Consider the following 57,671-nt stretch of genomic DNA (forward strand, 5'->3'; position numbering starts at 1 on the left):
AAACTGGATACGATTCCTAAAAACGAGCTAGGGCGGGGTGAAGGTAATCTATTGGGGCAAACAGTTTGGTTGGGTCAGCCAGAGCAAAAAGATGCTTCAATTAAGCAAATTGGTCAGTTATAAGTAAGCCGTTATGGTCGACAACAATAAAAACCCGCGATATTCGCGGGTTTTGTTTTAATGTGTCCTACTTAAGCTTTGATAAAGATTAGCGTCGGATAGGTTGATGCAATACCACGGTGTTGTTTAGTGACTGAATGCCGTTAAACGACTCGATTTCATTACACAGGGTATGTATCGACTGAAGATCTGGCGCCTCAATGAGAGCAATAATATCGTAAGTGCCACCGACAATACTCGTCAGCCTCACTTCAGGAAGCTCTTTAAGAGCTTCCGTGACATTATTCTTCTTACCTTTCTCACAGGAGATTAGCAAGTAACTGGCTGCAGATCTGCCTTCTTGCTCAACTCTGATCTGTGCGGTATAGCCTTTAATTACACCGGTTTTCTCCAGTCGACTGATACGTTCAGCCACTGCGGTACGTGACAAGCCAATATTTCGCGATAGGTTCGCGATTGACTCTCGGCCATTAGACAAAAGGTTAGAGAGAATTTTCCGATCGAGTTTGTCTAATCCCTGAAGGTTAGTAGTTGACATCATATATCCTGCCTTACGTTGTTTTTATATGTTTACTTTTTTTATAGGTTGATGGTTTCTGGTAGAGAGAAGTTATACAACTCTGCCAAGGTAAATGGGTTCCTTTGCGAAAGTGGCTTCACTCTTAGCTTCAGGTCGCGACCTGAAACAGTGATATCACTAACAAAACTACCATCATGTTGATTTGTTAGTGTGGATTGGCCTAGTAGTCTGTAAATCGCCCACTGGCCACTCTTGCTCAGTACGTATTGTTTGCCCTCATCAGTTACATCTTGAATGGTAATACTCACGTTGAAGTCACCACTCTTAGGCGGCCACTCCAGTTCCCTAATACGACTTGGTCCGTGGTAGTAGCTCATCTGAGAATCTGCGACTTTAACCGTTGCTCGAATAGCGCTGGAGTCTAAGTCGAGAATCTTAGTACTAAATGGTATGTAGACACGGTTAGTACTTTTATTGATCAAGGTATCACGAATCACATTGTAGTTTTTGAGTTGCACCAGAAGTTCAGGTGTCAGTGGCATAGTTTCGCCTTCAACCCGTTTTGCTGTCCACAGGTTAGTGTCGTAGAAAGACGCCAGGTTTTTTTGAATGAAGGTATCAATAATACCACCTGTCGAGAACAGCAGCTCAAAGTCTTCAAGTGCAATTTCCTCTTCAGCATTCAAATCAAACGGATATTTGTTCAATGCTAATTCACGATATTTGGTGTAAACCTCGCTATACCATTGAGTCTGAACGCCTTTTGCTGACTCGGCAATCATCACTGACCAGCTTTGCTGAACCATTCCGAGTAACCAACTGCGTACTGGCTCTGGCGATTTTTGGGCAATTTGCTTCAATCGAACAATCGGATCAGCTTCTGAACTTTTCATACGTGAGCGTGCAGCTAGCAAAGAAGCCATTTGTGGATCTGGAGAGTCCGCAATGTCTTTCATGTAAGTACGCAGGTTGCTCAGCGCAGTGACAATTTCATCCCATGGAGTAGGAGAGTTAGGCGTTTCATTGATCTGTAGTTGATTCAACTGGAAGAATGCTTGCTCGACACGTTGCATTAGCAGGTAGTCAGGTTGTACAAATTCTTCAGCAGAGTCAGTAAGTTTATCAATTGCTTCAGTTGCCGCTTTAGGCACTTTATTAGCTAATAGCTCTTTTTCGCCAACCGGAGAGAAGTGCGTATTTGAGTAAACTTGCTTCAATACAGTCGTCAGTGGTGAAGATGGACCTGAAACTAGATCGATAGCGTTCGTTAGCTCTCCAATTGAATGATATTCCTTGACCTTAAGTTCACTCAACGCATTACGCCAGTAATTGATGTAGTCGTCGGTGTACTTTTTACGAATTTGGTCTTTAAATGCTTCGTGTTCTTCTTTCGTTGGGGTGACATTTTTAGACAGGCCCAATACCCAGTTATTTGTGATCACGTCTTTTGACATCAGATCGATACGAGGGCGATAGAAAGTGCTAAAGCCAGTGGCGGTGTAAACTTTGCTAATATCAAGAAGATCTTGATCTATTTGGTCATTAAATACATTGTTGAAGTCGAAGCCTACAGCTCGTTCAAGATTCAAAGTGCCTAAGTCAATAGTGCTCGCTTGGTTAATTAATTGAGCGTAAACCAAATCGACATTGGATTCAGCTAATAGGTTACGGCGAGTTGCACGGACGATGTCCATATTAATATTGACGGGCTCAAAATCTGTTCTGAAATAGGCATTCAAGTACTTCATCGCTATACTGACCTGTTCAGAGTCACCAATCACCTTGTTTAGAGTTGACTGTGTCTGTGCGGTCATAAAGGGTAAATCGCGTTTACTCTTTTCTTTGAGCATCAGATAGCCCTTAAGTATTGGAAGTGCTTGAATTGGCTTATCTTGATACTTAGTCAGCTGGACACGATAAGTTTGTTCAATGACAGGTACCAGTTCTTGCTGAATTGAATTCAGAAGGGTTTGGTACGCCATTTTAGTCGCTGGCTCTAAACGGCTGACATTAAGAGAAACAAGCTCTTGATCTAATGCTTCGCTACCTTCAACCCACGCATTATATACGGGCTGAATTTGAGTGATGGCGTAGGCCAATTTCTCGTCAAGTAAGCGAGTACTGTTCGCTGACTGAGCATCCGTTTCAATGTTAAGAAGTTGGTAAATCACTCGAAGGTTACTATCAAGAGTTGTACCGAGTAGATAAGCGCCACCTGCCAGAAATACGATGGAGGCAACCATAGCTAAGCGACTCTGACGCAGGATTCTCTTAAGGTAAGTCTTATTCTCGCCAGCAAAATCAGCCTCAGGAAGGATCTGAGACTCAATCAGGAAGCGCGTAAAATAGGGCGTTTCAGATAGCTGAGTGTGTTCGGATGCAATAATAGGTAGGTTGAAGTATGTGCTACAACTTTTTGCGAGTAGGTTATATTTGCGTCCACCTTGAAGGCATGAGGAGAAGAACAACTCGCGCAGATCAAGGAAGTAAGCACCACGATTAACTTCACTTAGCCTTTGTACTACGTATTCAACTTCTTTCTGACATATTTCAAGTTGTTTAGGGAACGACAGAATCGCTTGTTTTTCCTTGGTATCGTTAGATTGAGAAGTAGAGTCCAGAGCATTCTTCTCAATGACTTTTACTAAATTGCTAAAGCTGTCACGGTAGTAGTCAACTAACACGCCTTTGGAGTCTTTCAGCGGAATAGAAAGGTACTCGACATTGTGTTTTAGTGGGCTGAGCTGAACATACTCTTTAAAGCCTTGCAACTTATCGAGCTTAGATACCACCATATAAACAGGCAGAGCAGTGCTTGTACGGTCACAGATCGAAGTGATGCGCTCTATCAGAGCGGTAAGCGCGTAATCAATTTGTTCTTCTTCAGAAATGATTAAAAACTCAAGGTCAGTAAAGAACAAACATCCCGCAAATGGTTTACGTGGGCGGCTGCGAATAACTTCGGAGACCATGGTATCCCACAGTAATGAGTCTGCCGCTGAAACCTCTTGAAATACCAAGCGTTGATCTGGTTTGAGGTAAATCGCTTCGTCAGATTCATACCACTCGAAAAAGTCGTTTTTTGTAGTTCGAGACGTATCAATAGATTTAATGGCATTTGAACTGAATAAGAATTGCTTTTTGCCCGCAGCTTTATTACCTATCATCAAGTAGATAGGCTTTTTCTTTGAGCTGATAAGCAGTGGTCTTAATACTAAGCTTAGAGCTTCTTCTTCAGTTTCGAGTTGCTGGTCACGGCTTTGTTTTCTCTTCTTAACGAAAAGAGTGATTTGATATACACAAAAGACTAAGACAATGACTGCAAGACAAATGTAGAAAATTGTTTTAGAAACAACTTCGGGGAATAAAAAGTGTACTGCAGTTAAACCACCTACCAATACTAGCGCAAGTAAAGTGGATAAGAATATCGGATGACGTATTATATTTTTTAGCATAGTTATTCAGCCACTACTTGGTTTGATGTTTGATTTTCTTGGGTTGCTTTTAATTGAGCGATCTTATGCAGATAAACATTTATAAGAATGAGTGAGCGATCCAGCTCTTCTGTGTTGTTTGTTTTTTCTGCATACTCAATGCGCCCTAATAGCGGGAATAATGAATTACTGTACTGGTAAGCGAGCTTAGTATTCGTGTCACCTGAGTCTAGTTTCAAATTGGCGATTGCAGTTCGCGCACGTGAAAAACGAGAGCTGATATCAGTGAAGTCTTTTTCTAATTGATTCTTCACTCTTTGTAGCTCTGTGGAAAGTACTTGAACGGATGAGGAGTCAGAATATAGCTCTGAGAGGTTATCTGTAAGTTGAATTAAGCTTGATATCTGACCGATCTTTTCTGGTGATTTATCTAAATCATAAACAATAGTATCGACAGTGCTAATTAAGGGCTCTTTAAGTTTATTAAGAGTATCTTTATTCTCTAGTCTCAAACTTTCTGTCACTTGGAGGAGGGTTGGGATATTGTTTGAAGCAATCTGTTGCTTGTAGCTATTTAGCATCTGTTCTTTGTGCAAATAGTAAGCGCTGAGTGAAAATATAAATAAGCCAACAACGAGTGCTATTGTCCAAACGGTAGCGCGACTTTTTTCTTCTTCAGGTATTGGGGGGGCTTTCTCGGTCATCGGTGGCTTGACATTGACAGTAATACCACCTGGTACGGAAGTGTTAGCGGCGCTTTGGGTCGGTTCCTTTCTCTCATGAGCTTTTCTTTGCGCTTCTTTCTTATCTTCGAGTTCTTTGATCTCATCGATATATTGGCTAAACAGTCGGCGGATAACACCTAGTGAGGGGGCCTTGTGACCGTAGTGGAGTCTTAGCTCTTCTTCGATTCGTAAACATACTCTGTGGCCCGCTTCAAGGATAGGTCGATCTTCAACACCAATATTGAATTGTTTAACACGTCTTTCGGCATGTTCTATTAACCACTCAAATGCGCCCATTCTCGCGCTGGTTTTAGACACCTCAGGAAACGATGATGACCAGTAGACAACGCATAAATCTAAAATTGAATTTAGCCCGTCAACAAAGCCACTTAAACCGTCATTATGCGCAGATGCAACGGCATAGTAACAACCGCAACGCAAATCTTTACTTTTATTCTTAAGAATATCTTTAGATAGTTGTTGGACTTTTTTCCATGAAACTCGTCCAGTTACCTTGTTGATATTATTAATCTGCCGTTTAATTTCCTCAAACTCTTCGAGATTGTTTGGGTTTACTCCGCAAGGAGTGAGCTCGTCCACTGGCCGCCGAGCAAAGTCTGAAAAGTACATTAAATCCTACCCAAATGACGTTAATTATAAAAAGTGTTTTGTGTCTTATTTAGTAATTCTTAATTATCACGAGGAGGATTTTACGTAGGAGAAAAGTAATTTGTAGATAAGATATTGCTTAAAGCTAATTAAAGTTCATTAAATGTGACCGCTATCGTTTACTACTAAAGTTTAATTGAGAAAATAGTAAATAGTGGTGGTGTTTCATATTTACAGTATGGTTATTTATTGTCCATATTATACAGGTAAATGATTGCAATTTCGGATTTACCCTTTCTACTCATCATTTCGAGTTAAATATTGAGACTGATGATTGAATTTTGACCAATAGTTGAAATGTCCATTTTGATAGGAAAAAAGAAGTTAACGATAGGAGAAAGAACATAATTGTGTGGGGATTTTTTTTCGCTATTGAATTTGTTAGTTAGCCTGCTATTTTGCTGAATCTTTAATTTATCTTTTGACTTTAGACCTTTTGAGGATAAAAGGATGAACAAGTTAAGTCGACTGGGCTTACTCGCATTGGCATGTACTGTGTCAACGGTGGCTAACGCGAAAGGGGAGCGCTATGGTGGCTCCATCAATATGCTGAGCATTGACAGCATCGAATACAAAGAAGGAACGAGCGGCACAGTTGACGCGTTGAGATATGGTTTTGTCCACACTCGACCAATCGATGAAGACAACAACCGCTGGAGATGGTGGTTAGGGTTCAATTATATCAATGAATCTATTGATGCGCCTGCAAACGGTATCTATCAAGAAGTAACCAACTACGAGTTACGAATTGTGCCCCAATATGCTCTAGGCAGTTGGTCTATTTTTACACCTTATATCGGTGCAGGTTTGTCAGCTGGTTATAGCCAGTATTCGAATCGTTGGGTTGTGGATAGTGATGGATTTAAATATGGTTCACAGCTTGAAGATATTGATCAGTTCGAAGCGGGGGCTGTAGCGACAATCGGTACTGTGATCAAGTTAGGCAGCAACCCGGATGCACACCTCCAGATTATCCCGCAAGCATCGTATATTCTACCGGTATACAACGATGGCCTTGGTGGTGTTGAGTTCACAGTGTCACTTCTTTTCTAGAGGATAAAAGCTTTGTTAGAGCGCTTGGTTATAGTCATATCAAAGCATCCTGAAGAATACACGGGAGCAAAGTTCGTAGAGTTACCAGAAAGTGGTGGCTCTATTGGCCGCAACCCAGGATGTTCAGTTCCTTTGGTTGACCACAATCGTTATATTTCCAGTACTCACTGCTTAGTGAGTATTTATGGTGATGCGTATTATATTAGTGACGTCAGCACCAATGGAGTCATTGTCAATGGAAATAAACTGCTTAAAAATCAACCTATCCCAATCCATGAAGGGGATAGTATTGTATTAGGGCAGTATGAATTATCAGTCAGCGTAGAACGTACTACTAATACCGCGGATATTGCATTCGATATTACCCCTGACCGAGATACAATGGATCCGCTCGTTAATCTGGATGAAGTGCCTGCAGAGCTTGAGCAACAGGGGCCGTTGGAAGAAATTTTCCTTGAGACAAAATCGGACGAGTCAGACGCCTCTGACCCAATGACACACTTGGATTTCTCACTTGATAGAAGCGAAGAGCATCTTATTCGTTCAGAGGAGGAAGAGCTTGAGCAGTTTGTTGTGGCGAATGAATCAGCACGTCAAATGGTCGATGACAGCCTAAGTGTTTATTCAGAGTTTGATGCACCGAGTCTGATTCCTGAAGACTGGATGGCTGGTGTTGATGCTCAGCCTAAACAAGTGGAAAACACTATACCACCTGTAACGCCGCGCCCACAATCCAAGAACACGACAGCTTCAGTACCTGCGCAGCAGCAATCCACCGCATCAGTGCCAAGCGCAATAAAAGTCCAGAGCGAGCAGTGGGAAGAAGTCGCACCTAAAATTGAGTCGCAACCTTCTGAAGGGCATGATAGACAAAAAGGTGCGGTGACTCCTGAGCATTCACACAGCGATTTGTTGTCTTCGTTCAAGAAAGGTCTGGGTGTGACTGATGATGAATTACTTGATGCTGATCCTCGCCTGTTCGAACAGATGGGGATTTGCCTACGTTTGTGTATGACAAAACTGCAGCATGAGCTTGTTGAAATTGAAGAATTGAAGCAATCTCATACGCCCGCGGATACCGATTTGATCAGCTTAATGTTGGATCTAAACAAGCAAAGTATGTTGTCACCCAACGAACTTGTAGAGCAAATGTTGGATGAAATCAGCGAGCATAAGTCTTTATATGAGCAAGCTCTTAATAGCTATGTTCAACAAAGTATCAGCCAGTACGATCCAATAATCTTTGAGCAGAAGAGCGAGAACAAAGGTTTTCTGGCCAAACAAAAATTGTGGGATACGTACAAATTGCACTATTTGGAGAGTTTAAAAGGTGTACACGGAGTGGGCACGAAAAAACTCGTTCAAGAAAATTATAATCGACTCTTAAAAGAAAAATATGCGTAAACTTATCGTCCTTTTCTTATTCTTCTCCTTAACTGGTTGCTCAATGTGGGATCAGTTCAAGGAGTCGAGCGGCATTACGCCGGAAACCTCATCTATTGAGTTGATCATTGAAGCTTCACCTCAGTTAAATCAGCGTGATGGAGGGCAACCTTCTCCAGTCATTCTTCGTATTCATGAATTAACCTCTCCAGTATTGTTTCGTAATTTGGACTTCTTTGCCTTATTCGAGAATGACAAGGCATCACTTGGTGATGAATACATTAAACGTTATGAGTACCAGCTAAAGCCGGGTGAAAAAATCCATGAAGTGCTTGTCCTTGATCCTGCGACAAGAGCATTGGGGTTTTCAGCGGCTTTTCGTGACATTAATGGCTCGTCGTGGCGAAAAGTCGAGTTAATTGAAGAAAAATCGGAATACTTCTTAAAACTGAAGCTAGAGGGAAGCGAGTTGTCGTTCAACTCTACGCGTGGAATTGAGCAAACTTACTTTTAAGGAACAACGAAATGTCATTATATAATCCTGTAGTGTGGCAAGATGGCATGTTCATGAAACCACAACACTTTCAGCAATTTGATCGTGCTCAGACGAAACTAAGCACCATGCTGTTTGCCAGTAGTACACCACTACACTGGGGTGTGAATCGTATCGAAATCAATACAGAATTACTGACTCAAGGAAAGATCGCTGTTACCCGAGCGGTAGGTGTTCTTCAAGATCGGACGCCGTTTGATTTGCCCCTTTTGGCTGAGGTGCCTGACGTCAAGGAAGTTGACCCGTCAATTACCGATAAAGTGATTTATTTGTGTTGTCCGCTGCCCTCTGAACGAGAAGAATTGTTTGGTTCTGACAAAGACGGTGCTCGTTATATTGTGCGTCATCAGGATGCTGTCGACGCTGTATATGAAAGTGAAGACACAGCTAACATCGCGGTCGGACAACTTAAGTTTCGGTTAATGTACGAAGATGAGGATCGTAGTGCTTATACTGCAATACCGATCCTTAAAGTCTCTGAAGTAAAACCAGATGGCAGTGTTGTGCTGGATGATCGTTACATTCCAACTTGTATTGATATCAATGCATCAGAAGTACTCAGCAAGTTCACCAGTGAATTTGCTTCGATGTTAAAGCACCGCGCGGAATCGATTGTGGAACGCCTCGGTACCGTTGACCAGCAAGGTGTATCGACGGTCTCTGATTTTATGCTGTTACAAGCGCTCAACCGTTATGAACCTCTATTCTGGCATTTTTCAAGTGTTGAAGGTGTTCATCCTGAGTCACTGTACCGTATCTTGCTTCAGGCGGAAGGTGAGCTTTCAACATTGTGCTCTGCTTCTCGTAGACCGCCTGAATTCATAGAGTATAACCACGGTGATTTAACGAGTTGTCTATCGCGTACGTTGGAGAATGCGAAGCGCACATTAAGTGTAATGTCCGAGCAACGTGCAATACCATTAACGCTGCAAGAGCAGAACTTCGGTATTCGTACAGCGGTGATCCCTGATAAGAAAGTGGTTGAAACCGCAACCTTTATCTTGGCTGTGAAAGCAGACGTCACCCTTGATGTGCTTCATACTCAATTTGTTAGTCAGACCAAGATTGGGTCTATCGATAATATTCGTGATCTCATTAACTTACAGCTTCCTGGTATCGGTATTAAGCCAATGCCAGTTGTGCCGAGAGCGCTCCCATATCATGCAGGTTATACCTATTTTGAGCTCGACAGAGCAAGTGAAGAATGGGCCGCATTAGAAAGTGCATCGGCGATTGCAGTACATGTTTCTGGAGACTTCGCTAATCTATCGCTACAGCTATGGGCAGTTAGAGCATGAGTTACATAGATAACGATGTAACCGTTGTATTGTTCCAGCCAGAGCCGGGTAAGCCAATGGAGGTGATGCCCGCGCCTGACTTGTCGAGAAATATCGCGGTTAAAGACCCGAATATCGAGAAAATGGGTGTCAACCCGCTGGTAGATCAGTTTTCTTGGTTAATTGCTAGCTTGTCATGCATGTCTTCTATTCCTTGGCTCGAAGATCCTATGCCGTTTCGGGAGCAAATTGCTCGTGAAATACGCAAGGGAGAACGTAAGCTAAATGAGATGGAAGTCGATCGTGCATCAATATTGGTTATCCGCTATTGCTTATGTGCTGCAATTGATGAAGCAGTATGCCGTCAAGAGTGGGGATCAAACAGTAGCTGGAGTCAAAATAGTCTGCTGGCTGAGTTTCACAATGAAACTTCAGGTGGTGATAAGTTTTTTACTATTCTCGAACGTTTGAAAGCAGATCCGCGTCGTTATCGATACGTCATCGAATTGCTTTACCTTCTTATTCAGCTTGGCTTTCAAGGAAAGTATGGCCGAGAAGAAAGAGGACAGGAAAAACTTGCTGATATCGCCAATACAATTTATCGCCTCATTAAAGATGAAAGGCTAGCGGAAAACGAAAAAGTATCCTTGGTGAATCTTAAAGCCAAATACCTAAAGCAACCTTTGAAGCGAGTTATACCTCCAAGAGTGACATTAGGTGTATCAGCGATATTGTTCTCCATTATGTATGCGGCGACGTATTTTATTATCGATACTAACTTCCAGAACCTGTTAAATAATTTTCAATAGATAAAGTCTGCTTAGCGCAGACTTTTTTATCGCTCACAAGTTAGATCAAAGACTAACTCTTCAACTTTATTTGGTGTAAGCATATCTGTTTGTGGAACTTGAAAGCGACATGCCATCATTTGATTGAACATATTCCAATGCTTGAGTAAGCACTGTGAATAGTCCTCGGTTTCATCCCTCCAGGTTTCTCGCATGAATGGTTCGAGGCTAGCTGCCCCGTGTGCAAACATAATCATTTGCCATTTGATTTCCCAGATTTTTATCGGAGTGTTGGGGAATGCTTGATTATAGTCATCAGCAATGCGGTTGACTAACGCTTCCAGCTCGCCTGAATGGTCAATGAAGTAGTCAAAAAGTGTATCTTCTTGGCGTACGGCATCGGCGATAAGTTGTATTGGTTGCTTGAAGGTCAATAGATGGGCGAGAAGCTGAACAGAAAACAAGTACAGCTTTATGTTCGGACTTATACCCTTGGGCATATTATTGACGATGGTATGAATATAAGCCTCTATATAGCTATGTAATCGGTCACTGATTGCGTGCCAGATTTTTTCTTTGCTACCAAAGTGATGACGAATCAAACTGTGTGAAACTCCAGCTTTTTCACTGATATTACGTAGTGAGACACGTTCATAACCAAGCTCGCAAAATAGTTCAGTCGCAACCTTCATGATATCGCACTTCGTCTGCTCGGCATCTTGGGCGCTACGGCGGCCTTGTTTTTTTTCTAGCATTTTCTTTTTCAATTACTTACGACGCGGTATTTCTATCAGAAATCTAACCGCTTTTCATCTCTTAAAGCACGAAAATATTCATACCATAAACCTATAATGCATGCGGTAAATAAGCGCAGGGTGCAGACGTGTAGCCAACTAGCCGTGACAAACACATTACTAAACTCTGGTCATCACTGGGTTAGAAGCGAACTCAAATAGCGGTTGGGGGCATGGTATGTTTTAGGTTCTACAACGGTGGTGAGTTATAGAATAAGTATAAAATATTTAGAAATGATTATATTTTAAAACATATTTAGAGATTTTTAATATATTCCAAAATTAATAGGATGCATTTTATTTAATTATTAGAATTGTAAATTCCATAAAGTGCATAATGAAAACTAAACGTCATAGGAAATTGATTATTTTGTCATGATAATATCAACCTATCTGCAACAAAAATACTTGCTTTTTAAAAGGTGATAAAGACTGATGAAATAGGTGTAAGCAATGAAAATTCAAGTTAAAACAATGTTTTATACACTTCTGATAAAAATAAGTTTTAATTTAATTCATTTCAAATCAATGGCTTATGGTAAGTTAACACTTATATAACATTTCATTCCTTATGAGATCTCGTTCAACATTATGCAACTAAACTCAAAAAGTATTTGAACTGTAACATTAAGAGTTTAGTTTTATTTATCAGAACAAGGACAGAAAGTGCCTTACTGAAATATTACTAATAACGTTGGTTGGTGCTTGGCTTGAGCACCAGTTAGTGGCGAATAAATTTAATTGCTGTTAAGAATGGAGTCTCTTAATGAAAAAAGTCGCTTTGATCACGGGATCAAAAGGCGGAATTGGTTCTGCAATTTCTTCTCAACTAGTGAACGATGGCTATCGTGTAATCGCTACCTATTTTACTGGTAACTATCAGTGCGCTCTGGATTGGTTTAACGACAAAGAATTCAACGAAGATCAAGTCCGCTTGTTTGAGTTGGATGTCACAAACACTGAACAATGTGCTGAACGTTTGGCTTTGCTATTAGAGGAAGAAGGCACCATCGATGTTGTTGTGAATAATGCAGGTATTACTCGTGATGGTGTGTTCAAGAAAATGACCGCATCAGCTTGGAAAGATGTCATCGAAACAAATCTCAATAGCTTGTTTAATGTTACGCAACCCTTGTTTGCTGCGATGTGTGAAAAAGGCAATGGGCGAGTCATTAATATCTCTTCAGTCAATGGTCTCAAAGGCCAGTTTGGTCAGACAAACTACTCTGCAGCGAAAGCCGGTATGATCGGTTTTTCTAAAGCGCTTGCAGCGGAAGGGGCAAGAAGTGGTGTCACTGTTAACGTGGTTGCTCCAGGCTACACGGGCACGCCAATGGTGGAGCAAATGAAGCCAGAAGTGCTGGAGTCGATTAAAGCTCAGATCCCGATGAAGCGTCTTGCTACACCAGAAGAGATCGCTAAGTCTGTATCATTTCTTGTCAGCGATGCTGGTGCATATATTACGGGTGAGACATTGTCCGTAAACGGCGGCTTATACATGCATTAAGGGTGAGTGTGATGGAAAAAGTTTATATTGTTGCCGCAAAACGCACACCAATCGGTGCATTTGGTGGAACATTAAAAGACATTGCAGCAGGAAACCTAGGTTCAATTGCTATTAAGGCTGCATTGGAACAAGGGAAGGTAAGCCCTGAACAAGTTGATGAAGTGATTGTCGGCAACGTGGTTGGTGCAGGGCAAGGCATGGGAATTGGTCGTCAGGCCGCCATCTATGCTGGAATCCCTGAGACTGTGCCTGCCTATACACTGAATATGGTATGTGGCAGTGGCATGAAAACCGTCATGGACGCGGTCAGCCACATTCGCTCCGGTGATGCATCTGTCGTCGTCGCCGCTGGTGTAGAGGTGATGTCTCAAATTCCTTTCATTGTGCCTAGCAACATTCGCGACGGCCACAAGATGGGCAACATGAATCTAACGGATCTGCTCATCAACGATGGCTTAACTGATGTATTTAACCAATACCACATGGGTAAAACGGCTGAAAATGTTGCGCGAGAAGTGGGCATTAGCCGTGAACAGCAAGATGAATATGCTCTGGCTAGCCAAATGAAAGCAGTGGCTGCGATTGAAGCTGGCAAATTCGTTGATGAAATTGTTGCTGTGGATGTGAAAAAACGCAAAGAAACCATTGTGTTCGATACCGACGAGTACCCTAAAGCAAGTGCTACGCTAAGTGGTTTAGCAAAATTGCGCCCAGCATTCGATAAAGAAGGGACGGTAACGGCTGGGAATGCTTCTGGTATCAATGACGGTGCGAGTGCCATTATCGTTGCGAGCGAGAGTGCGGTTCAACAACATGGCTTAGAACCCATTGCTGAAATAGTTAGCTACGCGCAGTCCGGTTTAGACCCGCAGATCATGGGATTGGGGCCTGTTGAAGCTGTGACGCAAGCTTTGAGTAAAGCGGATATTACCACAGACGATATACATGTTTATGAGTTGAACGAAGCGTTTGCCGCTCAAGCGCTTGGTGTTATCCATAAACTCGCACAAGAGCACGATGTATCTGTTTCTTCGATTTTAGATAAAGCCAACGTAAATGGTGGTGCGATTGCTCTTGGCCACCCTCTGGGTGCATCAGGTAACCGTATTTTGGTTTCTCTTGTACACGAGCTTAACCGAAGCAATGGGACTTATGGTGTCGCTTCGCTATGTGTTGGTGGCGGTATGGGAACGGCCGTCGTTATTAAATCAATCGCTTAAATTCAATTCGAGCCTGAATTTTAGCTAAATTAAAATGGAATTAACCCAGGAGTAAGACTATGTACACTGATTTTTTCAAATCTTTCACAGACCAAACTGAAAAAAGCCTAGAGCCCTACGTAAAATTCAACAAACTTGTGACTAAGAACGTAGAAGTGTTAACAGAGCTTCAGCTAAATGCTATCCGTACTTACAGCGAAATGGGCCTAACCCAAATGAAAGCGGCAAGTGAGATTAAAGATGTCACTTCTCTGACTGCATTTAACAGCCAGCAGCTTTCTGTACTTACAAAGCTCTCTCAGCAAATGATGGATGACAGCAACAAGCTACAATCTATCGCTAAAGAGTTCAAAGATGATGTTGATCAGCTTACTACGGAAAACCTTAAGACAGTGACTCCCGCATAGCACTGACTTGTTTGCCGCCGAGAGGCGGCATTTTTTCCGATCATAGGAGTAGCAATATGTATCAACACTTCTTTTCGGACTACCTTGTGAAGCTTCAGGAAACCAATCAACAATGGTGGGAAGATCTAGAACTAAGCAGGGCAGCCGTTAATTCCCCTCTAAACAAAGCCATGCAAGAAGTCAATTTCGAAGACACAACGAAACTCTTCGAAAGTGCAGCTAACCAACCAGCTACTATGTTGAAAATCCAAGCTGATTGGTGGCAACAGCAACTGCAAATCTGGCAAAATGTCGTTTTGGCACAAAACAACACATCTGTTGTTGAAGCGGAAAAAGGAGATAAACGCTTCTCCAATGAAGAATGGCAAAACGATGTGTTTTATAACTTCATCAAACAGTCATACTTACTTTTCAGTAAAACTTACCTACAAACTATCGATAGCATTGAAGGCTTAGATGAAAAAGCGAAAGAGCGCATTAGCTTCTTTTCTCGGCAAGCAATCAATGCGATGTCTCCTAGTAACTTTATCGCGACTAACCCGGAGCTATTGAAACTGACTCTGGAGCAAAATGGTGAAAACCTTCTTGCAGGCTTAGAACAACTGAAAGAAGACGCAGAGTCGAGTGCTGATATCTTAAAGATTCGCATGACGAACAATAACGCGTTTCGTTTAGGTGATGATGTTGCTAATACGGCAGGTGAAGTCGTTTATCGTAATGAACTGTTTGAGTTAATTCAGTATCGTCCGATGACGGAAAAAGTGTATGCAACACCACTTTTAATCGTGCCGCCATTTATCAACAAATATTACATCCTTGATTTACGCCAGAAAAATTCAATGGTTCGTTGGCTGCTTGAACAGGGACACTCGGTATTTATGATGTCGTGGCGTAACCCTGGTAAGGCACAAAGCCATGTTGAGTTTGGCGACTACGTGACGGATGGTGTGGTCAAGGCAGTATCTGCGATTGAAGATATTACCGGACAAGAGCAGATTAACGCGGCGGGTTACTGCATTGGTGGCACTGTATTGGCAAGTACTATTGCTTACTATGCTGCGAAGCGAATGAAAAAACGTATTAAGAGTGCTACCTTCTTCACCACATTGCTCGACTTCTCGCAACCTGGAGAGGTAGGTGCATACATCAACGATACGATTGTCAGTGCCATTGAAGCGCAGAATAACGCTAAGGGCTATATGGATGGCCGCTCTTTGAGCGTGACTTTCAGCCTGCTTCGTGAAAATAGCCTCTACTGGAATTACTATGTAGACAACTATCTTAAAGGCCAAAGCCCAGTAGATTTTGATCTGTTGTACTGGAACAGTGATAGCACCAATGTCAGTTCAACCTGTCACAACTTTATGCTTCGTGAACTGTATTTGAACAATAAATTGGTACAGGACAAGGGTGTCAAGATTGGTGGTGTATGGATCGATCTCAATAAGATTAAGATTCCAAGCTACTTTGTATCCACTAAAGAAGATCATATTGCCTTGTGGCAGGGTACGTATCGCGGTGCTTTGAACGTTGGTGGTAATAAAACGTTCGTTTTAGGTGAGTCTGGCCACATTGCGGGTATCGTCAATCATCCATCTAAGAATAAATACGGTTTTTGGACCAATGACAGCTTAGATGAAAGCGCGGATGAATGGTTAAGTAATGCGCAGCACACTGAAGGATCGTGGTGGACGCATTGGCATCAATGGCTATTAGGCTTTAGCCCAGAAGAGCAAGTGGAGCCGTTTAATACAGGCAACGAGCAGTTCCCTGTACTTGGCCCTGCTCCTGGTGACTATGTCAAGCAAGTGCTCCCCGTCAAAGAAGAAGTTACCAGCTAAATTTGGTGATAGAAATTGAAAAGCCCTGAGTGATTCTACTCAGGGCTTTTTTATGTCAGTGAGCTTGGAAATCATCTTGTAATTTTGTTACGCATTTGATTAATTGGTGTAGTAATCATGTGAAGGGAAGTGCGATGAAAACAATTGGTATTATTGGTGGTATGAGCTGGGAGTCAACAGTCAGCTACTACAAGCAGATTAACCAAGCAACCAAAGCTGAGAAAGGGGGCTTGCATTCTGCAAAGTTGATTCTAAATAGCGTCGATTTTGCGGAGATTGAAGTTTTGCAACATAAAGGCGAATGGGAGAAAACAGCGGTTATTCTGAGTAATGCTGCCCAGTCCCTAGAAAAAGCAGGTGTGGACTTTGTGCTTATTGCAACCAATACAATGCATAAAGTAGCCAGTCAGGTAGAAGAGGCGATCTCTATTCCATTACTACATATTGCTGATACAACAGGTCAAGTATTGGTTGAACAAGGAATCAATAAAGTTGGCTTACTTGGTACTGCATTTACCATGGAACAATCATTTTACAAACAACGTTTGACGGATAAATTTGGGATTGAGGTTATTGTTCCGAATGGTGTTCAGCGCCGACTTATACATGACGTCATCTATGATGAACTGTGTCTTGGTACCCTGAGCGTAAGATCAAAACAGGACTTTAAAACGGTCATAGAAGATTTAGGTGAGCAAGGTGCACAGGGGGTGATTCTCGGATGTACTGAGATAGGCTTACTCATTAGCGAGGACGACACGGAAGTTCCTTTATTCGATACTGCAGAGATACACGCAAATGCAGCGGTTAAAGAGGCATTAAAGTGAACAGAAACGTTTGGATTCTCTCACTGTGTCAAGCATTGTTGATGACAGGAAACATTCTCCTGATATCTGTGATCGGACTAGTAGGTAAGGAAATAGCACCGATTGAAAGTATGATTACTTTGCCTGTAGCTCTGCAATTTCTTGGCTTGATGAGTGCCACTATTCCAGCCTCTTTGATCATGGGGAGGTTCGGTAGGCGAAAAGGCTTTAGCTTAGGGAATCTAGTGGGCATTACGGGGGCGTCTGTTTCGACATACGCTCTGTATAGTGAGCAGTTTTATTTGTTTTGTTTCGGCACTTTTCTATTAGGTATTGGTATCGGCTTTGGGACTTTATACCGCTTTGCAGCCATAGAAGTTTGTAAGGAAAATGCACGGCATCAAGCAATCTCAATATCTATGGCTGGTGGTGTACTGGCTGCTATCCTTGGGCCAAACCTTGCTGTTTACTCACAGCAGATGACAGGTGATTCACTTTATGTTGGGGCGTTTATGTCTCTCATTGTACTTAACATCATCGCATTATGCCTGTTACAAACTATTGAATTTCCAAGTCATCAGCTAAGTAAAACAAAAGATAGCCCAGATTCGATCAGGCAAATCATTAAAGCACCTAACTTCATGTTAGCTGTATTTGCGGCCATGGTGGCTTATGCGGTAATGAATATTTTGATGACGGCAACGCCTTTAGCAATGATTGGTTGTGGCTTCGATTTCGAGAAAGCCGCAGGGGTTATTGAATGGCACGTTTTGGGTATGTTTGTTCCAGCATTTTTCACCGGCAAACTGATTGAGAAATATGGCGCAAGGCAGATGATCCTTACTGGCGCTATCTTATTTGTACTGTGTGTAGCAATCAATATCCACGGACAATCTATCTGGCACTTTTCATTGGCTCTTGTTTTACTCGGCGTTGGATGGAACTTTATGTTTATTGCTGCTACGAGTTTGTTCAGTCAGTCTTATGAGACACATAACAAATCTAAGGCTCAGGCATTTAACGAGTTTTTTGTCTTTAGCTGTGTGACAATGACTGCATTATTGTCTGGTTGGTTAGAGGCGACAGTGGGGTGGGAGAGCTTAAATATCTATGTACTTCCATTTGTACTTGCCGTAATTACTTTGTTCGGCATTAATGTCTTCAGAGTGAGGCGTGTAGCGGCTTAGTGATGCATTAAAGGATCAAAAGAGGCAAATGACTTTGCCTCTTTTGATAGGGACTGACTCTAGAAGTTGAATTGATCTAACTTCGTCGCGATGATTTGATCGGCAATATATTTATGCGTTGCTGTTGTCGGGTGAGTGACACCCCAGAACACGTACTTATCAGAGCTATGATAGGCACAGTCATTGGTTAACTCATGGCTGTATAAGTAGTCAATAGAAGAACTGCGATTGAGGTTCAAACACGCATCCGTTGAGTTCTCAAAACCATGCTGCTTAGGGTTGGATGTGATTTTATCGAAGATATCGTGGGCGTCATACAGAACCACGTTTAGCCCTTTATCTTGGTATAACCTTGCTTGCTCTTCAATAAAGTCATTGAACTCAAGAATCTTGGCTTGAACGGTATCAATTTCTTCTTGGTTTGAATACTTGAATTGTGGAGCTTTAGTTGCGTCGGGTAAGGTGAAAAGCAAAATGTTACTTGCTCCAGATTCCGTTAACCGAATCAATGCGCTGCTCAAATCTGCTTTAACATCGGCCACTTCTCGGCCATAGTTCATAAAGTCATTTAGGCCAAACTCAAGAGTCATTAAACTGTTCTCGGGGTTGTAGTTTTTCGCCATCTTCATATAGGTTAGGTAAGACGTAACTTGATCATAAATCCCTGTCAAGGCTACATATTGGTTGGTGCCCGCAGCGCCACCCACTGCCCAGTTGTACAGCGGGACCCCTTTTGCCTGGGCTAAGTATTCAGTCCATACAAAGCCATTCGAGAAATGGCCAAGAAACCAAGAGTTGCGGTTAGGAAATACCCATTGGGAACCATTGTATAGGTTACCTGTATCCGACAAACTGTCTCCAAAAGCAATGATACGATTGATTCTGTTGTTGAGAGCGTTGTCGTTTGTCCAAATACTATGGTTGTATGAGAAACGATTATCCGAGGCATAGTAAAGAAGATCGGCACTGTCATGATGAACATCAAGTGTCTCTTTACAGCGGTTTTCTATCTCTGTTTGAGAGGCGTTGGTATAGAACATGTTCTTGAATGAAACCGATGACCACCAATACCCATCGATGGTGTAGTAGTCACCGTTATCATCACGTGCCCACTCCCAGTCAGTGGAAGGGTCGTCATGATTTTGTGCAGGGCGGTACCAGCACCGGACATAAGTGTATGTTTGTGTGTCCTGTACTTCAGAAGCATAACTTGCGGTTACAGCTTCTGGTGTCATTGGTAAGTTATCTGCAAAAACGGTAGGTGTTGCCAAAATGCAGCTAGCTAAAATCAACGTTTTATTCATAATTATGCACTTATTATTTTGATTGTAGAGTATTTACTCATTGTTTTTTGCATATATAACATAGAACAGTCAAAGTATTCATTTGATAAATGAATTGAGATTGAATCAAGATCAAATTTTTATCCATAAATGAGTGTTTAATGATTAGGAGTAATTAATAAGCAATGCGTTTGATTTTTAAACAATTAGAAGTCGAATTTTATGGCTATTTTTGAAGTGGCGATTTATAGAAATAAACTGAGTGTATCATTTGACATTATTAATGTTTTGGTTAAAAAAACATTAGCCGAACATGGGATAAAAATAGACTTGGCTGTAATGCGTAGAATAAAAGGTGATTACTATAATGATAAAAATAAAACAAACTGTAATGGATAAAAAAAGAGCGCAACTTAAGTTGCGCTCAAATCTCACTCAAATAAGAGGAGTAGGAAGTTAAGGAACGGGGAAATCCTTATAGATCGACAGTTATGATTTTAGTGACTTTATCACCGTTGTTGTCCATGACGGTCAAGCGGACTTCTTGCTTACCGTAGCTCGGGAAGATAGAAGTAAATATGCGTCCACGTTTCACTTTTCCGTTTGGTAGAACCCATTCAGTATCAACGATGCGGCCATCTGGATCTAAACTTGTTGACCACATAGTGACCCAGCGACCAAGGTGTATGTAGCGTGCACTGGCGGTTGGGAGTAGGTTGTCAGCTTCTACTGTAATGGTTTCTGTCGTTGTGTGCTGGTCACCACGATCATCCGTCACTGTCAAAGATACTGTATAACTGCCGTCATTGAGGTAAGTCCATGTAGGAGTACTCTCATTGCTCGACTCACCGTTACCAAAATCCCAGTCGTAAGCGACAATAGAGCCATCGCTGTCTGAACTCGTGTTGGTTGCAGTAACCTTCAAACCATCAATAGACAGCGTAAATGCAGCGACCGGCGGCTGATTAGGTGCTTCTGCTTTCGATACTTTGATTACACCGTAAGTGTTGTCTGCAGCTTGGTTGATCACTTCAATTTGAACACCGTGCTCAGTCAGAAGTCGGCCAGCATCTGGTGCTTGAGGGTTTGAGTAGTCTTGGTTATCAGCGAAATAGGCATTACCAATCAGGCTCACATCTTCAAGTACATCACCGTCGCTGTTTTCCAAACGCATTGGTTTCTGGTCATTTAAAGAGAAAGCTGCATCACGAACTTGGTATCGTGTTTGCGCTGCTGTTCCTGAATTCGCCCAAATCATGGCGTTTTGATCGGCATCGACAACACCTAGCCAACCTTCACCGGGGTGTTTACCTACCCAGTTATCTGTCATGGATTCATCTACATACCAAACGATCAGCCCTGGCTCGAATGACATCAGCTTGCCAAAGCGTTTGATGTTGTTCAAACCTTCATCGACATCGTTGTGGCTACGCCATTGCAGTAAGTAGTAATGAGCAGCTTCATTGAAGCCATCATTTAACCGATAACCATCGAATGTAAAGCTAGATTGACCTTCCGCATCATCGATCAGAGTTGTGTTACCGTCAGCCACAATGGAAATATTATCGAGGTGAAGACCTTCCATAGCTAAGCCGCCATCGGTCACATAATCGAAACTCAGTTCAATGGTTTGACCTGCCCACTGAGATAGATCGAACTCGGCATCAACCCAACCGTCAGATTCGCCAGCGATGGCTGGAACAAGACCTGTGTTGTATGGGTCATCCATGGTTGTTATGTTACCTTCGATCTGCTGACCGTTGATAAGCACTCGAGCGTAGTCATAGTCTTTTTCGATCTGATACCAAGCTTTAAACGTCAGCTTGACGCTGTTGCCTTCTGGTAGAGTCAGTTGACGAGACATCTTGTTCTTTAGGTCATCGCCTTTACCTGAATGGAAGCTATAATTGCCCGCGAACGGTTTATGACCTTCAGTTCGTTTGACTGGTAAGTCAATGCGAACCATGTTTTGCTTGTCATTGTCGATCGTCTGATACAGCGTAATCTCTTCACCTTTGCTCGATAGAGCATCTGCAGAGATGGTTTGGTTAGCAATCCATTTACCGCCAATGGATTCTTGTAAAAATTGTTTTGCCCACGAGCTGAATGCGGTTGGTTGTGTGCCCCCAATTTTTCCTGCCCAGCTACCTGAGGACATGATAGACCAGTAAGAGACGGGTTCACCTTTACCTGTGTACTGAGTGTCGTACTCATCTGGAAGGCCGAGATCGTGCCCATATTCGTGAGCACAGACACCTGCTGCGGCATCAATAGGTTGGATAGTGTAATCAAATGCGGCATATTTACCGTCGAAGCGCCCAGGGACGGTGCTAGACGTACCTTCAAGCACATGATACTTACCTAAATTATAGCGGTGAGACCAAATTGCGTCATCACCTAAGACACCACCACCGGCTTCCTCACCCACCGAAGAGTGGAATACCATCAGGTGGTCAATGACGCCATCAGGCTCACGGAAGTTGCCGTCACCATCGTAATCATAACGATCTTCAATATCGTAGTCGGCCAGATTAATACTTGGATCTTGTGCTAACTGGTTTAAGGCTTCACGTACTAACTCTTGAGCATTGAGATCATTGTCCGTTGTAGGAGAGTTACCCCCGTAGAAAGACGCGTTCTTCGATGCTCGGTACCAGCCAGCCGCTTGACCAGCTACGCTATAGCTTTCACCTGACTCACTTTCGTAATATTGACGCATGGAGATGAGGTTTTCTCCATTCGGGCCAAGATAGCCTGCACCTGAGAAGAGTAGGTTCTGGTAGTGCTCGGGTTTGTAACTATCGTAGAGCATCTCGGTATGCTCGGAAGTCAGTCGGTTTTCATCCCAAGGTAAGTCAGGGAAGTCGACGAGTAGGGCAAGGACTTTGTCTGTACGCTTTTGTGATAAATCAAAAGCAAACACATGTGCTTTATGGTGACCTTTCTTTGCTTCGATAAACTTTAGGATCTTAGCTCGCTGCTCCAGCGCTTTCTTGCCGAATTGAGCGTCTCCTTTGAAGCCTCCATTAAGCTTTGTGTTTAAGTAGTTATCAAGGGCGTTTTTTTGCTCTTCTACCGAAGAATTTTCATCAAGAACCCCTTTTCTAACGAGCATCTCGATAATTTTTTCTTCGTTCATCACACCTAAATCTATAGGTGTTTTGGCGTGACCACTGACACTAAAAAGGGTCAGCACCGCTGTTGCCAGCAGTGTTTTCCTCATAGGACTCATATTATTTCCTTATTATATTTTGATTGCCAAATACCACTTATTAAGCGGTTATAACGTTGCGTGAACAACAAAATCCCAATCAATGGGAAGATTCCTTTTAAGTGACTTTCAGCCTGAGCTATTTCTTAATTGCTGAAATACACTTTTGTTCAGTCGGGTTGTTTTTTATATTGGTGTTATTATCTTTCTTATCGTTTTTGTTTTTTTTGTCGAATCTATTAGCAAGATAAATCTGGAGAGATTCTTGTTTTTCTTCATAGGTTTGATTATCGCAAATAACACCGCGTTCAATTAAAGAAGCAATGAGTTTCTCATCATCAGGTAGTGGATTTGCTATAACGGCAGAAGAAAGAAGTGTTAACAGACAACTGACAAATTTCATTTTTAATTTATAAAATACTAATGTTTCGAAACAAAATATAACTAAGCGTTATTAAATGCAACGGCTATTTTTTGTCCATCAAGATCTTGATTCATGTATCAACAAAATAAGTAAACACATATGACCGTCCTTAATTTACTTTTTTGTTATCTAATTATTTAACATTACAGAATAAATAACTTTATAAATTTGTTATTAGTGGCTTGGGAGTATTGAAAATAGAAAGGTGGGGAAAAAGAGGGTAAATATTTATTTTATCGTACGCTAAGTTCAACAAAAAAGCGCCATAAGGCGCTTTTTACAATATAGAGAATGATCATTACAGAGGGAAACTGAGCCCAGTAATGTGATCTAGGCAGTTAAAGTTCTATGCGGTAAATCGATGTAGTTCCGCTGACTTCGTTACCCACTGCGAGGAGGTGCTGACCATGTCGAGCAAAATAACGAATCGATTCGGGACCTAAATCACCTGCTTCGGGGTTATATGTATCATTACTACACTCGCCATCCGAAACTTGAGTACAAACTGGCTCGGAGAAGTCGCGATTGTTTATGTAGTTGATGAACATCGGTGAAGTTGGTGTGCTCACATCGTAAACCATAATGCCACCTTGTCTTTCCAACCCGATAAACGCATACTGCCGACCATTAATTGATGCAACTTCAATGGCCTCTGGCTCAACTCCTTTATCATCACTGCGGTCATCAGCTGTTTCATTGCTGTCGTTGCTGCTGTTCAGGTGTTGTGGATCAAGTGTATTGACGATATCAGCAAACTCATCGCCACTGTCAAATACGAGTTCACCGTTTGCATTCCACAGTGAAAAAGAGCGGCTACCAAAACTATAAACCACATCATCTTGTGCTAAATCGCCATTCGGCTTTACAACTTTCAGACGGGCAAGTTGGTTTTTGTCACTGAGTTGGCTTTTTAGTGGATGTGATGCGTTGACGTTAAGGTCTTTACCACGCAGCTCATCGCTGTATACGATACAGAAGCCTTTTTCAGTTCTGTATTGGCTCGAGTCCGTGAAGTCATCTTCGTCCCATTCAAAACCTTTGCTATCGCAGACCGCTTGAGTGGTTTTAAAACCATACTCTCGACCATCCCCTTCGTTGGCTGTTGCAATGTAGGTTTCTCCCTCTACTTGAAAACTAGCGATAGAATCTGGCATGTAAAGCCCTTCAAGTTGAGGGTAAGAGTTAAAGTTGCCCAGCTTTTTATCTTTGTTAGAAGCATCTAGAGCTTTTGTTTCCCAGCTTTTCCCACCTAAGCCGTAGATAGAGTCAACGGAAGCCTTGTGAATATCAATTTTAGCCAGCGCATTGTTTTCCTGAAGCGCAACGTACAAATAGCCGTCATCTGCGAAAGTCAGGTATTCTGGCTCTAAATCTTGTGCAACGGTCGCCCCTGGAGCTGATATTCTGATGGTTTCCATTAGCTCATCATGTCGTGATTCGCCTTGGTTGAACGCTTTGAATGAGATCTGTTTGACTTCGGCTTGCTCAATACCTGATGCGAGGTCGACTAATGTGATACTGCCTTCAGGGTCGATGCTGTAGTCAGAATTTGGCTCGCCTTCGTTAGCTGTTGCTATGTAACGACCATCTTTAGAAAAAGACACCATATCTGGCAGTGCACCGGTTTGATAGGTCTTAATCAGTTCTAATGTGTCTGCATGGTACAACGCAATCAAGCCATTTTCTTGCTTCACTTGGTTTTCAATGGCGACTGCGACTAAGCCATTGTGAACAGAAACACTATTGGCGGCGCCAATCTTGATGTTGGCCATTTCACCCGCGGTGGATAAGTTAATATGCGCGGCTTTAGTAGGACGATTTTGTGCATCTAAAGTCATGACATCGACTCGCTTGGCTTGGGCATTCACCACAAACAATTGATCGCTACATTCGTCATAAGCAACGATTTCTGCTGCCGAAGTGTCAAACTCACTATCGGCGACATAGGTCCCGAGTAATGTTAACCCGGTGATAGAAGACTCTGAGCTCTCAGGCTTGGCGGTAACTTGGCACTCTGCGGTCAATTTAGTTGTTTCTAGAGAAGTGCAACCCGCTAGAGCAATAGCAGTACAAGCAGCCAAAGTAGTCAATTTATGAACAGTAAACAAAATGGTTCCTCCATGATTTAACGTGCTGATACTACGGAGGAATTGTGAAAGAAATATTTAAGTTCTATAACAGTTGATTGAATTGTTGATAGTGTAATGTAGCACTGGTGGGCTTTTTGTCTTATGGGCTAACGTGATGGCCTAAATTGTTAGGCAAAGTGGTTGGTGTAACAATGATGACTAAATTAGTATTGACTAATATTTGTGGGTGAGTGATAATTTTTATTAATTTAGTAAATACTAATTTATAAGCTATGGGTTCACACACGATTGATATTCCAGAAATGAGGGAAAGGGCGACTGAGGCTTCAGATATGCTGAAGGTTATGGCTCACCCTGTTCGTTTGATGATTTTGTGCCAACTGACGCAGGGCGAAATGGGGGCAGGAGAGCTACAGAAGAACGCTTTACTTAGCCAATCTGCGTTTTCTCAGCATCTTACGGTATTGCGTAATCACAAGATGATTCAGGCCCGCAAAGTCTCGCAGCAAGTTTTTTATTCTTTAGCGGACCCTAGAATTGAAACGTTAATTGAATCTTTTCACGATGTGTTTTGTAGGAGGTCATGATGAGTGGAACCTTTCCATGGCATTCTTTAATAGGTGGTACTCTTCTTGGCCTGTCAGCTGCGATTTTATTGTTATTTAACGCTAAGACCGCAGGAATAAGTGGGATTGTAAATGGCGTTTTTACGCCTAATCGGCATGACTTTTTGTGGCGTATCTTGTTTTTGTCAGGAATGGTAAGTGGAGGTGCACTCAGTGTGAGTTTTTCAGAGATACAAGTACCTAGCCCCGACTCTATATCAACGCCTCATTTGGTCGTAGCAGGTTTGCTTGTTGGCTTAGGTACGCGTATTGGTAATGGATGTACCAGTGGTCATGGTATCTGTGGTATCGGCCGATTTTCTCTACGCTCCGTTGTGGCCACGCTGATCTTCATGTTCACTGCGGCTGTGACGGTTTATGTTCGCTAAGGTGGGATAACATGTCACAGCTTAAGTTTCAAATGCCAGCACAAATATCAGAACAATTCGTTGCACTCGCCAGTGGGATAATGTTTGGTATTGGCATGGCGTTGTCTGGGATGACTAATCCAGAAAGTGTTATTGGTTTTTTAAATGTCATGGGGGATTGGAATCCCAGCTTAGCGTTTGTAATGGGAGGTGCGCTAGCCGTATTTACCCCTATTTACCATTTTGTAATCAAGACTCGGAGACATGCGTTGCTGGGGGAGCCGTTCTGTTTAGTAAGGAACCAGAAGGTTGATAGAAGATTAGTCTCGGGCTCAATACTATTTGGTACTGGCTGGGGACTCGCAGGCATCTGCCCTGGACCTGCTATCACAAGCCTATCATTTGGTAACCTCGATATGTTCATCTTCATTATCGCAATGATGACGGGTTCACTGATGGCAAAACACATCCGAGTACCTATTAATAACATGGCCATTCAACGCGAATGAAGTCGAAAAGGGCTATGCAAGTACCGTAAAATCCTCACTGGTTGGTAGTGGCGGAATGAATTGATTTGAAGATTGAATGATCAGCCATTCCAGATTCTATGCAGTGATAGAAAGATAAGTTTCTGCAAAAGACAATATTGAAACAGTTATCAACAGAAGCGCCAGAATCGATATAAGTTTAGTGTTTGTCATACTCTATATAATTTGTGTTTATTGACAGCCTTTATTCTATAAGCACTCAAGAAAAAGCAAGTGAAAATCGAGTGAAAATCACTTTTTTCATACATTTCTTTCAAGCTGAGATCACTGCCACTAAGATCGATTTGATCTTAATCTAGGGCCCAATTTTATTGATCGAAATCAATACATACCATGAGCTCATCTCGTTAAATACGCCACAATATATTGTGTTGGTAGAGTAAAAATTAACCCTATATAGTGTATTTGTGGATAACTCTGTGAGTATTTAAAGGGTAAGGAGAGAAGGTGAAACCAATCGTAATCAAACGTGACGGCTCTAGAGCTCCGTTTAGCAGGGATCGCATTCAAGCTGCTGTTGAAGCAGCGGCAGAGCATGTCGATAAAGAGATCGCTATTTACGCGTTAAATGTCGCGTTAGCGGTGGAGCTGAAGCTAAGAGATCACGATGAAGTTCATATTACTGAGATTCAAACCTTAGTAGAAAACGAGTTGATGCAAGGTCCTTACAAATCACTGGCGCGGTCATATATTGAATATCGACATGACCGTGACATAGCGCGAGAAAAGCAGAGTACATTAACACGGGAAATTGAAGGCCTTATTGAGGAAAGTAATGTCGATCTTATTAACGAGAACGCAAATAAAGATGGCAAGGTAATTCCAACTCAACGTGATTTATTAGCGGGTATTGTTGCTAAGCATTATGCTAAAACTCACATTCTGCCTCGCGATATTGTTCAAGCCCATGAACAAGGCGATATTCACTACCATGATTTAGATTACGCACCGTTCTTCCCTATGTTTAACTGTATGTTGATCGACCTAAAAGGCATGTTGACACATGGTTTTAAAATGGGGAATGCCGAAATAGATACGCCAAAATCTATTTCGACAGCGACCGCAGTCACCGCACAAATCATTGCTCAAGTGGCCAGCCATATCTATGGCGGAACGACAATCAATCGGATTGATGAAGTCTTAGAACCTTACGTGATGGCAAGTTACGCAAAACACCTTGAGATAGCTAAAGATTGGGACATCCATGAACCGGAGGCATTTGCACGTGCTCGAACGGAAAAAGAGTGTTATGACGCTTTTCAGTCTTTAGAATATGAAGTCAACACGCTTCACACCGCAAACGGTCAAACTCCCTTTGTCACTTTCGGCTTTGGGCTTGGCACTAGTTGGGCTTCACGCTTAATTCAGCAGTCTATCTTGAAAAATCGTATTGCTGGTTTAGGTAAAAACCGGAAAACTGCGGTGTTCCCTAAACTGGTTTTTGGCATCAAAGACGGACTTAACCACAAAGAGGCTGATCCTAACTACGATATTAAGAAACTCGCACTAGAATGTGCTTCAAAGCGCATGTATCCAGATATTCTTAATTACGAAAAAGTGGTAGAAGTCACGGGTTCATTTAAGACGCCAATGGGTTGTCGTAGCTTTTTGGGTACCTACCGAGAAGAGGGAGAACTCATCCATGAAGGGCGCAATAATTTAGGTGTGGTTAGCTTGAACTTACCGCGAATTGCCATTCAATCTGAAGGCTGCGAAGCGAAGTTCTATGAGATCTTGAATGAAAGACTGGTGCTGTCACGTCGAGCGCTGGAGACTCGTATCTCAAGACTCGAAAATGTCAAAGCGCGTGTGGCGCCTATTCTATACATGGAAGGAGCATGCGGAGTTCGACTTAAAGCTGATGAACCTATCGCCAACATTTTTAAGCACGGTCGAGCATCTATTTCTCTTGGTTATATTGGTATCCATGAAACCATCAACGCACTCTATGGTAATAATGAACACGTGTACGATAGCTCAGAGCTACGTGAAAAAGCACTGAATATTATTAAGCACCTAAAAACAACAGTGAATCAATGGGCTGAAGAGTCGGGTTATGGTTATAGCTTATACGGCACGCCAAGTGAGAATCTGTGCAGCCGATTCTGCCGTATCGATACCAAGGAATTTGGTGTGCTTGAGGGAGTCACTGAAAAAGGGTACTACACCAACAGCTTCCATTTAGATGTTGAGAAAAAGGTTAACCCATATGACAAGATCGACTTTGAAATGCCTTACCCTGAGATCTCAAGCGGTGGATTCATTTGCTACGGTGAGTTTCCGAACATGCAGCGCAATATAGAAGCGCTAGAAAATGTGTGGGACTATAGCTATAGCCGCGTCCCTTACTATGGAACCAATACGCCCATCGATGAATGTTATGAATGTGGTTATAACGGAGAATTCGACTGCACCAGTAAGGGCTTTACCTGCCCAAGCTGCGGGAATCATGACTCGACTAAAGTTTCGGTAACCCGACGTGTTTGCGGATATTTGGGAAGCCCCGATGCAAGGCCGTTTAATTTCGGTAAACAAGAAGAAGTCAAACGTCGGGTGAAACATCTGTAACATTTTTGGTTAGTGAATAGGGCGAAACCTTCGTCCTTTTCTCAATGCCAGTACTGAGATTGTATGGAGTCGAATGGCATCATGAATTATCACCAATATTATCCAGTCGATGTTGTAAACGGACCTGGTACTCGCTGTACTCTGTTTGTCTCGGGGTGTGTGCATCAATGCCGTGGTTGTTACAATCAATCCACGCAGCGCCTTGATTCTGGCGCGTTGTTTACCCAAGCAGCAGAAGACCAGATCCTTCTGGATTTAAAAGATACCCGTATAAAACGACGTGGTTTGTCTTTGTCCGGCGGAGATCCACTTCATCCTGCAAACGTGGCGGATGTCCTCAAGCTAGTAAAGCGTGTGCGTAAAGAGTGCCCTGATAAAGACATCTGGATGTGGACCGGCTACACACTGGCAGAATTGACGTCAGAACAAAGCGAGGTGGTTGAACTACTCGATGTACTTATTGACGGAAAATTTGAGCAAGAGAAAAAAGATCTCAAGCTGGAGTGGAGGGGGAGTTCCAATCAAATCATACACAGGTTCAAAATCTAACCTTAGCGATAGCGTTTTATTCTGAACTACTACTTTGTGTTGCAATTATGTTAACTGGTGCAGGTTTTTATCCTGTTTTGCTCTTAGCCGCTAAAATTTTATTTCTGAATTAAAGGATTCAATGATAAGTTGAACACCGTTACTTGAATTTCAAAGGGTTATGACTTTCATGTTCTCTAATTTACCAACACCTACATTGGATCCTATCCTTTCTTTATCCGTTGCATACCGAAACGATCCCCGTCCTGACAAAGTGGACTTGGGTATTGGCGTCTATAAAAATAGCGCCGGTGAAACCCCGGTCATGAAAGCTATTTTGCAAGCGCAAGATATTGTTGTTGAAACACAAAAGACGAAATCTTATGTCGGGTTAGCTGGCTGTGAAGAGTTCAACCAGAGCATGGTTGATTTACTACTATCAGGCACCTCTGCAATGGACCGTGTTGCAGCGATCCAGACGCCGGGGGCAAGTGGCGCCTTGCGTATGTTGGGTGACTTAATGAAAGTTGCTCAGCCAGAAACTACGGTTTGGATTTCGAACCCAAGCTATGTTAACCATCGACCAGTCATGGAAGCTGCAGGGTTAAAAGTTAAACACTACTCTTATTTCAGCCCAGAGACTAAGCAAGTCGACACAGGTCGCATGTTGGAAGAGTTATCGCAGGCAGGGCCGAAAGATGTGGTACTTCTTCACGGGTGTTGCCATAACCCAACGGGCGCCGATATTGATTTCTCAGCATGGCAAGCCATTACGGAACTTTCTCAGAAGAATGGTTTTATTCCGTTTGTGGATATCGCGTACCAAGGGTTTGGCGATGGTTTAGAAGAAGATGCCAAAGGCTTACGCTTTATGGCTGATAACGTTGAAGAGATGCTGATAACGACGTCGTGTTCAAAAAACTTTGGCCTATATCGCGAACGCACAGGTGCGGCCATTGTCGTTGGTAAGTCTGTACAAGATGTCAATAACGCAAAAGGTAAGTTACTGACGTTGGCTCGTGCGACTTACACTATGCCACCAGATCACGGTGCTGCGTTGGTTAAGACTATTCTTCAAAATGAAAGCTTAACACATGTTTGGAAGCAAGAATTGAGTGAAATGCAGCAGCGCTTGCTCAACCTCCGTCAAACTTTGTGTAATGAACTGAGAAATACCCATAACACTTCACAGTTCGATTTCATTGAAAGCCACAAAGGCATGTTTACTGTGCTAGGATTTACTCAAGACCAAATGACGCAACTCCGTGAAGAGTATGGTATTTATGGTGTCGGTGACGGTCGAATTAACATCGCAGGACTAACAGAAAAAGATATTCCTTACGTAGCCGATGCGATAGTTAAAGTGTCTTAAATTTTGCTTTAAGGCTCACATCATGTGGGCCTTTTTAAAAGCAGTCGTGTCTTGTTATTAGTTAGGTGATCGAATGAACAAACCGTGGAAAGCTTTAATTCCGATTATGCTTAGTGGTGGTTTGATGGCATGTTCTACAACAGGTCAACAGCCGGTAGAGTCAGAGCAAAAACCACAAGTTGAAGAGCCTAAAGTAGAGCCAGAAAAAGAAACAAAACCGGAAACAGAGCCGGAAGAGAAACCTAAGCCAAAACCACAGGCAAGAAAGACGCCTGATGGGAAGCTGATAATGGGTGAACAAGAATGGGTGTATGTTCCGGGGCTAGAAGAAAGTTTTAAAGCACGAATCGATACAGGTGCAACCACCTCCTCGATCAGTGCTACGGATGTCGTTGAATTTGAACGTGATGGAAAAGATTGGGTTAAGTTCAAGATTGAGCATGATGACATCAAGAGTAAAGAGATTGCTTTGCCTGTCCAACGCTGGGTGAAAATTCGCCAGTCGACTGCAGAAGAGTCTGAACGTCGCGCTGTCGTTGAATCTTGGATTCAAATCGGGGATCTAAAGGAGAAAACCGAATTCACGCTTGCTGATAGAACGCACCTCAAGTTTCCATTGTTGCTTGGACGTAGCTTTTTTAAAGATGTCGCAGTGGTCGATGTCAGCAAAAAGTTTGTGCAGGAAAAGCATAAGTAAAGAAGTAGCAAAGCAAGAACGGCACCATATAAGGTGCCGTTTTTTATTGTTTTACATTGAGATTTTTGAACACAGTGAGAGAACTTAATTGCATATTCAGTTACTCTGCGCGGGTTCTTAACATTCCGTATCGGTGGCAGGCATTTCTAATTTAAAAAACACAATACGCCTAGGTTGGAAGTACCGATACAGTCAGCTTAATCCAAGGAGCCCCAAATGAAGCATTTAGCGATGGCCGTTGTTATCAGAAACGGCAAAGTTCTGATTCAAGAACGTTACCGTGCAGAGCAAGGTATGGTGATGGAATTTCCGGGAGGTGAAGCCAATGAAAACGAACCAGGAACAGACGCCGCTATCCGAGAGCTCTATGAAGAAACTCACCTAAGTGGCCTCTCACATTTAGCGACTTATAGCGATATTAATGAATATGGTGGGAGAATTTACTACGTCGTGTTGCATGCTAACGAGTCAGCAGTACCAGTCGCACACGACAAAGGCAGACAGCAAACATTTTACTGGATGTCGATTGAAGATATTCCAACCCATGACTTTTATAAAGCAGACGTTAACTTTATCCAGCGTCATCTAAAGAAACATTTGCGCCGAGAGTCAAAAGAACTTGTATAGAAGAAAGGCCAATCATTGAATGATTGGCCTTGCTGTTATTGGATTTCTAAAAGTTCCACATCAAAGATTAAAGTTGATGCTGGTGGAATAGGACCGGTACCGTTCTTGCCATACGCCAAGGGACTTGGAATAAACAAGCGGAACTTGTCGCCTTCTACCATATGAGTCAGGCCTTCTTGCCAGCCTTTAATCACTTGTTTCAAAGCGAATGAAATCGGCTCACCACGCTCAACTGAGCTATCAAAAACAGTACCGTCAATCAATGTGCCGTGATAATGCACCTTAACTTTACTCTTAGTGGTTGGATGGACAGTGCCTGTCCCTTTATTGAGCACCAAGTACTGCAACCCGCTCTCAGTAGTGACTACGCCTTCTTTCGTGGCGTTTTCTAGAAGGAAGGCTTGCCCGGCTGCGAAGTTTTCTTCGCCTGCTTTACTTGTTACTAAAGTGCGGTAAATCATAAAGCCTGCTAGAACCAGAACGACAATGGGAATAATAATTTTAGACATGAGTCTTTTCCGTATTTACTTAAGGTTGTTGAGTAAGATAATTGATGGTGTTGGCGATGTCTTGAACATCTTTATGGCCTGATGTCAGAACCATGTATTTACCATTGATAATAAAGGTCGGTACGGAGTTTATCTGACCTTTTTCTGTGAGGTTTTCTGCAAGCTGCATTGCTTTAAATAATTGATTTTGATTCTCTTCTTTTAGCTCATATGGGCTTACCAAGCCTCGCGATTGAAACGCTTGAATAATCGCTTGTTTTTTCTCTGCCATTGTTGCGTTGTTACCCATTTGTGCGGCTTGAAATAGCTCGTTCATCATGGAGTGATCAGGCTTTTGCCCAAGTTGCATCTCAGCAGTGTAATAAATCATGGCACTGATTTTAGCACTGTCATTAAAAGTAACGTGAACCTTGCCAATGTTTTGTTGAGTCAGTTCTTCAAGCTGAGGAAGGACTGACTCCATTTTTTTACAGTGGCCGCAGTTTAATGAGAAAACTTCGGTCACCTGAGGTAAACGATAAGTGGACAAGTCCGTAGAGAGTGTTTGGAATTGTTTACCTTCCTGAGGCACATCTCGGTCGCTACAGCCTGCCAACAAAGTGACAAACACGATGGCAAATAAGGTCATCATTTTTTTCATAATAATACTCTTTGTGGACACTGGCCATTTTGATGCTCAGCGAGGTTGTAATAGCTGGATTTTACTCTTTCACAGGCCTTAACTAAACAGTTCTGGCAGTGAAATGCTTATTAAATCATTTCAGAACGTTAAGTGGTCAGAAGGCGAACAGTAAAGGGTTAAATTATCATTAAAGTATTCCCAAATTTGCCGATATAAATGATGTATCGAAACGGAAACGAACGAATGGTGGATCGATGAAATATCTTGCCTTGCCTCTGATCTTGCTTCTGACAGGTTGTGGAAATCTGTCAAAGGAAATGCGTTACCTAACGGAAGACATGCTCGAAACCGCACCAAAGACAGATTTTGAGGTTCGATACCCTAATTGGGGGGATGCCCCTCAACTGGCTTCGTCAGGCGTTAAAGGCCCAATGGGGCAAATGCGCACGACCAGCTACAGTGATCTGCAGAACTTCTTGCTGAAGAATGGTGTTGACTACGAAGTACTACCGGGCAATCACGTCATGGTTAAGCTAACCGACACCATCAAGTTCAACACTGGGTCTTCGATGGTTAAGCCCGATTCAATGTACTGGCTAGATATGATGGGGCGCTATCTTGCAACACAACCTGGCATCGACATCGTCATTGATGGTCATGCTGACAGTACTGGTGCACCAACATTTAATGATTCACTTTCTATGAAGCGTGCCAAAGCCGTGAAGCAACAGCTGGTCAGCCATAATGTGGCGATGAACTCTATCTACACAAGAGGCTATGGGGAATATGTTCCAGCTTGCTCAAACAAAACCAATGCTGGAAAAGCGTGTAATAGACGGGTAGAAGTCCTATTTATCGTTTCGAATAACTGAGAAAAGTTCGCGCAACTCAAAAGCCAAAGCTAGACTTATTAAATACAATTCAATGACGCTTCATTGGGATTGTATTGATTAGCTTAGTGTTAGCGGAGAGTCTATGCTCCATAAACTTCAGCCTTTATTTAAGGGCTTGGGTATATTGTTTACCTATTTCTGCCTTGTTTTTATTCCTCTGTCCGCTTCTTCGCAAACAGTCACCATTGCCGTTGGGGGGGAATATCCTCCCTATCACTCTAAACAGCTGCCTGGTGATGGCATCAATGCTCAAATTGTAACAGCTGCATTTAGAACTCAAAATGTTGCAGTAAAGTATGTGTACTTACCAACGTGGAAAGAAGCCTTTGATTTCGCGGCGCAAGGGAAGGCTGATGCCACGGCGTTATGGGAGTTAAATAAACAGTATCACGAACTTTTCTTGGTCAGTGATGTTGTCTATAAGATAAACGCACACTTCTTTTACAAAGAAGAGCTAGAATTCGACTGGAATCATATAGAAGATCTTAAAGGCTTAAAAGTGAGTGCTTTGGTTGGTGGCTATTATGGTGAACCATTTGAAAATGCCGAGCAAAGTGGAAAAATTTCCGTCGAGCGAGTTGATGATGAAGCTAAAAATATTAAGAAATTAATCACGGGCACTATTGATGTTTCACCGCTTTATATCGCATACGTTAACTACGTTCTTAAGAAAGAAGGACTAGAGTCAGAAGGGGAACGTTTGGCTTACCATCCTACGCCTTTGTTTATCAATACTCTGCACCTATTGCTACCTAAGCGAAGTTCCGAAAGTAAGCAGAGATTGATGACTTTCAATAAAGGCCTGAAAGTCATCAAAAAAAATGGCAAGTTACAAGCTATTCTGAACGCACATCTTCATTATCGATGACTTCTCGAAACGAGAGCATTTAATGGCTTATTGCCATTGCTAGTAAAGAAATGGGGTGAATAGTTTCTAGCTGCGTGTTTTCTTCTATCTGCCACTTACAGGTTTCGCAATCTGTAATCGCATAGTCTGCTTCTGCGTTTTTGATCGATTCAAACAAGTGGTGTCCTATCTTCATTGAAACCGAATAATTTTCTTCTTTAAATCCATATGTGCCAGCGAGTCCACAGCATTCGCTATCTAACACAATCAGATCCAATCCTGGGATCTGGCGCAACACCTCTAGAGTGAATATCACATTACCGCTTCGCTCTAGGTGGCAGGGAGTATGGTATACCACGCGTTTGTTAATCGGTGACATAGATGGTGTGTTGCCGTTCATAAACTCTTTAAGCAGATATTTCATCACGTAATCAATACGGTTGTTGATGTGGTGATTTTCGACCCCTAATACATGCGGATACTCTTGCTTTAGGGTGAATGAGCATGTTGAGGAAGTCGAAATAACGGTTCGGTCATGTTTTATCACTGCATCCTCAATGTTCTTTACATTGAACTCTGCGTGACGGCGAGCTTTGTTATGAAAGCCATTTGCAATCAGCGGCACGCCGCAGCACTTTTCTTTTTCTAGTAACTGAACACCTATCCCCATAGTGTTCATGACGGTGATGAGGTCTTTGCCGAGTTGAGGATGGTTGTAGTTGACGTAACAACCATGAAAGTAACTAACTTGTTTAGGGTATAAATTCTGCTCAGAAACCTGCTTTTTGTACCAGCGACGAAACGTACCGTGAGAGTATTTGGGTAAGGATTTATGGTCATGCACACCAATGGTTTTATGCATGATCGTCTTGATGGGCTTGTTGTCTGTGATCTTATTGACCAACGGAGCAACAGGTGTTGCTAGAGTGCCGAACAGGTCGGTATAGCTTAAAACGAAATCCCGAATGAGCTTTGGACTTAGGCGTTTTTTTGCGTATTTCCCTCTAGCAACGGCGATGATGTCGCCAATGTTGACACCTGATGGACAAGCCGTTTCACATCGCTTGCAATTGGTACAAAGCTTAAGCGCTTCGTCGTAGTACTCCGCATTTTTTATACGTAATCGCTCTCCATCTGGGCCTGATTGCTTAGGGCCAGGGTAAAGTGGGTTTGCTTTAGCTACCGGGCAGTAAACCGTACAAACAGTGCATTTAATGCATTGGTCAAAGCTAGTGATTTGAGGTGCGTGAGTGGCGAATTTTGTTGTCATACACGGGCCTCCTCAGATGTCATTGAGTGAATAATATTTTCTGCGACCTTATATGCTGACGCGATGGCAACACCGCCGCCACACCCTTCATGTATAGGATCATAATGAGACAACACTGAACCACAACAATGTAAATTGCTTATCGTCTGCCCATTTCTCGAAGGACTAAATTGACTGTTGGTCACAACGCCAAACTGCATAAATGGATGAGGTTGCTGACTCAAAAATGCTTTAGCGCGCCACTGGCGTCGGTGTTGGTGAAAATAAACGTCGAGGTTGAACACAGGTTCCACAACTTGAGTCGATTTCGCCACCAATCCATGGCTGAAGTAGCTTCCAGAGGCAAGAATGTAGTGCTTAGCTATCAGCGGAAAGTCTTCTAAATTCGCAGTTTGAATTGATTCGATACATGGTTTGTTGAGGTACCATTTTGCAGAGAGAGCTTTATCGCCTTTAAGCTGAATACCACCAAGACGGATAAATGCTCTATAAAGAGCTTCTTCAATGCGAATCCCTAGTAAAGAAGGAGGCATAGTGGGCACTTCGTGAAAATTAAGCTGGGTGAGCTGCTGAAGTTTTTCCATCAAGGTGAGTCCATCGCCATTTCCAATTATGGCAGGGAGAATAACAAGGTCATCTTTTGTCGCACCATCGCTGAGCTGATGGACTAGGCTGGAGAATGCTTTAGGCTGTTTGAGAGCCCTCGAAATATCAATAGAACGCAGTTCATTAGGGTTTTGGCGTGATGACTCAAAACCTGGAATACGAATAGGCAGTATTTTTTTCTCTATATGTTGAAATGCTTCGATTTGGCTAAGATTATCGAATGCAAGTTGTGGCTGAAAATCCCTAAATCCATCGATGGCAACGAGCACTAGCCTTTTGAATGCGGCTTGATGATGAAACTGGTGTACGAAAGGCTGTGATAACCATGTTGATTTTAGTGTCCCAAGAGGAGTAATTCGACAGTGATTGTTGTGATCTGAACTGTGCGATAGAGACACGCCTTCTTTAGCTAATGTGGTCTGAAACCATTTCAATGAAGATTGTATTTCTTCAACACGCATTTTGCTGTAAGGATGTTCAGGGGAGAGCTCTTTGAGCTGATGAATACCAGAAAATGGATCTTTGATTGCTTGACCATTAGGTAAACTACTCAGTACGTCAATGGAGCCAGAAGAGAAGTGCAAAGAGCTATGGCCTTGATTGATTAATACGGTTTTAAGTCCTGATTCCAAACACCTAAGAGCAGCGCAGTAACCTGCAATCCCACCTCCAATGATTGCGACATCATATTTCATTGGGTTTCCTCCTTCTTTTCGGCATGGTTATCTAACTGGCTGGCACCAAATAAACCCTCATAAATCCAGTGACTAAATTCGGCCTCTCTGAGAGCATCTCCCCAAAAAATGGGTTGTATTCCTTTCCATCGCTCTTCTAAAAATTCGTTCAGCAGTAGACTACATTGGTAACCATCAGCATTGGCATATTTATTAAACAAGTGCGCTGCTCGATAACTGCATAATTCTCCTTGGCAGGGGCCCATACCAAGCCTAGTTCTTCGGCGTAAATCGACCAGAGAATGAACATTAAGCTGTTTAATGGCATACTCAATTTCACCCGCTGTTACCATCTCACATTCACAAATAACGGTTTGTTTATCTAGGCTCTCATGAAGAAACTCTGCGACGCGTTCTCCATGTCTGTAATACGCAGATTCGTAAACAGGCTTAGCGATACTGGCTGTTTTCCGGCTTTTTAGTTTATGTTCGTTTGAACCAGGTAAGGGTTTGGTATGGGTTGAGCAAGGTGTATCTACTGACAGTTTTTCGGCCAACAAATCAGTGGTCCATTCGGCCATAAGACGATAAGTCATTAGTTTGCCACCAGTGATGGTTGTAAAGCCTTTGAGGCCATCACGCTTTTCGTGATCGAGGAGTACGATGCCTCGGCTAATGTTTCGCCCACTACCATCGTCATCAACGGATACGAGCGGTCGAACGCCTGCGTAAGCGCGCAGCACTCGCGTATTAGCCATAATGGGAGCGAGTTTTGCCCCTTCTTCAAGTAAAACATCGACCTCTCTATCACTGACATGGAGATCATCAATCTGCTCGTAATCGATATGTTCAGAAGTAGTACCAATAAGGGAAATGGTGTCGCCAGGTACAAGGATGTCAGCATCGGAAGGCTTACGACAGCGGTTGATGACCAAGTTGTTAATGCGATAGTCGAGTATGAGCAGTGAGCCTTTAGCCGGAAACATTTTTATTTTTAAATCTGCATATTCGCAAATATTTTGGCCCCAAATGCCAGCCGCATTGACAACCTGTTTGGCGAACACTTGAAAAGGTTCATTGTGCTGCGTGTTGTAGCAATTAACACCAAGGACAGTATCTTCATGCCGGATCAAGGACAACACTTTGGTTTTATTAAAGAGGCGAGCGCCATGTTCTTTGGCGTCAAGCACATTGGAGGCGCATAAACGGAAAGGATCTAGTGTCCCATCAGGCACTTGGACTGCCCCGACTAATTTAGGGTTAACATTGGGTTCGAGCGAGAGGGCTTGTTTCGCTGTTAAGCGTTTTGTGTCGATACCTGCAGTGTCACAAGCGCCAATAAAGGTGTTTTGAAAATCAATATCATCTTCAGGTAAGGTGATAAAGAGCCCTGAGGTTTCTTCCACACAATGACGAGCAATTGACTTCAGTATACGGTTTTCTTGAATACACTCCTTGGCCGACTCCTCATCAGTGACGGCGTAACGAGCGCCAGAATGTAGCAGTCCATGATTCCGTCCAGTTGTTCCTGACGCAATGTCATCTTGCTCTAAAAGGATGCAACGAATCCCTCGTAATGCGCAGTCGCGCATAATTCCGGTGCCAGTCGCACCGCCTCCAATGATAACAACGTCTGTTTCAAACCGTTTATCCATAGCGAAATGAGCCTTGTGAACAAATATCCTTAAATATAATGTGCCATTTATTTCATTTTATTTTCGATGTATTGCTCACAAATGTTCGAACGAAATAAAAATGCTCGTTGTGATGTTGGTTAATAGGAGGTTTTGGGTACTAACACGCAAGACCCTGTAGATATTACAGTAACAAGAGGCTTGAAAACGTATGCGTAACAAAAGATAAACATATGATAAGTTTGTAGTTAGAGTATTTACACCTGTTTAATGATAAGGCTCTGTCATTACCACTTCTGGCTTGCTAGCAGGAGGGTATGGTTGCAAATTCATGTCAAAGGTGGATTTGGTCGTTAAGATCAAAAAATTGATTTAATTAACAAAATAGAGAACATAAAAATAACAAAATGTGCTCGAACGCTCATTAATGGGCTGGGGAAGTTTAATATCACGCTCTTGTATGCAAAATACAATGCGCAATCAATAAAAAAATAAATTGCGCATCTTAATGTAAACAAGGACTCTTACTATGACTAATAGAAAACCAACCTTACTTGGTGAATGTATCGCTGAGTTTATAGGCACTGGGCTTTTGATTTTCTTTGGCGTTGGCTGTGTTGCTGCTTTAGTACTTGCGGGGGCTCAGTTCGGCCAATGGGAGATCAGTATCGTCTGGGGCTTTGGTGTTTCCATTGCCATTTACTGTACTGCCGGTGTATCAGGTGCACACATCAATCCGGCAGTGACAATCGCACTGGCCGCTTTTCATGGATTCGATAAAGCGAAGGTTATTCCATACATCATCGCTCAAATGTTAGGTGCATTTTGTTCAGCGGCACTGGTATACAGCCTATACAGCAATTTGTTCGTTGATTACGAAATCGCTCATGGCTTCGTCAGAAGCAGCCAAGAAGCACTGGCAACGGCAGGAATCTTTTCTACTTACCCTCATGCGTCGTTATCATTTGCTGGAGCTTTAGCTGTTGAATTTGTCATTACTGCCGTTCTGATGTTCGCAATTCTGGCGCTTGGTGATGAAAATAATGGCGCAGTACGTGGTCCGATGAACCCTCTACTTATTGGTGTGTTGATTGCGGTTATTGGTGGTTCACTTGGGCCTTTGACCGGATTTGCAATGAACCCTGCTCGTGACTTTGGTCCTAAGCTATTCGCATACCTTGCGGGTTGGGATTACGCACTATCAGGTGCTAAAGACATTCCATACTTTATTGTTCCTATATTAGGTCCTATTGCTGGTGCATGTTTTGGTGCTTGGGCTTATCCAAAATTTATCGCTCAATACCTGCCAAACACGGGTACAGGTTGTACGATTCCAAATCAGTGTGACGACACTGAAGAAAATCAAGAAGCGCATGTTTAATACTAAAATTACTAATAGAAATATCGAAACAAGAAGGAAATGATCATGACTGAGCAAAAATACATAGTCGCGCTAGATCAAGGAACAACAAGCTCACGTGCAGTTGTACTCGATCACGATGCAAATATTGTCAGCGTATCTCAGCGTGAGTTCACTCAAATTTACCCTGAAGCAGGTTGGGTAGAGCATGATCCAATGGAAATTTACGCGACACAGAGCTCAGTGCTAGTAGAAGCACTTGGCAAGTCGGGCATTCGTAGCGATGAAGTTGCTGGTATTGGTATTACCAACCAACGAGAAACCACCATCGTATGGAATAAAGAGACAGGTAAGCCAGTCTATAATGCGATTGTTTGGCAGTGTCGCCGTACTGCGGCAATTTGTGAAGATTTAAAGCAGCGTGGCCTTGAAGACTACATTCGAGAAAATACAGGCTTAGTGCTAGACCCATACTTCTCTGGGACTAAAATTAAGTGGATCTTGGACAATGTGGAAGGTGCTCGTGAGGAGGCTGAAGCGGGTAAGCTATTGTTTGGTACGGTGGATACTTGGCTGGTATGGAAGATGACGCAAGGCCGTGTGCACGTGACTGACTACACCAACGCATCACGTACAATGTTATTTAACATTAATACCTTACAGTGGGATGAAAAACTACTTAAAGACATGGACATTCCATTGTCTATGATGCCTGAAGTTAAGAAATCCTCTGAGGTGTATGGTCAAACAAACATTGGTGGTAAAGGTGGTACTCGTATTCCAATTGCTGGTATTGCTGGTGACCAACAAGCTGCACTTTACGGTCAGATGTGTGTTAATGCCGGTCAGGCAAAAAATACATATGGTACGGGCTGTTTCCTTCTTATGAATACAGGACAGGAAAAAGTCACCTCGAAGAATGGCCTTCTAACTACACTTGCGTGTGGACCCGCGGGTGAACCTGCATACGCTCTGGAAGGGGCTGTCTTCATGGGCGGTGCATCTATTCAATGGTTACGTGACGAGATGAAGCTGTTGGCCGACGCAAAAGACTCTGAGTATTTTGCGACTAAAGTAGACACATCAAATGGAGTGTACGTGGTTCCAGCATTTACAGGTCTTGGAGCGCCATACTGGGATGCATATGCTCGCGGTACTATCGTGGGCTTGACTCGTGGTGTTAATTCGAACCACATTATTCGTGCGACACTGGAAGGTATTGCCTACCAGACACGTGATGTACTTGATGCGATGCAAGCGGATTCTGGCATTAAGCTTGAAGCACTTCGTGTTGATGGTGGTGCGGTTGCGAACAACTTCTTGATGCAGTTCCAGTCGGATGTTCTGGATACGCAAGTACTTCGTCCTAAGGTGACTGAAGTTACAGCGTTGGGTGCCGCATATCTTGCAGGTTTGGCAGTTGGCTTCTGGGGTAGCTTGGATGAAGTAGCAAATAAAGCAGAAATCGACAAAACATTTGTTCCTCATCACGATGAAGAAAAACGTAATCGACGTTACAAAGGCTGGAAGCGCGCCGTGAAGTGTGCCCAAGCTTGGGCAGACATGCACGACGAAGAGTAAAGCAAAAACGCCCCGGACATGTTCGGGGCGTTTTGATTTAGCGGATAATGACTTACTATGCTGCGCTTTCGGCTTCAGTGCTCTTTTTTTCGCTTTGCATTTTCGCAAGGAAGTACACATTAACGCATGCAATAAAGCCATTCGTCACTACGACTGGCCACGCATCAATCATAAGACCATAAGCGGTGAAAAGTGCACAACCAATGAAGTTCAGTACACGTAGCTTAACAATGTCTTTCATGGTTAAGGAAATCGCTACCATGATCGATGCTGCGTAACCTAAAATTTCAACCATATCCATAATTTGACCCTCTAAAAGTTTGCCGAACAATGTCGGTACCAATTCTTCTCATCTTGAGATAATTGAGGAAGCTCCATGCCTCGAATGGTCTAAATGATTATCTGTGAGGAAATATAACAGGGCTAAATGTGTGATGAAAGCCCCAGTTTTGGGTTTGTAGAAGGTTAGCGATTACGCAAACGTTTAACGCAATTTACTAAATTATAATAACCAAAAATGTTGGTATTACCTTCCGCTGGAATTAAAAAAGCTCGCATATTTTAATGCGAGCTTGACGTGTTACTAGAGTAAACCACTATTTCTTTTTGCCTTGAACGACTTGCTTATCTTCTTCTGTCAATTCACGAATACGACGGCTGATATCACGACGCTCTTTTGAGATTTCTGCGCTCTTAATGATATGGTCGTCTACACGATCTTCGTAATCCGCTTTCATATTTTTAATGATGCCTACGATTTCATCTGGAGTCATATCAGGTTTGATGTAGTCCATCAGGTTATCTAATAGGTCGACACGTTTGCGGTTATCACGAACCTTCTTTTCGTTGTCAAGCAGCTCGCGTTTTAGTTTATTCTTACGACGAGCCTGAGCTACAATTTCAAATACACCACTCATAGGTTCCTTTCCCATATTTACTTACCTTTAACTGTCAATGATTAAAACATAACATTCCTGCCGATAACAGTCTTAAGATCAATCATGACAAGGCGTTGACGGTTTTATCACCAATCTCATTATTAGGTGATTGAGCAGCAGCTATAGTTCAGGATATGATTTCATTCTCAATAGCAACGTATACCTCAATATTATGCGAACTTCTGACATTATCATCCCAAAATTTGAATCTAATGATGCTCCTCAACGCACAAGTAAAATTGTAGAAGCTTATCGAAAAGAGCGTACACGCCAAGAAGCGACAGAAGTTGAATTAAACCGTAGTAAAATCATGATGATCGATGAAGACGGTAATATGAGAAAAGTTCCCATTCTTTCTGAACACTGATTTGGGAAGATGCCAATAAGGAAATAAAAATGAGTATAGAACTAAACCCTATTGAAGCCCGTGTCATTGGCTGCTTGATTGAAAAAGAAGTGACCACACCCGATTATTACCCGCTGACTTTAAACAGCCTAACCAGCGCATGTAACCAGAAAAGCAATCGTGAGCCTGTAATGACTTTAAGTGACGTAGAAGTTCAACAAGCTGTTGATGGCTTGATTGCACGTCGATTAGTGAGCGATGAGAGTGCCTTCAACAGCCGAGCTAGCAAGTTCCAACACAGATTTTGCAACACGGAATTTGGTGACTTGAAGCTGACTGCACAAGAAAAAGGGATTGTTTGCTGCATGTTGTTACGAGGTGCACAAACGCCCGGTGAGTTACGCACTCGCACTAATCGACTGGCAGAGTTTTCCGATGTTAAAGAAGTTGAGGCCGTGCTCGAAGGTATGGCAGCTAGAGAAGAGGGCGCTTTAGTCGTTAAGCTACCACGTGAGGCAGGTAAGCGAGAGTCTCGTTATATGCACCTTTTTAGTGGTGAAGTGTATTTGGAAGCACTTTCTCCAGCGACAGAGGGAGTATCTCAGGCAGCAGACAACAGCCGAATGGAGTCTCTAGAGCAAGAGGTGACTGCACTGAAAGCTGAAGTGGCTGAACTACGACAAATGATTGAGGAATTAACGGCTTAATGTCGAACCCTAAGTCAAAAATGGTGTGTGCGGATTGGTATGTGTATCTGATCCGGACACGCTTAAATACGTTGTATTGCGGAATAACACTCGATGTAAAGCGGCGTTATACCCAGCATCAACAGGGTGTAGGTGCAAAAGCGTTAAAAGGAAAGGGGCCTTTAACCTTAGAATGGTCTGCTAAAGTAGGCCAAAGCCGCTCGGATGCTTCCAAGATAGAATACAGAATTAAGAAACTCACTAAACCTCAAAAAGAGCAGTTGATTTCCGGTCGCTCTAACTTAAACGACTATATCGATATGACGCTACCCGATTAATATCACATCATTTTCTGAAATTTGTATTAACCTTGACTATGGGACTTCATAAAGGTTGATATGGATATGAAACTATTAACAAAAAAGTCAGTAGCGGTGGTGTCAGGTTTAATTTCGTTAGCTGCTAATGCGGCAACGGTTGTTCCCGATGGTCGGGGAAATGGGATGGGCAATACAGGGGTAACTACAGCGGATTATGTCTTAGCCCCTTTTTATAATCCTGCTCTAGTCGCTGTCTATAGAGATTCCGATACTGTAGGAATTCTTTTTCCAGGTATCGGGGCTAGAATTCGAGATACTGATAAGACGCTTGAAACGGTTGATGACCTTCAAGATGCTATTAAACAGTTTGAAGCGAACCCTTCAACACCAGGTATTGAAGACACAATTAACAGCTATTTGGATCAGCTTTCAGATGATAAACCCCTTGGCGTTAATGGTGGAGTGGTTGCTTCTATTGCGTTACCTTTGAACTCACTCTCGACCAATCTGTTTTTACGTGGTTACGCAGATGTCATTGCTAACACGGATATCTCTAATGATTCTGACACTCAAACGAGATACGAAAACTCCAGAGTTGATACGATTGCTTTTGGCTACAGTGAGTTCGGTGTTGCTATAGCAAAACGTTTGACGATCGCTGGCCAAGACGTCTCTCTGGGGATATCGCCAAAGTTTCAAACTATGCGAACCTATAAACAGGTTCTGACCGTCGAAAACTTTGATCTGGATGATTATGATCAAAGTGAAACCAAGGATGATGCATTTAACCTCGATCTGGGCGCAGTGTGGTTTTATCAGCAATTCCGCGCTGGATTTGCCGTTAAGGACTTGTTTTCTCAAAAGATTGATACGTTAAACATTGGCGGTGTTAGTACCTACAAATTAGATACTCAGGTGACGGTTTCAGGGGCATACGCGTTAGATTACTTTGTTGCAACGGTTGATTGGGATCTCACTAAACAGGAGCGTTTTACTGATCGTAATGATGACACTCAATTTTTGCGTTTTGGTATTGAAGGAAATGCGATGGGTTGGGCGCAGCTCAGAGTGGGTTATGAAGTGGATTTGGAAGACACATTAGATAATTCTATTACCGCTGGTATTGGCATAAGTCCGGGCGATATAGTCAGCCTAGATCTAGCGGGAAGCTATGCCGGAGATAACCAATATGGCCTTTCAGGCAATTTATCTTTTACGTTCTAAGTGCATTTGTGCATAATGCTATAACTTATGTAAGTTAATGTTTTTAATGGATTAATCTGTAGTTATACAGCCTGTTTATGGCTGTATACTACGAATTGTCTGAGAAAACAAAAATGGAAGTCTGTTAGGCATCCAGTAAGAGGATAAAAGATGTTAAAAACAACGTTCTTGTCACTAGCCGTCATTGCGTCAGCGGCAAGCCATGCGCATACAACTCAAGTCCTCAATGGTTATTGGCAGTATGATGAATACCTCGAGTCTAACCCAGTACAAAAGCAGTTAACGGATGCGCTTTCAGAAACGGTGAGAAACTATCCGATTCCCATTTCTTTAAAACAGGATAAACCCGTATCGATTGCGGTTGTGTATCCTGGGCAGCAAATTTCAGATTATTGGGTAAGAAATATTAGGGCTTTCGAAACCCGCCTTGAAAAGCTGGGGATCAGCTATAAGATTAATCAGGTTTTCACACGTCCTAACCTAGATGTCAGACAACAAAGTTTATCTTTATTAGAAGCGGTACAGAATAAAGCGGACTACCTGATTTTTACTCTTGATACCACCCGACACCGCAAGTTTATCGAGCATGTGCTTAGCTCGACAAACACTAAGCTTATTCTACAAAACATTACAACTCCGGTAAGAGCTTGGGATGATCAACAACCCTTCATGTACGTTGGATTCGATCATATCAAAGGTGCTCGAATCATTGAGAAGTACTACAAAGAGACGGTCCCTAAGCAAAGCCGTTACTCAGTACTCTATTTCTCCGAAGGCTATGTGAGTGATGCGCGCGGTGATACGTTTATCGAAGAAATGAGTCACCACGACTCTTATCAACTTTCTTCATCCTATTATACAACAGCTACTCGAGAGTCCGGTTTTAAGGCCGCGGTTAAAGCGATTGAGAAAGATCCGAACCTTTCATTTATCTATGCGTGTTCAACCGATGTTGCTTTAGGTGCAGCGGATGCTCTTAAGTCAATGAAAAGAGAAGATATTCTCATCAATGGTTGGGGAGGGGGAAGTGCAGAATTGGAAGCGATTGCTAACGGGCAGTTAGATGTCACTGCGATGCGTATGAATGATGATACGGGGATCGCAATGGCTGAAGCAATCAAGTGGGATCTAGAAGGGAAAGCTGTACCTCATGTTTATTCTGGTGATTTTGAGGTTGTGGCTAAGACAGACAGCCCGGCTAAAGTTGAGAAACTTAAGCAAAGAGCATTTAGGTACTCGGATCAATAATGGACTTACTAGCGCGGCGAGGCAGGAAAAGTCGTCTCGCCACATTACTTACTCGTTCTATATTCCTCACCATAGGCGTGTTGTCTTTGGTGATGGTACTTCAGAACTATCAAGTAAACCGCCAAGTCGTTTCCCAAGAGGTTGCACGCTCTAAACTACAAACTCAGAGTTTAGTACAGCAAATTTTCAACTTTAGACTGAAAGCTTTAGAAATCCAGCAGGACAGCTACAGTCGAAATGAATCCCTTATCGATGCATTTGTCACATCAAATGTTGCCGGTTTAGACCGTTTCTTTAATGGAATTGATCAAGCTGCGCCTGAACTTGCTCCTGATTTTAGATTCATTACCGCAGAAACTGAGGTGGTATGGGATGATTCTAACTATCAATTTTATGGGATTTCTCCTGAACAACTCGCGCACCTGAATGATGAAATGACGACGGGTGGTAGTTGGCATTTGTCACAAACACCATCGCTACTTGGCACTCGTTACCTAATGATTCGAAGAGTCCCGATTATTTATATGATTTCCGGTGAAGTTCTTGGGTACCTACACGTTGGTGTTGTGCTTAATAATAACTTCGCACTGATCAATGCATTAGTCAGGGGGAGTAATGCTGATGAAGTGCTGTTGTCTGTCGGTTCAGAAGTTATTGCATCAAGCACTAAGGACAAAGGGTTTAGGCATATTGAGTGGCTGGAAGAAGCTGCTCTGGACTATACCGCCAGTCAGTATATGGTTTCTAAAACGGACTTAACCATCAGCGATGTTGCAACATTTTTATCGATTTATACTATACAGAACAATCAGCCGATTATTACGCTGGTGCGCAGTCACTATATGTGGGTAGCGATAACCGCATTGCTATTAGTTGTGATTGCGGTATACAGCCGTCAGTGGTTGGGTAAACGGGTATCCAAAGAGCTTGCTAAGCTGATGCGCTATACAGAAAGTACTGTTGAAGCTAAGGATGCCAGTAAATTTCCAGGCTCTACGATTGAAGAGTTTGATCAAATTGGCCATTCCTTTGAGTTGTCTTTTCTACGATTAAGTGAGCAGGAAAAGCAATTTGCTGACTTATTTAACTTTTCTCTTTCTCCAATCACACTCTGGAATGTAGAAGGTAAGTTGTTGAGAAGCAATCCCGCTGCAGAACGAAGCTTTAGAAAAAACACAGGCTTAGAATATGATGATGACCTGCTCTTAGTTGAAAAGCTCGGACCACATATTCGTATGTGTGCTAAAGGGGCAACGTTAACCGGAATTAACATTGCCATTAGAGATAAGACGTATAGATGGAATTTATCTCCTATTTTCATCGATAAAGGCATAAGCAACATTATGGCTCAAGGTCAGGATGTGACGAGTTTTGTTGAGGCTGAGCTTCAAAGCCAGGCAGCTCGAAAAGAAGCGGAAGAATCGGCGCGAGTACGAGCAGACTTTTTGGCAAAAATGAGTCATGAACTCAGAACACCACTCAATGGCATTTTGGGGGTATCCCAACTGCTAAAAAGTAAATTGTCAGATACGGAAGACATCGAACATCTGGATGTGCTCTGTAACAGTGGAGAGCACCTCCTTGCTGTACTTAACGATATTCTTGACTTCTCAAAAATCGAGCAGGGTAAATTCCATATTCAGGCAGCTGACTTCCGCTTAATTGAGTTGATTAGTGCAGTTGAGAAAATTTACACGCCACTATGTGATGAGAAAGGAATTGGTTTTGAAGTCAAGACCAATGTAAGCCATGCCACCTTTGCCCATAGCGATCAAGTGCGGCTTAACCAAATTCTGTTTAACCTTGTGAGTAATGCGATTAAGTTTACTCACGAAGGTAAAGTGACTGTATCGTTAATGTGTGGCAATGATGGACAAAACTCTTGTTTAAATATTAGCGTTAGTGATACAGGTATAGGCATTGACCGTGAACGTATTTCGCATATTTTTGAACCGTTTGTTCAAGCGGAGGCAACCACCACTCGTGAATATGGTGGTAGTGGCTTGGGGTTAGCCATTGTTCACAGTTTAGTTGAAATGCTCAATGGTCATATCGAGATTGAAAGTTCAATAGGGCAAGGTACTACATTTAGTTTGTCAGTACCCATAGAGTTGACGGAGTCCGTAGAACAGGTAGAAGCCAATACACTCTTAGCTGACCCAGAGACTTTGTTTGATCGTCCGCTCAACGTTTTACTTGTCGAAGATAATCACACGAATGCATTTATCGCTAAAGCCTTTTGTGAAAAGTACGGTATGGAAGTGATCTGGGTGCAAGATGGACATAATGCGATAGACCAACTCCAAAAGTCAGCTAAATTTGACCTAATTCTCATGGATAACCAATTGCCTAACTTAGGCGGTATTGAAACCACCAAAATAATCCGTGAAGATTTGAAGCTCGATATCCCAATATTTGCTTGTACTGCAGACGGTATGCAAGACACCAAGCGAGCATTTCTAAGCGTTGGTGCAGATTACGTTATTGTGAAACCAATCAAAGAGTTGGCACTGAATCAGGCGTTTATACATTTTAAAGAGCAGTACCTTACCAAGCTAGAAGAGTGTTGAAAGTGCTGATTGTTCTAGTAGTGCTTGCTTTAATTCGTCGGAGAGTACGATTTCCTCATTGAACTTGATACCAAACCGATGCCCTTTGTTTTCTTTTTGAATCCCGACAATTGAGTATTTAATCTCGTCCGGTAGCCATTCACTGAGTGGGGTGTCGAGTTCGATGATGCTTGCTTTCGACAATTCACTCTCACCAGGTATAAAAAACGCACAGCCAGATACAGAGAAGTCAACCATGACCGCGTTATAGCTGACGGTATTAGATTTCACTTCAATAGGAACATTCAATGCGTAACGTTCATGCTCACGAATAGCTTTGGAGGCAAAGTGCTGTGGTATGCGAAGGAATATTAGCGCACCTGGAGAACTGACTTGAGATATGATCGAAGTTTTAAACGCAACGATGTGGCCGAGTTTGGTGTTGGTTATCCCACGAATAATGATGGCGGCATTGGTTAGCTTGCGCATAACCAGAGACTCTCTGGCTTTCTGTGGTAAATCGATGATCAAAAATTGATTGGTCTTACAGCCAATGTAACTAGTACTGAAAGGCTGAAGGTCTTCAGGGCCAAATTCGATGGTTGCAGATAAGCGCATTCCAGGAGCGAGAAGTTTTATAAGTTCAGAAGCAGTGTCATTCACAGAGTGCATGGGCAATACCAAATCATATTATAATATTAGCGTGTTTTTTAAATATACTCCCTTCTAAATCAAGTGTAAGTTTCGAGATTAAAAATGGGGGCTAAGCCCCCATTTCTCATGCACATTGTGCGTGAATGCTATATTCCGTTTTTTCAAGGTAGCGTTCAATGGCGCGATAGCATTCGGGGTTACACAATAAATGCAACTTACTACGTCGTTTAAGAACATCTTCTGCGTTAGTGCCGAGTTCTTGCTTCACTAGATAATCTATTTCCTTTTGATAAATGCCTTCAGAAAACTTGATACCAAGATCTTGTTCAGTTATGACATCATTAAGCAGTTGTTCGACACGACTACCGTATGCACGTAGCCAACGCAGGCGAGTGTCACTATCAACAAACGGAACCTGCTTGGATAAACGAGCTTCCATTTCGTCCCATATGAAGTTCTCACCGCCTGGCAGTGGAGCCTCTTTCGTCCAAGATTCCTTTAAATTGAAGTATGGAGAAAGGTGCTGCATAGCAGATTCGGAAAGCTTTCTGTAAGTTGTTAGTTTCCCGCCAAAAATGGAGAGTAAGGGCGCTTCACCTTCTTGGTGATCTAATGACAGTGTGTAATCGCGGGTGATGGCTTGCGGTGAGTCGGACTCATCATCACACAGCGGTCTAACACCACTGAAATCAGCAACCACATCGTCCAGTGAAATCTGCTTACGGAAGTGCTGGTTTGTGACATCAATGAGGTACTGCTTTTCTTCTTGGCTAATCGAAACTTGTCGAGGATCCCCTTTGTACTCGACATCGGTTGTACCGATCATCGAGAATTTACCAAGATAAGGAATCACAAACACGATGCGGTTGTCTTCGTTTTGCATGATATATGCTTGCTCTTCATCATGTATTTTAGGCACGATGATATGAGAGCCTTTAATTAATCGAATGCCGTATGGAGAAGGTAGTTTAGTGTTTTCGGTTAAGAACTCTTTAACCCACGGCCCCGTTGCATTGACTAACGCTTTAGCTTTTCTGAAAAACGTTTTGCACGTGCGCTGATCATAAAGCTCAACGTGCCAGATACCATTGACACGTTGTGCTTTTGTTACCTGACAATAGTTGCTGACCTCTGCCCCAAGTTCTTGAGCTTGGATTACATTAAGAATCACTAAGCGCGCATCATCAACCCAACAATCAGAATATTCAAAGCCAACATTTAACTCGGGTAAGGTCACATTCTGGTTGTCCAGTTTGATTTTTTTACTACTAGGTAGAGAAGTCCTCTTACCTAAATGATCGTAAAGGAACAAGCCTGCACGGATCATCCATGCAGGTCTTAGGAAAGGGCGGTGAGGCAGTCTAAAACGCATCGGAAAAGCGATGTGCGGCGCTTTGGCGAGCAATACTTCTCGCTCTGCGAGTGCTTCACCCACCAAACGAAATTCATAATGTTCAAGATACCTTAATCCACCATGTATCAACTTTGAGCTAGCTGATGAAGTGGCTCCGGCAAAATCCTGTGCTTCATAGAGGCCGACTTTCAAGCCTCGGCCAGCAGCGTCTACTGCGATACCAGCACCATTGATGCCACCTCCGACGACTATTAAGTCTAGCAATTCTTGTTCTTTTTGTTCTTTTAAGTAACTAACGGTCATCTTTTTGTTCCTTAATGTTCGAACGAGCATTTAATTTCTGCAATATAACCATATTGTAGTTGGTTATGTTAGTCTTTACGCAAATAAATATGATCTGGATCATTCAAAGGAGCGAATTTCGAAAGTAAAACGAATGTTTTTTGGTGAAAAGAAAATGTAGGAACAAAAAAGCCCTCGACAAAGCGAGGGCTACGTAAAAAGAGGTTAAAGTTATCGTGCGAGTTTTTGATGTGCTCTCGAAAAATGACCAGCACAGAATGCTCCGACAATTGAAAGTTCACCAGCAAGACAAAGTGCAGCGGCGACTTCAGCCAGTGCTTTTGCTTTACCAGTGCCATGTAACCCGAGAAGTTCTAAACAGGCCTTTTGGCTAGGGAGGCTGGTACCTCCGCCAATCGTACCCACCATAATGTTGGGTAAAGTCACACACGCATAGAGATCTCCTTGTTTATTGAGCTCCATACGTGTGATGCCTATTGCTGATTCAGAAACGCATGCTGCATCCTGGCCGCAGGCGATGTATAAAGCGGCAAGAGCATTCGCGTAATGCGCATTCACGCCGATTGACCCGCTCAAAGCTGCGCCGGTAGACGTCATCTGACCAAATTTAACCATTTTTTCGGGTGTGGTATGAAGAAACTTTTCAACCAACCCTTTGGTGATCTGGATTTCAGCCGTGACCTTTTTTCCTCGAACATGCCGTAAAGTGTGTGTGTTGGGCTTCTTATCTCCTGACAGGTTACCATCAAGAAAAGATTCCTGAGGCGCTATGGGGGAGTGCTCCAATATGTAGTTGTACACTTCGTTGGTTGCGATAGTGACCATATTCTGTCCGGATGCATCGCCAGTGTGGAATTCAAAAATCAGATAAACGTGATTGCCTTCGATATTGACGTTGATATCGTGTAGTTTGCCATGCGATGTGGTTGATTCTGCCACTTGCTTAAAGTGGTCGTATTGAGTCACTACCCAAGCGACAAACTGGCCAGCATCGGCAAGATGTTGAAATTCGAACACAGGCGTTCTGGTCACGCCTTCGTTGAGTAACATCGCACTCGCACCACCGGCTGCTGTAATCAATTGAGCACCGCGGTTATATGAAGCGACAAGAGCAGCTTCGGTTGTAGCGAGCGGTATATGATAATCTTGGTTGGCATAAAGGCCGTTGACACGTAAGGGACCAGCGACTCCCACAGGGAGTTTTACTGTTCCAATGAAATGCTCAATGTTCTTGTTGTAAACGTCAGCATGTTGAGCCGTTACCGGATCGAGTAATACTTCCTTCGCTGTTAACGTGCTGAGTTTCTCCCAACGTTTCGCTATATTTCTCTCTGAGATATACGGGCTTGGTGTTAAACGCATGGCTGGGCGTTCGAAATGCGGGCTAAGTTGTTGCTCGAGTTGATCGGATTGTGGCCCTTGTTTGAAAACAGGATTATTGTCACGGCGAGACAAGTTGAGTTTGGGCATGGCGAAAACAAAATATAAAATTATCAGTGGATTCTAACGTCTCTGAGCGGGAAGACAATAACTGTTTGCTTTTTATACCTACACATGAATATCGAGTAGTGTACCTATCATCTCCTGATCTCTTTGCAGCATATTCGTGCCTATGCGGCTGTACTGTTCTGCTTGGGTCAGTTTCAGTATTGGCTCGATTTGGGAAGGCTCTGGTTGTTTAAATTCGACTTTATTGAATTCGTAAGATTCGTCTTTTTGGATAGGGCTGGTAAGCGGAACTTGGTTGATTTCGTGCGCAGCCTCCTCAGCCATTTTCGATGACTGCTCAATCAGTTGATAACTGGGCTGGACTAATGAGACGGACATAAACACCCCCTACATATTTAAGCTTAAGGTGCATTTGCGTTTTCAGCAAGTTGTGCTAAGAAAACAGACTTGCGATCAGTTTTTGCTCTTCATCTGTAACCAGAACACGGCTGGACTCTTCCAACGTTTGTGTAATTTCACCTCTCAATGCACGTAGTTGATGAGGGGTTAGTGTTTTTATCTGTTCTTTGAACAGTTCAAATTGTTTTGTATTCATATTATGTTGCGTTCGAATCAATCTAGATGGTCGGTCCGAAAAACAAGAGCTGCTTCTTTCCATCTTCTTACTCCCGTAAGAATTATCTGAATACAGTTTATGAAAAAGAGGTTAAATTATGTCCGAATAATGTCAGGGAGTGTTAGAGAAACGTGAGGGTGTACCCATTGCGGCCCCTTATGATTACTGGCTTTTATCGATAGTGTCCAACTGATTGACACGGACAGCAAACTTACTTGCTAAGGAGTGTAATTCGGGAAGCATTCGATAGATTAAATATAACTGCTGCAATACCATTTTGGCTGAGTTGTCATCCTCTTCACGCCATTCTGCCAACCTCGCTTCAAGTGCAGGATCATCGATATCACTGGTATCACAGCTATTGCAGTGATCGTTCAATTGAGTGAATAACACCTCTAGATGCTGATGAATGACACGGTGTGCATCCAGCACCAGCTTGTGTGTCTCCTCGTCACTGATTCTTGTTCTGTGCGCTCCTAACGCGGAAATATAACTCAGCAGAGCATGACTTAATGTAAGAAAACGGAAGCTTTCATCAACAGCAGAGCGATAACGTCCAGGCTCTGCCAGCATTGAACTGATAGCGTTAGTCAGGTTTGCATCATGATTGTGGGCACTGCGTCTAGCGATTCGATAGGTTAGGTTATCCTTTTTACCAATCCGATATTGACCAATGATCTGCGCAAGATAGTGGCGGTTAGCCTGAATAGTGTCCGCCATAACTTTATGTAAGCGTTTAGATTGCCAGTCAGGCAGAATAAAGGCGACAGCGAGCACCGCCAATGCGCAGCCAATGATCGTATCGGCTAAGCGAGGGAGGACAACCGCATACCCCTCACCAAGTTGATGGAAGCAGAACAAGACTAATACGGTAATAAACCCTGTAGCATAACCATAGTTTGCTAGCCTGAATGCAAAGAAGGCAACACCAGAGATAACAATGAATACCAGCTGGCTTTCCTGTGAAGGGAAAAAAGTCAGCAGCGGGACCCCTATCAGTAAGCCTGCAAGGGTGCCGAGTACTCTGGCGACAAGCTTTTGCCGTGTGGCGCTGTAGTTAGGCTGACAAACGAATAGTGTCGTCAGTAATATCCAGTAGCCCCGTTCAATATCAAAAGCTTGAATAATGCCGTAACCCAGGGTTAGGGCAATAGACATTCTCACTGCATGGCGAAATAACATTGAATCTTTGTTGAAGTGGGAAGTGATACGCATCCACATAGCACTGAGAGTATGTGCCTCAGTATCATCGAGTACATCTTCTTCAAGTGCTTCAGCATCTGGATTACTGATGTTACTCAGCTGCTTTTCTACTGTCGCAAGGTTATTGAATAGATAATTAAGTTGATTAAGAAGAGATTTCCATTTGGGGTTGTTTTGCTCTTGTAAATGACTCAATGAACTCATCAGTTCATCCAGTGCGACGACGGACTCTCCACTGTGTTGGTATTCCTTGCCTAATCGAATAGCTTGAGCTATCTCTCGACATGCTTTGGCTTGTGTTTCTAACAAGTATTTAAAGCGGAATAAAACATCTGAACGTTCAAAGTGTTCGGCAAGCTCTTGATAACGATAATGACTGGAGCTGACTCGTTCATGAATATCTTGAGCGAGGAAATAGATGTTGAGGAAACGGTCGCTAGCCCCATCAACATGTCCGCGATTAGAACGACTCAATAATGTCGCTTTACATAGGTTTAAGGCGGTTACGGTTGCGGCATTGAGTGTGGCTTCTTTTAGACGATAAGGCTGAGGATCCAAGTTGGTCACTGGGTGAAATAACTGACTGCGAGAGTCTAAGTAATTGGCTAACTGTAAAAATACAGCCGCTAAACTTTGTTGGACAGGCTGCATTGGCCAAAGTGAGGACCAGAGTATCGACATGAAAAAATACCAAGATGCCCCAGCGAGTAACATCAAAGGCTGAAGCCAAACACTTGTACTTTCATGAGCTCCAAGCATGGTGTAGACAGCGATGAGCAAAGAGCCAAATGCGATACTGGCATATCGGGGGCCGATAGCGCCCAGCATAATAAAACCAAAGCTGGATACAAACAGGCCAACCGCAAACAGAGTCGGTATATCAAATAGCAGCTCAATCGAGAACGACGCTATAGCGAAACATGCCAATGTTAAGGTGATAGAGATGAGTCGGCCGGTAAATTTATCATCACTTTCTGCAAGTGCTGCCGCAATTACGCCTAGAATGAGAGGAATAATGTAAGCGTCCATCGGGTAATACCAACTTGGGATGACAACACCCAATAAGGTCACCAAAATAAGCAGGCTGTAGTTTATGGTTTTATTAACCCAGTAAAGGCGGAGTTGACTGATAAATTGCACGTTATCGATTCTTTGTGTGGCTTTGTATTGACTATTGTAACTAATAGTCAATGGTAAACTTCTGATGCAGGTAAAGAAAAGGGTCTGTTTGATTACCTTTTCTACATCGTGAGCATAACAATAGATATTGACAGGATCTTTTCATTCTTCAATCCGGTTGAGTTATGATGTCGGCAATTGAATTTAAGGACAAGCAAGAATGCAGCTAATTGCCAACAAGACTGCACAATATTTAATTCAAAATGAATATCATCAGGTTTCCCTCGAGCCTGATTTCCTCGTACTCAGTTCCAAAGCTTGCGAAGAGAGAATTCCGTTTAATGTTTGGAATGGTAAAGTGAAGCTTAAGCGAGGATTATTTTGGGGGGGCTTACAGTTTTTCGCTCATTCTGAAGGTGGGGTTCAGCGTTCTTGGCTAATCCAAGGGCTTCCCTGGGAACGCTGTCGAGATTTCGCTAGATTCGCTGTCGCGGCGTATCAAAAGTGGCACCAGCATCAATGTGTTCAGCTCAATAAATTCTTACCCGAGTGGGAAATGGAGATTCGAGGTTTTGAACGTCAGCCCGCATTTCTGACACATTCAACCGTGAATAGTTGGCTTGATAAGCTGAATCAAGACTTCTCTTCTATGGAAATGACCCTAGAAGATGCCGTTCTCAGGATGCCAGAAAGGATGTCCAGTATTATTCCGTGGATAGAGCAAACCGATGAGGTAATGGCCGAACGTAATCAAAACTGGATGGTGACTGAGTTAGACAATTGGAAAGTACTGTTTTCACAGATAGAGTCTTCTCCACTGAATCTTTCCCAGCAACAAGCGGTTTTGCTTAATGACGACAACAACCTTGTTCTTGCAGGTGCGGGCTCAGGTAAAACCAGTGTTTTAACTGCACGGGTTGCTTACCTACTACAAAGCCACCTTGCGCAGGCTGAAGACATACTGATGTTGGCGTTTGGCCGCGATGCCGCTGAGGAGATGAAACAGCGTCTTGAGACCAAGATAGGGCTCAGTGCTGAAAACGTCACGGTAAATACGTTCC

At 42.8% G+C, this 57,671-nt stretch carries 53 protein-coding genes (2 of these 53 only partly in view); 32 read left to right on the plus strand and 21 right to left on the minus strand.

The window, feature by feature from the left end; all coding sequences use genetic code 11:
• Positions 1 to 123, plus strand: the 3' portion of a protein-coding gene (gene tssG, locus L1D15_RS02465) for a type VI secretion system baseplate subunit TssG (protein WP_239835234.1). It extends 876 nt beyond the left edge of the window; only the last 123 of its 999 coding nucleotides appear in the window; its start codon lies off the left edge, out of view; its stop codon occupies positions 121 to 123.
• Positions 124 to 208: 85 nt separating this feature from the next.
• On the opposite strand, the gene L1D15_RS02470 is transcribed toward tssG, so the two are convergent.
• The 3 genes from L1D15_RS02470 to L1D15_RS02480 are packed head-to-tail and all read right to left on the minus strand — an operon-like array spanning position 209 to position 5,429.
• Positions 209 to 661, minus strand: coding sequence for an Lrp/AsnC family transcriptional regulator (locus L1D15_RS02470; protein ID WP_239835233.1), 453 nt, complete (start codon positions 659 to 661; stop codon positions 209 to 211).
• Positions 662 to 699: 38 nt separating this feature from the next.
• On the minus strand, positions 700 to 4,095 hold the full coding sequence (tssM, locus tag L1D15_RS02475) for a type VI secretion system membrane subunit TssM (protein WP_239874565.1): 3,396 nt from the start codon (positions 4,093 to 4,095) through the stop codon (positions 700 to 702).
• A 2-nt stretch (positions 4,096 to 4,097) separates the two neighbouring features.
• Positions 4,098 to 5,429, minus strand: coding sequence for a type VI secretion system ImpA family N-terminal domain-containing protein (locus tag L1D15_RS02480; protein WP_239874566.1), 1,332 nt, complete (start codon positions 5,427 to 5,429; stop codon positions 4,098 to 4,100).
• Positions 5,430 to 5,918: 489 nt separating this feature from the next.
• Here L1D15_RS02480 and L1D15_RS02485 point away from each other — a divergent pair, with 489 nt between their 5' ends.
• Genes L1D15_RS02485 through icmH form a run of 5 tightly spaced genes read left to right on the plus strand, consistent with a single transcriptional unit; the run spans position 5,919 to position 10,543 of the window.
• Positions 5,919 to 6,521: a hypothetical protein gene (locus L1D15_RS02485; RefSeq protein WP_239835230.1), complete on the plus strand. Its 603-nt coding sequence runs from the start codon at positions 5,919 to 5,921 to the stop codon at positions 6,519 to 6,521.
• 12 nt (positions 6,522 to 6,533) lie between these two features.
• Positions 6,534 to 7,925, plus strand: coding sequence for a type VI secretion system-associated FHA domain protein TagH (gene tagH, locus L1D15_RS02490; RefSeq protein WP_239863955.1), 1,392 nt, complete (start codon positions 6,534 to 6,536; stop codon positions 7,923 to 7,925).
• A complete protein-coding gene (gene tssJ / locus L1D15_RS02495) occupies positions 7,918 to 8,418 on the plus strand; it encodes a type VI secretion system lipoprotein TssJ (RefSeq protein ID WP_239835228.1) in 501 nt (166 codons plus the stop codon). Before tagH ends, tssJ begins: the two co-directional genes overlap by 8 nt.
• A gap of 11 nt (positions 8,419 to 8,429) precedes the next feature.
• Positions 8,430 to 9,755, plus strand: coding sequence for a type VI secretion system baseplate subunit TssK (gene tssK / locus L1D15_RS02500; protein WP_239835227.1), 1,326 nt, complete (start codon positions 8,430 to 8,432; stop codon positions 9,753 to 9,755).
• Positions 9,752 to 10,543, plus strand: coding sequence for a type IVB secretion system protein IcmH/DotU (gene icmH, locus L1D15_RS02505; RefSeq protein WP_239835226.1), 792 nt, complete (start codon positions 9,752 to 9,754; stop codon positions 10,541 to 10,543). The genes tssK and icmH overlap by 4 nt, the downstream gene beginning before the upstream one ends.
• Before the next feature lie 26 nt (positions 10,544 to 10,569).
• On the opposite strand, the gene L1D15_RS02510 is transcribed toward icmH, so the two are convergent.
• On the minus strand, positions 10,570 to 11,277 hold the full coding sequence (locus tag L1D15_RS02510; protein WP_239874567.1) for a TetR/AcrR family transcriptional regulator: 708 nt from the start codon (positions 11,275 to 11,277) through the stop codon (positions 10,570 to 10,572).
• Positions 11,278 to 12,082: 805 nt separating this feature from the next.
• On the opposite strand from L1D15_RS02510, the gene L1D15_RS02515 reads away from it, so the two are divergent.
• The 6 genes from L1D15_RS02515 to L1D15_RS02540 all read left to right on the plus strand — a co-directional run bounded on the left by L1D15_RS02515 (position 12,083) and on the right by L1D15_RS02540 (position 18,284).
• Positions 12,083 to 12,823, plus strand: a complete 741-nt coding sequence (locus L1D15_RS02515; protein WP_239835224.1) for an SDR family oxidoreductase — start codon at positions 12,083 to 12,085, stop codon at positions 12,821 to 12,823.
• 11 nt (positions 12,824 to 12,834) lie between these two features.
• Positions 12,835 to 14,043 carry an acetyl-CoA C-acetyltransferase gene (locus L1D15_RS02520; RefSeq protein ID WP_239835223.1) on the plus strand — a complete coding sequence of 403 codons (1,209 nt, stop codon included), beginning with the start codon at positions 12,835 to 12,837 and terminating at the stop codon, positions 14,041 to 14,043.
• A 59-nt stretch (positions 14,044 to 14,102) separates the two neighbouring features.
• Positions 14,103 to 14,450 carry a phasin family protein gene (locus tag L1D15_RS02525; protein WP_239835222.1) on the plus strand — a complete coding sequence of 116 codons (348 nt, stop codon included), beginning with the start codon at positions 14,103 to 14,105 and terminating at the stop codon, positions 14,448 to 14,450.
• Positions 14,451 to 14,506: 56 nt separating this feature from the next.
• Positions 14,507 to 16,291 carry a class I poly(R)-hydroxyalkanoic acid synthase gene (phaC, locus tag L1D15_RS02530; protein ID WP_239835221.1) on the plus strand — a complete coding sequence of 595 codons (1,785 nt, stop codon included), beginning with the start codon at positions 14,507 to 14,509 and terminating at the stop codon, positions 16,289 to 16,291.
• Positions 16,292 to 16,425: 134 nt separating this feature from the next.
• Complete coding sequence (locus L1D15_RS02535; protein ID WP_239874568.1) at positions 16,426 to 17,118, plus strand: aspartate/glutamate racemase family protein; 693 nt, start codon at positions 16,426 to 16,428, stop codon at positions 17,116 to 17,118.
• A complete protein-coding gene (locus L1D15_RS02540) occupies positions 17,115 to 18,284 on the plus strand; it encodes an MFS transporter (RefSeq protein ID WP_239863960.1) in 1,170 nt (389 codons plus the stop codon). The genes L1D15_RS02535 and L1D15_RS02540 overlap by 4 nt, the downstream gene beginning before the upstream one ends.
• A 59-nt stretch (positions 18,285 to 18,343) precedes the next feature.
• Here the strand turns inward: L1D15_RS02540 and L1D15_RS02545 are convergent, their stop codons facing one another.
• Entirely contained in the window at positions 18,344 to 19,588 is a 1,245-nt protein-coding gene (locus tag L1D15_RS02545; RefSeq protein ID WP_275658274.1) for an SGNH/GDSL hydrolase family protein, read from the minus strand.
• 201 nt (positions 19,589 to 19,789) lie between these two features.
• Between L1D15_RS02545 and L1D15_RS02550 the strand changes: the two genes are divergently transcribed.
• Entirely contained in the window at positions 19,790 to 19,966 is a 177-nt protein-coding gene (locus L1D15_RS02550) for a hypothetical protein (RefSeq protein ID WP_239874569.1), read from the plus strand.
• A 76-nt stretch (positions 19,967 to 20,042) separates the two neighbouring features.
• Here L1D15_RS02550 and L1D15_RS02555 read toward each other — a convergent pair whose 3' ends face one another.
• From L1D15_RS02555 to L1D15_RS02565, 3 genes are all read right to left on the minus strand, one after another.
• Entirely contained in the window at positions 20,043 to 22,799 is a 2,757-nt protein-coding gene (locus L1D15_RS02555) for an immune inhibitor A domain-containing protein (RefSeq protein WP_239874570.1), read from the minus strand.
• A 118-nt stretch (positions 22,800 to 22,917) separates the two neighbouring features.
• Complete coding sequence (locus tag L1D15_RS02560) at positions 22,918 to 23,181, minus strand: hypothetical protein (RefSeq protein ID WP_239835217.1); 264 nt, start codon at positions 23,179 to 23,181, stop codon at positions 22,918 to 22,920.
• A gap of 359 nt (positions 23,182 to 23,540) precedes the next feature.
• Positions 23,541 to 25,265 (minus strand): choice-of-anchor I family protein, encoded by a 1,725-nt coding sequence (locus L1D15_RS02565; RefSeq protein WP_239875105.1) that lies wholly within the window; start codon positions 25,263 to 25,265, stop codon positions 23,541 to 23,543.
• A 299-nt stretch (positions 25,266 to 25,564) separates the two neighbouring features.
• Between L1D15_RS02565 and L1D15_RS02570 the strand changes: the two genes are divergently transcribed.
• From L1D15_RS02570 to L1D15_RS02605, 8 genes are all read left to right on the plus strand, one after another.
• Positions 25,565 to 25,879: a metalloregulator ArsR/SmtB family transcription factor gene (locus L1D15_RS02570; protein WP_239874571.1), complete on the plus strand. Its 315-nt coding sequence runs from the start codon at positions 25,565 to 25,567 to the stop codon at positions 25,877 to 25,879.
• Positions 25,879 to 26,286, plus strand: a complete 408-nt coding sequence (locus tag L1D15_RS02575) for a YeeE/YedE family protein (RefSeq protein ID WP_239875106.1) — start codon at positions 25,879 to 25,881, stop codon at positions 26,284 to 26,286. Before L1D15_RS02570 ends, L1D15_RS02575 begins: the two co-directional genes overlap by 1 nt.
• Positions 26,287 to 26,297: 11 nt before the next feature.
• On the plus strand, positions 26,298 to 26,774 hold the full coding sequence (locus L1D15_RS02580; RefSeq protein WP_239874572.1) for a YeeE/YedE family protein: 477 nt from the start codon (positions 26,298 to 26,300) through the stop codon (positions 26,772 to 26,774).
• A gap of 486 nt (positions 26,775 to 27,260) precedes the next feature.
• Positions 27,261 to 29,381, plus strand: coding sequence for an anaerobic ribonucleoside-triphosphate reductase (gene nrdD, locus L1D15_RS02585; protein WP_239874573.1), 2,121 nt, complete (start codon positions 27,261 to 27,263; stop codon positions 29,379 to 29,381).
• Positions 29,382 to 29,462: 81 nt separating this feature from the next.
• Positions 29,463 to 29,930, plus strand: coding sequence for an anaerobic ribonucleoside-triphosphate reductase-activating protein (nrdG, locus tag L1D15_RS02590; RefSeq protein ID WP_239874574.1), 468 nt, complete (start codon positions 29,463 to 29,465; stop codon positions 29,928 to 29,930).
• 169 nt (positions 29,931 to 30,099) lie between these two features.
• Entirely contained in the window at positions 30,100 to 31,281 is a 1,182-nt protein-coding gene (locus L1D15_RS02595) for an amino acid aminotransferase (protein ID WP_239874575.1), read from the plus strand.
• A gap of 73 nt (positions 31,282 to 31,354) precedes the next feature.
• The gene (locus L1D15_RS02600; RefSeq protein WP_239874576.1) at positions 31,355 to 31,978 is read left to right on the plus strand and encodes an ATP-dependent zinc protease; all 624 of its coding nucleotides are present in this window, start codon (positions 31,355 to 31,357) and stop codon (positions 31,976 to 31,978) included.
• A 216-nt stretch (positions 31,979 to 32,194) separates the two neighbouring features.
• On the plus strand, positions 32,195 to 32,605 hold the full coding sequence (locus tag L1D15_RS02605) for an NUDIX hydrolase (RefSeq protein WP_239863967.1): 411 nt from the start codon (positions 32,195 to 32,197) through the stop codon (positions 32,603 to 32,605).
• A gap of 35 nt (positions 32,606 to 32,640) precedes the next feature.
• Here L1D15_RS02605 and L1D15_RS02610 read toward each other — a convergent pair whose 3' ends face one another.
• Together L1D15_RS02610 and L1D15_RS02615 are read right to left on the minus strand one after the other, a co-directional pair.
• The gene (locus L1D15_RS02610) at positions 32,641 to 33,114 is read right to left on the minus strand and encodes an FKBP-type peptidyl-prolyl cis-trans isomerase (protein WP_239874577.1); all 474 of its coding nucleotides are present in this window, start codon (positions 33,112 to 33,114) and stop codon (positions 32,641 to 32,643) included.
• Between the two features lie 19 nt (positions 33,115 to 33,133).
• Positions 33,134 to 33,754 (minus strand): thiol:disulfide interchange protein DsbA/DsbL, encoded by a 621-nt coding sequence (locus tag L1D15_RS02615; RefSeq protein WP_239835207.1) that lies wholly within the window; start codon positions 33,752 to 33,754, stop codon positions 33,134 to 33,136.
• Positions 33,755 to 33,990: 236 nt separating this feature from the next.
• On the opposite strand from L1D15_RS02615, the gene L1D15_RS02620 reads away from it, so the two are divergent.
• Both L1D15_RS02620 and L1D15_RS02625 read left to right on the plus strand, forming a co-directional pair.
• Positions 33,991 to 34,608, plus strand: coding sequence for an OmpA family protein (locus L1D15_RS02620; RefSeq protein WP_239863971.1), 618 nt, complete (start codon positions 33,991 to 33,993; stop codon positions 34,606 to 34,608).
• Positions 34,609 to 34,711: 103 nt separating this feature from the next.
• On the plus strand, positions 34,712 to 35,497 hold the full coding sequence (locus L1D15_RS02625; RefSeq protein ID WP_239874578.1) for a transporter substrate-binding domain-containing protein: 786 nt from the start codon (positions 34,712 to 34,714) through the stop codon (positions 35,495 to 35,497).
• A 19-nt stretch (positions 35,498 to 35,516) separates the two neighbouring features.
• On the opposite strand, the gene glpC is transcribed toward L1D15_RS02625, so the two are convergent.
• From glpC to glpA, 3 genes are read right to left on the minus strand one after another with little or no spacing between them, the layout of a single operon-like run.
• On the minus strand, positions 35,517 to 36,746 hold the full coding sequence (glpC, locus tag L1D15_RS02630; protein ID WP_239874579.1) for an anaerobic glycerol-3-phosphate dehydrogenase subunit GlpC: 1,230 nt from the start codon (positions 36,744 to 36,746) through the stop codon (positions 35,517 to 35,519).
• On the minus strand, positions 36,743 to 38,047 hold the full coding sequence (gene glpB, locus L1D15_RS02635; protein ID WP_239874580.1) for a glycerol-3-phosphate dehydrogenase subunit GlpB: 1,305 nt from the start codon (positions 38,045 to 38,047) through the stop codon (positions 36,743 to 36,745). The genes glpC and glpB overlap by 4 nt, the downstream gene beginning before the upstream one ends.
• A complete protein-coding gene (gene glpA / locus L1D15_RS02640) occupies positions 38,044 to 39,681 on the minus strand; it encodes an anaerobic glycerol-3-phosphate dehydrogenase subunit A (protein ID WP_239874581.1) in 1,638 nt (545 codons plus the stop codon). Before glpA ends, glpB begins: the two co-directional genes overlap by 4 nt.
• Positions 39,682 to 40,189: 508 nt before the next feature.
• Between glpA and L1D15_RS02645 the strand changes: the two genes are divergently transcribed.
• Positions 40,190 to 41,041: an MIP/aquaporin family protein gene (locus tag L1D15_RS02645; RefSeq protein ID WP_239835201.1), complete on the plus strand. Its 852-nt coding sequence runs from the start codon at positions 40,190 to 40,192 to the stop codon at positions 41,039 to 41,041.
• A gap of 45 nt (positions 41,042 to 41,086) precedes the next feature.
• Positions 41,087 to 42,601: a glycerol kinase GlpK gene (glpK, locus tag L1D15_RS02650; protein ID WP_239835200.1), complete on the plus strand. Its 1,515-nt coding sequence runs from the start codon at positions 41,087 to 41,089 to the stop codon at positions 42,599 to 42,601.
• A 55-nt stretch (positions 42,602 to 42,656) separates the two neighbouring features.
• On the opposite strand, the gene L1D15_RS02655 is transcribed toward glpK, so the two are convergent.
• Entirely contained in the window at positions 42,657 to 42,902 is a 246-nt protein-coding gene (locus tag L1D15_RS02655; RefSeq protein ID WP_239836237.1) for a YgjV family protein, read from the minus strand.
• A gap of 295 nt (positions 42,903 to 43,197) precedes the next feature.
• The gene (locus L1D15_RS02660; protein ID WP_286037073.1) at positions 43,198 to 43,533 is read right to left on the minus strand and encodes a DUF496 family protein; all 336 of its coding nucleotides are present in this window, start codon (positions 43,531 to 43,533) and stop codon (positions 43,198 to 43,200) included.
• 178 nt (positions 43,534 to 43,711) lie between these two features.
• On the opposite strand from L1D15_RS02660, the gene L1D15_RS02665 reads away from it, so the two are divergent.
• The 6 genes from L1D15_RS02665 to luxQ all read left to right on the plus strand — a co-directional run bounded on the left by L1D15_RS02665 (position 43,712) and on the right by luxQ (position 49,933).
• The gene (locus L1D15_RS02665) at positions 43,712 to 43,906 is read left to right on the plus strand and encodes a hypothetical protein (RefSeq protein WP_239874582.1); all 195 of its coding nucleotides are present in this window, start codon (positions 43,712 to 43,714) and stop codon (positions 43,904 to 43,906) included.
• Positions 43,907 to 43,935: 29 nt separating this feature from the next.
• Complete coding sequence (locus L1D15_RS02670; RefSeq protein WP_239874583.1) at positions 43,936 to 44,592, plus strand: YceH family protein; 657 nt, start codon at positions 43,936 to 43,938, stop codon at positions 44,590 to 44,592.
• Entirely contained in the window at positions 44,592 to 44,909 is a 318-nt protein-coding gene (locus tag L1D15_RS02675) for a GIY-YIG nuclease family protein (RefSeq protein ID WP_239874584.1), read from the plus strand. The genes L1D15_RS02670 and L1D15_RS02675 overlap by 1 nt, the downstream gene beginning before the upstream one ends.
• Positions 44,910 to 44,975: 66 nt before the next feature.
• Positions 44,976 to 46,115, plus strand: coding sequence for a conjugal transfer protein TraF (locus L1D15_RS02680; RefSeq protein WP_239874585.1), 1,140 nt, complete (start codon positions 44,976 to 44,978; stop codon positions 46,113 to 46,115).
• A 150-nt stretch (positions 46,116 to 46,265) separates the two neighbouring features.
• Positions 46,266 to 47,363, plus strand: a complete 1,098-nt coding sequence (locus L1D15_RS02685; RefSeq protein WP_239874586.1) for an autoinducer 2-binding periplasmic protein LuxP — start codon at positions 46,266 to 46,268, stop codon at positions 47,361 to 47,363.
• Positions 47,363 to 49,933, plus strand: coding sequence for a quorum-sensing autoinducer 2 sensor kinase/phosphatase LuxQ (gene luxQ / locus L1D15_RS02690; protein WP_239874587.1), 2,571 nt, complete (start codon positions 47,363 to 47,365; stop codon positions 49,931 to 49,933). The genes L1D15_RS02685 and luxQ overlap by 1 nt, the downstream gene beginning before the upstream one ends.
• Here the strand turns inward: luxQ and L1D15_RS02695 are convergent.
• From L1D15_RS02695 to yccS, 6 genes are all read right to left on the minus strand, one after another.
• Entirely contained in the window at positions 49,919 to 50,584 is a 666-nt protein-coding gene (locus L1D15_RS02695) for a PilZ domain-containing protein (protein ID WP_239836244.1), read from the minus strand. The two genes, luxQ and L1D15_RS02695, sit on opposite strands and share 15 nt — an antisense overlap.
• Before the next feature lie 106 nt (positions 50,585 to 50,690).
• Positions 50,691 to 52,223, minus strand: coding sequence for a glycerol-3-phosphate dehydrogenase (glpD, locus tag L1D15_RS02700; RefSeq protein WP_239874588.1), 1,533 nt, complete (start codon positions 52,221 to 52,223; stop codon positions 50,691 to 50,693).
• 210 nt (positions 52,224 to 52,433) lie between these two features.
• Entirely contained in the window at positions 52,434 to 53,693 is a 1,260-nt protein-coding gene (locus L1D15_RS02705; RefSeq protein WP_239874589.1) for a hydroxymethylglutaryl-CoA reductase, read from the minus strand.
• Between the two features lie 78 nt (positions 53,694 to 53,771).
• Positions 53,772 to 54,050, minus strand: a complete 279-nt coding sequence (locus L1D15_RS02710) for a hypothetical protein (RefSeq protein WP_239874590.1) — start codon at positions 54,048 to 54,050, stop codon at positions 53,772 to 53,774.
• A gap of 55 nt (positions 54,051 to 54,105) precedes the next feature.
• Positions 54,106 to 54,267 carry a hypothetical protein gene (locus L1D15_RS02715; RefSeq protein WP_239874591.1) on the minus strand — a complete coding sequence of 54 codons (162 nt, stop codon included), beginning with the start codon at positions 54,265 to 54,267 and terminating at the stop codon, positions 54,106 to 54,108.
• 183 nt (positions 54,268 to 54,450) lie between these two features.
• A complete protein-coding gene (gene yccS / locus L1D15_RS02720) occupies positions 54,451 to 56,631 on the minus strand; it encodes a YccS family putative transporter (protein ID WP_239874592.1) in 2,181 nt (726 codons plus the stop codon).
• Positions 56,632 to 56,830: 199 nt separating this feature from the next.
• On the opposite strand from yccS, the gene helD reads away from it, so the two are divergent.
• Positions 56,831 to 57,671, plus strand: partial view of a DNA helicase IV gene (helD, locus tag L1D15_RS02725; RefSeq protein WP_239874593.1) — the 5' portion only. The gene runs 1,226 nt beyond the window's last position; the window shows 841 of its 2,067 coding nt (coding positions 1-841); it begins with the start codon at positions 56,831 to 56,833; the stop codon falls past the right edge of the window.

The organism is Vibrio sp. Isolate25, assembly GCF_022398025.1.
GTDB classification, from domain to species: domain Bacteria; phylum Pseudomonadota; class Gammaproteobacteria; order Enterobacterales; family Vibrionaceae; genus Vibrio; species Vibrio coralliilyticus_A.

Excerpts from the sequence above, each read along its gene's own strand:
- L1D15_RS02660 (WP_286037073.1), bottom strand. The coding sequence starts at position 43,533 with ATGGGAAAGGAACCTATGAGTGGTGTATTTGAAATTGTAGCTCAGGCT.
- L1D15_RS02625 (WP_239874578.1), top strand. The coding sequence starts at position 34,712 with ATGCTCCATAAACTTCAGCCTTTATTTAAGGGCTTGGGTATATTGTTT.
- L1D15_RS02620 (WP_239863971.1), top strand. The coding sequence starts at position 33,991 with ATGAAATATCTTGCCTTGCCTCTGATCTTGCTTCTGACAGGTTGTGGA.
- L1D15_RS02600 (WP_239874576.1), top strand. The coding sequence starts at position 31,355 with ATGAACAAACCGTGGAAAGCTTTAATTCCGATTATGCTTAGTGGTGGT.
- L1D15_RS02570 (WP_239874571.1), top strand. The coding sequence starts at position 25,565 with ATGGGTTCACACACGATTGATATTCCAGAAATGAGGGAAAGGGCGACT.
- L1D15_RS02670 (WP_239874583.1), top strand. The coding sequence starts at position 43,936 with ATGAGTATAGAACTAAACCCTATTGAAGCCCGTGTCATTGGCTGCTTG.
- L1D15_RS02480 (WP_239874566.1), bottom strand. The coding sequence starts at position 5,429 with ATGTACTTTTCAGACTTTGCTCGGCGGCCAGTGGACGAGCTCACTCCT.
- L1D15_RS02470 (WP_239835233.1), bottom strand. The coding sequence starts at position 661 with ATGATGTCAACTACTAACCTTCAGGGATTAGACAAACTCGATCGGAAA.
- L1D15_RS02615 (WP_239835207.1), bottom strand. The coding sequence starts at position 33,754 with ATGAAAAAAATGATGACCTTATTTGCCATCGTGTTTGTCACTTTGTTG.
- tssM (WP_239874565.1), bottom strand. The coding sequence starts at position 4,095 with ATGCTAAAAAATATAATACGTCATCCGATATTCTTATCCACTTTACTT.
- L1D15_RS02560 (WP_239835217.1), bottom strand. The coding sequence starts at position 23,181 with ATGAAATTTGTCAGTTGTCTGTTAACACTTCTTTCTTCTGCCGTTATA.
- glpD (WP_239874588.1), bottom strand. The coding sequence starts at position 52,223 with ATGACCGTTAGTTACTTAAAAGAACAAAAAGAACAAGAATTGCTAGAC.
- luxQ (WP_239874587.1), top strand. The coding sequence starts at position 47,363 with ATGGACTTACTAGCGCGGCGAGGCAGGAAAAGTCGTCTCGCCACATTA.
- L1D15_RS02675 (WP_239874584.1), top strand. The coding sequence starts at position 44,592 with ATGTCGAACCCTAAGTCAAAAATGGTGTGTGCGGATTGGTATGTGTAT.
- L1D15_RS02665 (WP_239874582.1), top strand. The coding sequence starts at position 43,712 with ATGCGAACTTCTGACATTATCATCCCAAAATTTGAATCTAATGATGCT.
- L1D15_RS02595 (WP_239874575.1), top strand. The coding sequence starts at position 30,100 with ATGTTCTCTAATTTACCAACACCTACATTGGATCCTATCCTTTCTTTA.
- L1D15_RS02695 (WP_239836244.1), bottom strand. The coding sequence starts at position 50,584 with ATGCACTCTGTGAATGACACTGCTTCTGAACTTATAAAACTTCTCGCT.
- glpA (WP_239874581.1), bottom strand. The coding sequence starts at position 39,681 with ATGGATAAACGGTTTGAAACAGACGTTGTTATCATTGGAGGCGGTGCG.
- L1D15_RS02605 (WP_239863967.1), top strand. The coding sequence starts at position 32,195 with ATGAAGCATTTAGCGATGGCCGTTGTTATCAGAAACGGCAAAGTTCTG.
- L1D15_RS02535 (WP_239874568.1), top strand. The coding sequence starts at position 16,426 with ATGAAAACAATTGGTATTATTGGTGGTATGAGCTGGGAGTCAACAGTC.
- glpK (WP_239835200.1), top strand. The coding sequence starts at position 41,087 with ATGACTGAGCAAAAATACATAGTCGCGCTAGATCAAGGAACAACAAGC.
- nrdG (WP_239874574.1), top strand. The coding sequence starts at position 29,463 with ATGAATTATCACCAATATTATCCAGTCGATGTTGTAAACGGACCTGGT.
- L1D15_RS02520 (WP_239835223.1), top strand. The coding sequence starts at position 12,835 with ATGGAAAAAGTTTATATTGTTGCCGCAAAACGCACACCAATCGGTGCA.
- L1D15_RS02525 (WP_239835222.1), top strand. The coding sequence starts at position 14,103 with ATGTACACTGATTTTTTCAAATCTTTCACAGACCAAACTGAAAAAAGC.
- icmH (WP_239835226.1), top strand. The coding sequence starts at position 9,752 with ATGAGTTACATAGATAACGATGTAACCGTTGTATTGTTCCAGCCAGAG.
- L1D15_RS02515 (WP_239835224.1), top strand. The coding sequence starts at position 12,083 with ATGAAAAAAGTCGCTTTGATCACGGGATCAAAAGGCGGAATTGGTTCT.
- L1D15_RS02555 (WP_239874570.1), bottom strand. The coding sequence starts at position 22,799 with ATGAGTCCTATGAGGAAAACACTGCTGGCAACAGCGGTGCTGACCCTT.
- L1D15_RS02545 (WP_275658274.1), bottom strand. The coding sequence starts at position 19,588 with ATGAATAAAACGTTGATTTTAGCTAGCTGCATTTTGGCAACACCTACC.
- L1D15_RS02710 (WP_239874590.1), bottom strand. The coding sequence starts at position 54,050 with ATGTCCGTCTCATTAGTCCAGCCCAGTTATCAACTGATTGAGCAGTCA.
- L1D15_RS02655 (WP_239836237.1), bottom strand. The coding sequence starts at position 42,902 with ATGGATATGGTTGAAATTTTAGGTTACGCAGCATCGATCATGGTAGCG.
- tssJ (WP_239835228.1), top strand. The coding sequence starts at position 7,918 with ATGCGTAAACTTATCGTCCTTTTCTTATTCTTCTCCTTAACTGGTTGC.
- phaC (WP_239835221.1), top strand. The coding sequence starts at position 14,507 with ATGTATCAACACTTCTTTTCGGACTACCTTGTGAAGCTTCAGGAAACC.
- L1D15_RS02705 (WP_239874589.1), bottom strand. The coding sequence starts at position 53,693 with ATGCCCAAACTCAACTTGTCTCGCCGTGACAATAATCCTGTTTTCAAA.
- tssK (WP_239835227.1), top strand. The coding sequence starts at position 8,430 with ATGTCATTATATAATCCTGTAGTGTGGCAAGATGGCATGTTCATGAAA.
- L1D15_RS02680 (WP_239874585.1), top strand. The coding sequence starts at position 44,976 with ATGAAACTATTAACAAAAAAGTCAGTAGCGGTGGTGTCAGGTTTAATT.
- L1D15_RS02715 (WP_239874591.1), bottom strand. The coding sequence starts at position 54,267 with ATGAATACAAAACAATTTGAACTGTTCAAAGAACAGATAAAAACACTA.
- L1D15_RS02610 (WP_239874577.1), bottom strand. The coding sequence starts at position 33,114 with ATGTCTAAAATTATTATTCCCATTGTCGTTCTGGTTCTAGCAGGCTTT.
- L1D15_RS02580 (WP_239874572.1), top strand. The coding sequence starts at position 26,298 with ATGTCACAGCTTAAGTTTCAAATGCCAGCACAAATATCAGAACAATTC.
- L1D15_RS02645 (WP_239835201.1), top strand. The coding sequence starts at position 40,190 with ATGACTAATAGAAAACCAACCTTACTTGGTGAATGTATCGCTGAGTTT.
- L1D15_RS02575 (WP_239875106.1), top strand. The coding sequence starts at position 25,879 with ATGAGTGGAACCTTTCCATGGCATTCTTTAATAGGTGGTACTCTTCTT.
- L1D15_RS02550 (WP_239874569.1), top strand. The coding sequence starts at position 19,790 with ATGGCTATTTTTGAAGTGGCGATTTATAGAAATAAACTGAGTGTATCA.
- L1D15_RS02685 (WP_239874586.1), top strand. The coding sequence starts at position 46,266 with ATGTTAAAAACAACGTTCTTGTCACTAGCCGTCATTGCGTCAGCGGCA.
- L1D15_RS02485 (WP_239835230.1), top strand. The coding sequence starts at position 5,919 with ATGAACAAGTTAAGTCGACTGGGCTTACTCGCATTGGCATGTACTGTG.
- glpB (WP_239874580.1), bottom strand. The coding sequence starts at position 38,047 with ATGAAATATGATGTCGCAATCATTGGAGGTGGGATTGCAGGTTACTGC.
- glpC (WP_239874579.1), bottom strand. The coding sequence starts at position 36,746 with ATGACAACAAAATTCGCCACTCACGCACCTCAAATCACTAGCTTTGAC.
- L1D15_RS02510 (WP_239874567.1), bottom strand. The coding sequence starts at position 11,277 with ATGCTAGAAAAAAAACAAGGCCGCCGTAGCGCCCAAGATGCCGAGCAG.